The organism is Rhodococcus sp. Leaf225, assembly GCF_001426145.1.
Classification (GTDB): Bacteria; Actinomycetota; Actinomycetes; order Mycobacteriales; family Mycobacteriaceae; genus Rhodococcoides.
Window position 1 is genome coordinate 143,745 of the sequence record NZ_LMRN01000020.1, and the last position, 57,671, is coordinate 201,415.

General features: G+C 69.3%; 53 protein-coding genes (1 of these 53 only partly in view). 36 read left to right on the plus strand and 17 right to left on the minus strand.

What is annotated here, in order from left to right; all coding sequences use genetic code 11:
- Positions 1–184 precede the first annotated feature (184 nt).
- The 10 genes from ASG69_RS14195 to secA all read left to right on the plus strand — a co-directional run bounded on the left by ASG69_RS14195 (position 185) and on the right by secA (position 14,332).
- Complete coding sequence (locus tag ASG69_RS14195; protein ID WP_200933833.1) at positions 185–1,612, plus strand: amino acid permease; 1,428 nt, start codon at positions 185–187, stop codon at positions 1,610–1,612.
- A 155-nt stretch (positions 1,613–1,767) separates the two neighbouring features.
- Positions 1,768–2,928 (plus strand): alkane 1-monooxygenase, encoded by a 1,161-nt coding sequence (locus tag ASG69_RS14200; RefSeq protein WP_056447782.1) that lies wholly within the window; start codon positions 1,768–1,770, stop codon positions 2,926–2,928.
- Between the two features lie 114 nt (positions 2,929–3,042).
- Entirely contained in the window at positions 3,043–4,554 is a 1,512-nt protein-coding gene (gene ahcY / locus ASG69_RS14205; RefSeq protein WP_037186733.1) for an adenosylhomocysteinase, read from the plus strand.
- A gap of 40 nt (positions 4,555–4,594) precedes the next feature.
- Positions 4,595–5,278: a dTMP kinase gene (locus tag ASG69_RS14210; protein ID WP_056448046.1), complete on the plus strand. Its 684-nt coding sequence runs from the start codon at positions 4,595–4,597 to the stop codon at positions 5,276–5,278.
- Between the two features lie 5 nt (positions 5,279–5,283).
- Positions 5,284–5,961, plus strand: a complete 678-nt coding sequence (gene mtrA, locus ASG69_RS14215) for an MtrAB system response regulator MtrA (RefSeq protein WP_027506869.1) — start codon at positions 5,284–5,286, stop codon at positions 5,959–5,961.
- Between the two features lie 28 nt (positions 5,962–5,989).
- A complete protein-coding gene (gene mtrB, locus ASG69_RS14220) occupies positions 5,990–7,675 on the plus strand; it encodes an MtrAB system histidine kinase MtrB (RefSeq protein WP_056447785.1) in 1,686 nt (561 codons plus the stop codon).
- A gap of 11 nt (positions 7,676–7,686) precedes the next feature.
- Positions 7,687–9,456 carry an MtrAB system accessory lipoprotein LpqB gene (gene lpqB, locus ASG69_RS14225; protein WP_056448050.1) on the plus strand — a complete coding sequence of 590 codons (1,770 nt, stop codon included), beginning with the start codon at positions 7,687–7,689 and terminating at the stop codon, positions 9,454–9,456.
- A gap of 42 nt (positions 9,457–9,498) precedes the next feature.
- Complete coding sequence (locus tag ASG69_RS14230; RefSeq protein ID WP_056447788.1) at positions 9,499–10,167, plus strand: ComF family protein; 669 nt, start codon at positions 9,499–9,501, stop codon at positions 10,165–10,167.
- 446 nt (positions 10,168–10,613) lie between these two features.
- A complete protein-coding gene (hpf, locus tag ASG69_RS14235; protein WP_027506865.1) occupies positions 10,614–11,201 on the plus strand; it encodes a ribosome hibernation-promoting factor, HPF/YfiA family in 588 nt (195 codons plus the stop codon).
- Positions 11,202–11,419: 218 nt separating this feature from the next.
- Entirely contained in the window at positions 11,420–14,332 is a 2,913-nt protein-coding gene (gene secA, locus ASG69_RS14240) for a preprotein translocase subunit SecA (RefSeq protein ID WP_056447791.1), read from the plus strand.
- Between the two features lie 30 nt (positions 14,333–14,362).
- Here the strand turns inward: secA and ASG69_RS14245 are convergent, their stop codons facing one another.
- Complete coding sequence (locus ASG69_RS14245; protein WP_051613604.1) at positions 14,363–14,914, minus strand: Rv3235 family protein; 552 nt, start codon at positions 14,912–14,914, stop codon at positions 14,363–14,365.
- 253 nt (positions 14,915–15,167) lie between these two features.
- On the opposite strand from ASG69_RS14245, the gene ASG69_RS14250 reads away from it, so the two are divergent.
- From ASG69_RS14250 to ASG69_RS14270, 5 genes are all read left to right on the plus strand, one after another.
- On the plus strand, positions 15,168–16,592 hold the full coding sequence (locus ASG69_RS14250; RefSeq protein WP_027506863.1) for a WS/DGAT/MGAT family O-acyltransferase: 1,425 nt from the start codon (positions 15,168–15,170) through the stop codon (positions 16,590–16,592).
- 24 nt (positions 16,593–16,616) lie between these two features.
- A complete protein-coding gene (locus ASG69_RS14255) occupies positions 16,617–17,156 on the plus strand; it encodes a DUF6912 family protein (protein ID WP_027506862.1) in 540 nt (179 codons plus the stop codon).
- A gap of 117 nt (positions 17,157–17,273) precedes the next feature.
- Positions 17,274–18,389, plus strand: coding sequence for a ferredoxin reductase (locus ASG69_RS14260; RefSeq protein ID WP_027506861.1), 1,116 nt, complete (start codon positions 17,274–17,276; stop codon positions 18,387–18,389).
- Between the two features lie 143 nt (positions 18,390–18,532).
- On the plus strand, positions 18,533–19,798 hold the full coding sequence (locus ASG69_RS14265; RefSeq protein ID WP_056447798.1) for a fatty acid desaturase family protein: 1,266 nt from the start codon (positions 18,533–18,535) through the stop codon (positions 19,796–19,798).
- Positions 19,799–19,877: 79 nt separating this feature from the next.
- Positions 19,878–21,128, plus strand: a complete 1,251-nt coding sequence (locus ASG69_RS14270; protein WP_056447802.1) for a fatty acid desaturase family protein — start codon at positions 19,878–19,880, stop codon at positions 21,126–21,128.
- A 19-nt stretch (positions 21,129–21,147) separates the two neighbouring features.
- On the opposite strand, the gene rsgA is transcribed toward ASG69_RS14270, so the two are convergent.
- The 4 genes from rsgA to ASG69_RS23265 are packed head-to-tail and all read right to left on the minus strand — an operon-like array spanning position 21,148 to position 24,087.
- Positions 21,148–22,125 carry a ribosome small subunit-dependent GTPase A gene (gene rsgA, locus ASG69_RS14275; RefSeq protein WP_156380532.1) on the minus strand — a complete coding sequence of 326 codons (978 nt, stop codon included), beginning with the start codon at positions 22,123–22,125 and terminating at the stop codon, positions 21,148–21,150.
- 8 nt (positions 22,126–22,133) lie between these two features.
- Complete coding sequence (gene aroA, locus ASG69_RS14280; RefSeq protein WP_056447808.1) at positions 22,134–23,420, minus strand: 3-phosphoshikimate 1-carboxyvinyltransferase; 1,287 nt, start codon at positions 23,418–23,420, stop codon at positions 22,134–22,136.
- A gap of 2 nt (positions 23,421–23,422) precedes the next feature.
- Positions 23,423–23,932 carry an aminoacyl-tRNA deacylase gene (locus ASG69_RS14285; protein ID WP_027506856.1) on the minus strand — a complete coding sequence of 170 codons (510 nt, stop codon included), beginning with the start codon at positions 23,930–23,932 and terminating at the stop codon, positions 23,423–23,425.
- A 26-nt stretch (positions 23,933–23,958) separates the two neighbouring features.
- Positions 23,959–24,087, minus strand: a complete 129-nt coding sequence (locus tag ASG69_RS23265) for a hypothetical protein (RefSeq protein WP_261781656.1) — start codon at positions 24,085–24,087, stop codon at positions 23,959–23,961.
- A 288-nt stretch (positions 24,088–24,375) separates the two neighbouring features.
- Between ASG69_RS23265 and ASG69_RS14290 the strand changes: the two genes are divergently transcribed.
- A complete protein-coding gene (locus ASG69_RS14290) occupies positions 24,376–25,002 on the plus strand; it encodes a sigma-70 family RNA polymerase sigma factor (RefSeq protein WP_037186858.1) in 627 nt (208 codons plus the stop codon).
- A complete protein-coding gene (gene rsrA / locus ASG69_RS14295; RefSeq protein WP_027506855.1) occupies positions 24,999–25,271 on the plus strand; it encodes a mycothiol system anti-sigma-R factor in 273 nt (90 codons plus the stop codon). Before ASG69_RS14290 ends, rsrA begins: the two co-directional genes overlap by 4 nt.
- 64 nt (positions 25,272–25,335) lie before the next feature.
- Here rsrA and ASG69_RS23355 read toward each other — a convergent pair whose 3' ends face one another.
- Positions 25,336–25,410: a 50S ribosomal protein bL37 gene (locus tag ASG69_RS23355; RefSeq protein ID WP_110293457.1), complete on the minus strand. Its 75-nt coding sequence runs from the start codon at positions 25,408–25,410 to the stop codon at positions 25,336–25,338.
- Positions 25,411–25,549: 139 nt separating this feature from the next.
- On the opposite strand from ASG69_RS23355, the gene ASG69_RS14300 reads away from it, so the two are divergent.
- Both ASG69_RS14300 and ASG69_RS14305 read left to right on the plus strand, forming a co-directional pair.
- Positions 25,550–25,765, plus strand: coding sequence for a biotin/lipoyl-binding carrier protein (locus ASG69_RS14300; protein WP_027506854.1), 216 nt, complete (start codon positions 25,550–25,552; stop codon positions 25,763–25,765).
- Between the two features lie 52 nt (positions 25,766–25,817).
- Positions 25,818–27,332: a sensor histidine kinase gene (locus ASG69_RS14305; RefSeq protein WP_056447812.1), complete on the plus strand. Its 1,515-nt coding sequence runs from the start codon at positions 25,818–25,820 to the stop codon at positions 27,330–27,332.
- Between the two features lie 74 nt (positions 27,333–27,406).
- Here ASG69_RS14305 and ASG69_RS14310 read toward each other — a convergent pair whose 3' ends face one another.
- Complete coding sequence (locus ASG69_RS14310) at positions 27,407–27,661, minus strand: WhiB family transcriptional regulator (RefSeq protein WP_027506852.1); 255 nt, start codon at positions 27,659–27,661, stop codon at positions 27,407–27,409.
- A gap of 259 nt (positions 27,662–27,920) precedes the next feature.
- The gene (locus ASG69_RS14315) at positions 27,921–28,886 is read right to left on the minus strand and encodes a diacylglycerol/lipid kinase family protein (protein WP_027506851.1); all 966 of its coding nucleotides are present in this window, start codon (positions 28,884–28,886) and stop codon (positions 27,921–27,923) included.
- An 87-nt stretch (positions 28,887–28,973) separates the two neighbouring features.
- On the opposite strand from ASG69_RS14315, the gene ASG69_RS14320 reads away from it, so the two are divergent.
- Complete coding sequence (locus ASG69_RS14320; RefSeq protein ID WP_027506850.1) at positions 28,974–29,396, plus strand: hypothetical protein; 423 nt, start codon at positions 28,974–28,976, stop codon at positions 29,394–29,396.
- A gap of 27 nt (positions 29,397–29,423) precedes the next feature.
- On the opposite strand, the gene ASG69_RS14325 is transcribed toward ASG69_RS14320, so the two are convergent.
- The gene (locus ASG69_RS14325) at positions 29,424–30,083 is read right to left on the minus strand and encodes an acid phosphatase (RefSeq protein WP_081821426.1); all 660 of its coding nucleotides are present in this window, start codon (positions 30,081–30,083) and stop codon (positions 29,424–29,426) included.
- Positions 30,084–30,256: 173 nt separating this feature from the next.
- Between ASG69_RS14325 and ASG69_RS14330 the strand changes: the two genes are divergently transcribed.
- Together ASG69_RS14330 and ASG69_RS14335 are read left to right on the plus strand one after the other, a co-directional pair.
- Entirely contained in the window at positions 30,257–31,828 is a 1,572-nt protein-coding gene (locus ASG69_RS14330; RefSeq protein WP_082544646.1) for a DHA2 family efflux MFS transporter permease subunit, read from the plus strand.
- Between the two features lie 96 nt (positions 31,829–31,924).
- Entirely contained in the window at positions 31,925–32,719 is a 795-nt protein-coding gene (locus tag ASG69_RS14335) for a ParA family protein (RefSeq protein ID WP_027506847.1), read from the plus strand.
- Positions 32,720–32,722: 3 nt separating this feature from the next.
- Here ASG69_RS14335 and ASG69_RS14340 read toward each other — a convergent pair whose 3' ends face one another.
- Together ASG69_RS14340 and ASG69_RS14345 are read right to left on the minus strand one after the other, a co-directional pair.
- Entirely contained in the window at positions 32,723–33,955 is a 1,233-nt protein-coding gene (locus tag ASG69_RS14340; RefSeq protein ID WP_056447814.1) for an Rv3212 family protein, read from the minus strand.
- A 16-nt stretch (positions 33,956–33,971) separates the two neighbouring features.
- Positions 33,972–35,642: a DEAD/DEAH box helicase gene (locus ASG69_RS14345; RefSeq protein WP_037186721.1), complete on the minus strand. Its 1,671-nt coding sequence runs from the start codon at positions 35,640–35,642 to the stop codon at positions 33,972–33,974.
- 320 nt (positions 35,643–35,962) lie between these two features.
- On the opposite strand from ASG69_RS14345, the gene ASG69_RS14350 reads away from it, so the two are divergent.
- Together ASG69_RS14350 and ASG69_RS14355 are read left to right on the plus strand one after the other, a co-directional pair.
- On the plus strand, positions 35,963–36,694 hold the full coding sequence (locus tag ASG69_RS14350) for a ferritin-like fold-containing protein (protein WP_051613614.1): 732 nt from the start codon (positions 35,963–35,965) through the stop codon (positions 36,692–36,694).
- Between the two features lie 109 nt (positions 36,695–36,803).
- On the plus strand, positions 36,804–37,037 hold the full coding sequence (locus ASG69_RS14355) for a DUF3107 domain-containing protein (protein ID WP_027506844.1): 234 nt from the start codon (positions 36,804–36,806) through the stop codon (positions 37,035–37,037).
- 83 nt (positions 37,038–37,120) lie between these two features.
- Here ASG69_RS14355 and ASG69_RS14360 read toward each other — a convergent pair whose 3' ends face one another.
- On the minus strand, positions 37,121–37,771 hold the full coding sequence (locus ASG69_RS14360) for a TetR/AcrR family transcriptional regulator (RefSeq protein WP_027506843.1): 651 nt from the start codon (positions 37,769–37,771) through the stop codon (positions 37,121–37,123).
- Positions 37,772–37,920: 149 nt separating this feature from the next.
- Between ASG69_RS14360 and ASG69_RS14365 the strand changes: the two genes are divergently transcribed.
- The 3 genes from ASG69_RS14365 to ASG69_RS14375 all read left to right on the plus strand — a co-directional run bounded on the left by ASG69_RS14365 (position 37,921) and on the right by ASG69_RS14375 (position 41,069).
- Positions 37,921–38,934: a DUF3152 domain-containing protein gene (locus ASG69_RS14365; RefSeq protein WP_051613603.1), complete on the plus strand. Its 1,014-nt coding sequence runs from the start codon at positions 37,921–37,923 to the stop codon at positions 38,932–38,934.
- Positions 38,935–38,953: 19 nt separating this feature from the next.
- A complete protein-coding gene (gene moeB / locus ASG69_RS14370; protein WP_056447817.1) occupies positions 38,954–40,132 on the plus strand; it encodes a molybdopterin-synthase adenylyltransferase MoeB in 1,179 nt (392 codons plus the stop codon).
- Positions 40,133–40,214: 82 nt separating this feature from the next.
- Positions 40,215–41,069, plus strand: coding sequence for a TIGR02569 family protein (locus ASG69_RS14375; protein WP_027506841.1), 855 nt, complete (start codon positions 40,215–40,217; stop codon positions 41,067–41,069).
- On the opposite strand, the gene ASG69_RS14380 is transcribed toward ASG69_RS14375, so the two are convergent.
- Positions 41,066–41,761 carry a FadR/GntR family transcriptional regulator gene (locus ASG69_RS14380; protein WP_037186716.1) on the minus strand — a complete coding sequence of 232 codons (696 nt, stop codon included), beginning with the start codon at positions 41,759–41,761 and terminating at the stop codon, positions 41,066–41,068. The two genes, ASG69_RS14375 and ASG69_RS14380, sit on opposite strands and share 4 nt — an antisense overlap.
- 87 nt (positions 41,762–41,848) lie before the next feature.
- Between ASG69_RS14380 and ASG69_RS14385 the strand changes: the two genes are divergently transcribed.
- From ASG69_RS14385 to ASG69_RS14420, 8 genes are all read left to right on the plus strand, one after another.
- The gene (locus ASG69_RS14385; RefSeq protein WP_056447820.1) at positions 41,849–43,165 is read left to right on the plus strand and encodes an MFS transporter; all 1,317 of its coding nucleotides are present in this window, start codon (positions 41,849–41,851) and stop codon (positions 43,163–43,165) included.
- Between the two features lie 143 nt (positions 43,166–43,308).
- The gene (locus ASG69_RS14390) at positions 43,309–44,772 is read left to right on the plus strand and encodes a nitrate/nitrite transporter (protein ID WP_156380540.1); all 1,464 of its coding nucleotides are present in this window, start codon (positions 43,309–43,311) and stop codon (positions 44,770–44,772) included.
- Entirely contained in the window at positions 44,769–46,934 is a 2,166-nt protein-coding gene (locus ASG69_RS14395) for a molybdopterin oxidoreductase family protein (RefSeq protein ID WP_056447826.1), read from the plus strand. The genes ASG69_RS14390 and ASG69_RS14395 overlap by 4 nt, the downstream gene beginning before the upstream one ends.
- Complete coding sequence (locus tag ASG69_RS14400) at positions 46,931–48,463, plus strand: FAD-dependent oxidoreductase (protein WP_082544647.1); 1,533 nt, start codon at positions 46,931–46,933, stop codon at positions 48,461–48,463. Before ASG69_RS14395 ends, ASG69_RS14400 begins: the two co-directional genes overlap by 4 nt.
- A gap of 47 nt (positions 48,464–48,510) precedes the next feature.
- On the plus strand, positions 48,511–51,024 hold the full coding sequence (gene nirB / locus ASG69_RS14405; protein WP_056448055.1) for a nitrite reductase large subunit NirB: 2,514 nt from the start codon (positions 48,511–48,513) through the stop codon (positions 51,022–51,024).
- A gap of 69 nt (positions 51,025–51,093) precedes the next feature.
- Entirely contained in the window at positions 51,094–51,549 is a 456-nt protein-coding gene (gene nirD / locus ASG69_RS14410; RefSeq protein ID WP_051613601.1) for a nitrite reductase small subunit NirD, read from the plus strand.
- Complete coding sequence (locus ASG69_RS14415; RefSeq protein ID WP_156380541.1) at positions 51,549–52,754, plus strand: uroporphyrinogen-III synthase; 1,206 nt, start codon at positions 51,549–51,551, stop codon at positions 52,752–52,754. The genes nirD and ASG69_RS14415 overlap by 1 nt, the downstream gene beginning before the upstream one ends.
- Positions 52,751–53,479 (plus strand): sirohydrochlorin chelatase, encoded by a 729-nt coding sequence (locus ASG69_RS14420; RefSeq protein WP_082544648.1) that lies wholly within the window; start codon positions 52,751–52,753, stop codon positions 53,477–53,479. Before ASG69_RS14415 ends, ASG69_RS14420 begins: the two co-directional genes overlap by 4 nt.
- Here ASG69_RS14420 and ASG69_RS14425 read toward each other — a convergent pair.
- Positions 53,421–55,217, minus strand: coding sequence for an NTP transferase domain-containing protein (locus ASG69_RS14425; protein WP_156380533.1), 1,797 nt, complete (start codon positions 55,215–55,217; stop codon positions 53,421–53,423). The two genes, ASG69_RS14420 and ASG69_RS14425, sit on opposite strands and share 59 nt — an antisense overlap.
- Positions 55,218–55,250: 33 nt before the next feature.
- Positions 55,251–55,385, minus strand: a complete 135-nt coding sequence (locus ASG69_RS23270) for a hypothetical protein (RefSeq protein WP_261769634.1) — start codon at positions 55,383–55,385, stop codon at positions 55,251–55,253.
- 75 nt (positions 55,386–55,460) lie between these two features.
- Between ASG69_RS23270 and yczR the strand changes: the two genes are divergently transcribed.
- Positions 55,461–56,942 (plus strand): aminotransferase-like domain-containing protein, encoded by a 1,482-nt coding sequence (gene yczR / locus ASG69_RS14430; protein WP_056447838.1) that lies wholly within the window; start codon positions 55,461–55,463, stop codon positions 56,940–56,942.
- Between the two features lie 7 nt (positions 56,943–56,949).
- Here the strand turns inward: yczR and ASG69_RS14435 are convergent, their stop codons facing one another.
- Positions 56,950–57,252, minus strand: coding sequence for an MGMT family protein (locus tag ASG69_RS14435; RefSeq protein WP_027506835.1), 303 nt, complete (start codon positions 57,250–57,252; stop codon positions 56,950–56,952).
- Positions 57,249–57,671, minus strand: the 3' portion of a protein-coding gene (locus ASG69_RS14440) for an alpha/beta fold hydrolase (RefSeq protein ID WP_056447840.1). Its footprint extends 399 nt past the window's final position; 423 of the gene's 822 nt are visible here — the last part of the coding sequence; its start codon lies beyond the right edge, outside the window — the gene reads right to left on this strand; the stop codon is at positions 57,249–57,251. Before ASG69_RS14440 ends, ASG69_RS14435 begins: the two co-directional genes overlap by 4 nt.

Below are 57,671 nucleotides of genomic sequence, written 5' to 3' on the forward strand. Positions count from 1 at the left end.
ATCTGACGGCCCCGACACGCTGGCGGATACGTCCCGCCGAGTTCACTGTTCGTGTGACGATGACCTCGGGCGGTCGACTGCCGCCCGGAGGACGTGAGGAGTTTCGACGGTGACCATCGACGGCAAGGACGCACCCGGTTCGCGCAACACCGGTCTGCGCAGAACGAAGTCCATCGAGCAGTCGATGCGCGACACGGACGAGCCGGACACGAAACTTCGCAAGAGCCTGTCATCGTGGGATCTCACCGTCTTCGGTGTCGCGGTCGCCGTGGGTGCGGGCATCTTCACCCTGACGGCGCGCACCGCCGGGAACGTCGCGGGCCCGTCCGTCTCGCTCGCCTTCGTGTTCGCCGCGATCGCGTGCGGACTCGCCGCGCTCTGCTACGCCGAGTTCGCCTCGACGGTGCCGGTCGCGGGCAGCGCGTACACGTTCTCGTACGCCACTTTCGGAGAGTTCGTCGCGTGGATCATCGGCTGGGACCTGATCCTGGAGTTCGCCCTCGCGTCGGCCGTCGTGGCGAAGGGCTGGTCCCTGTACCTCGGTGAGGTGCTCGGGACGTCGTCGCCCGTGGTGTCCATCGGCGGACTCGACGTCGACTGGGGTGCCCTGGTCATCGTCGCGGTGCTCACCGTCCTGCTCGCGACGGGTGTGAAGATCTCCTCGCGCGTCTCCCTCGTCATCACCGCGATCAAGGTGGGCGTCGTGCTGCTCATCGTCGTGGTCGGAGCGTTCTACATCAAGGCGGCGAACTACTCGCCCTACATCCCGCCCGCCGTCCCCGCCGAGAAGGAGTCGGGCCTCACCCAGTCGCTGTTCTCCTTCGTCACCGGCGCCGAGGGCAGCAACTTCGGCTGGTACGGACTCCTGGCCGCCGCGAGTCTCGTGTTCTTCGCGTTCATCGGCTTCGACGTGGTGGCCACCACGGCCGAGGAGGCGTCCGATCCGCAGAAGGCCCTGCCGCGCGGAATCCTGGGATCGCTCCTGATCGTCACGATCCTGTACGTCGCGGTCACCCTGGTGCTGACCGGAATGGTGAAGTACACCGAACTCGGTGGCGAGGGCGCGACCCTGGCCACGGCGTTCGAATTGAACGGCATCACCTGGGCGTCGAAGGTGATCTCCTTCGGTGCGCTGGCCGGACTCACGACCGTGGTCATGGTGCTCATGCTGGGACAGTCGCGCGTGCTCTTCGCGATGTCGCGCGACGGTCTGATGCCGCGTCGTCTCGCGAAGACGGGGAGCCGTGGCACCCCGGTGCGCATCACCGTGCTCGTCGGCATCGTGGTCGGCTTTCTCGCGGCGTTCTTCCCCATCGGGACGCTCGAGGAGATGGTCAACATCGGCACCCTGTTCGCCTTCGTCCTGGTCTCCATCGGTGTCGTCGTCCTGCGTCGAACCCGTCCCGACCTGAAGCGCGGCTTCCGCGTCCCCCTGGTTCCGCTGGTGCCGATCCTCGCCGTGCTGGCCTGCGTGTGGCTGATGCTGAACCTGTCGGTGGAGACGTGGCTGCGGTTCGTCGTCTGGATGGCGCTCGGAGTCGTGGTGTACTTCGGCTACAGCCGCCGCCACTCGGTGCTCGGAGCCCGGCAGCATGCGGACGACACTCACTAGTCACCATATTTCGCACCGATAACGGACCGATCTCACCATTCGGATCGTCGTACCGTCGCGATACTTGCTCTACACTCGAATTCGAGACCGGAAGTTTGTTTCTGGGGTGGACACGAGTCCGCCCCGGAGTCCACTCGATGTCGAGGAGTTGACGTATGGCGCGGCGGTGGCACGACCCGAAGAAGCTGCTCTGGCTACTGGGGATGCTGGCGCCCGCCTCGGCACTGCTGCCGTCCCAACTGGTTCTGCACACGGGGGTGTCGGCCTTCTGGTGGAGCGGCGCGATGCTGTTCTTCCTGGTCATCCCCGTGGTCGACGCGCTGGCGGGGGAGGACGGCAACAATCCGTCCGACGCGCAGGTGCAGGACCTGCAGCACGACCGTTTCTACCGGTGGTGCACGTTCCTGTTCCTTCCGGTGCAGTACGCGGGGCTCGGTGTCGCGTGCTACCTCGTCACCTTCGGCACCCTGTCCGCCGTCGACAAGATCGGGTACGCGGTCAGTGTCGGTCTCGTCGCCGGCATCGGGATCAACGCGGCGCACGAGCTCGGTCATCGGGTGGAGAGCACCGAGCGCTGGCTGGCCAAGATCGCTCTGGCGCAGAGCCTGTACGGCCATTTTCACGTCGAACACAACCGCGGACACCACGCGCGTGTCGCGACGCCCGCCGACCCGGCCAGCGCGCGCATGGGCGAGTCCCTCTACCGGTTCCTGTCCCGCAGTGTCAGCGGCGGCCTCGTGTCCTCCTGGGAGCTGGAGAAGCAGCGTCTCGAGCGCAAGGGCAGCGGCGTGTGGACGATCCGCAACAACGTGCTCAACGCGTGGGCGATGTCCGCTGCACTCTTCGGTGTCCTGGTCGCCGTCTTCGGCGTCGGCATCCTGCCGTTCCTCGTGCTCCAGGCGGTGGTCGGCGTGATGACCCTCGAGTCCGTCAACTACATCGAGCACTACGGGCTGCTCCGGGGACGGACACCCACGGGCCGGTACGAGCGGTGCGCGCCGCGGCACAGCTGGAACAGCGATCGGATAGTCACCAACATCTTCCTGTACCACCTGCAGCGGCACAGCGACCATCATGCGAACCCGGGCCGCCGGTTCCAGACGTTGCGCACCTTCGACGAGGCGCCGCAACTGCCGGCCGGCTACGCGACGATGGTCGTCCTCGCGGCCGTCCCACCCCTGTGGCGTCGCGTGATGGACCCCAGGGTCGTCGCGCACTACGACGGCGACGTCACCCGCGCGAACATGCAGCCGAGCGCCCGCCCTCGACTGGAACGGCGCTGGGCGACCGTTCCCGAACGCGCCGCCGCCGCCTGACCCGTCGGCGCGAGACGACGGAACCGGACACGTCGTGGCCCCGACCCACCCGCGGGCAGCCGTGAGCCGATAGCCTGGAAGCCGATCATCAGCCGACAGGAGTGGCATCACACAATGACGACATCGACATCCCCCGACATTTCGAGCACCGAGGCGCTGCAGGCGGACATCCGCGGTGGCATCGAGTTCAAGGTCGCGGATCTCTCGCTGGCTGAGTACGGCCGCAAGGAGATCGGCCTCGCGGAGCACGAGATGCCCGGCCTCATGTCCCTGCGTCGCGAGTACGCCGACGTGCAGCCGCTGAAGGGTGCACGGATCTCCGGGTCGCTGCACATGACGGTCCAGACCGCCGTCCTGATCGAGACGCTGGTCTCGCTCGGAGCCGAGGTGCGGTGGGCATCGTGCAACATCTTCTCCACCCAGGACCACGCCGCCGCCGCGATCGTCGTCGGACCCCACGGCACGCCCGAGGATCCGCAGGGAATCCCGGTGTTCGCCTGGAAGGGCGAATCGCTGGCCGAGTACTGGTGGGCCGCCGAGAAGATGCTGACCTGGCCGGTCGCCGAGGACGGCACTCCCCGCCACGCCAACATGATCCTCGACGACGGCGGAGACGCCACGATGCTGGTGCTGCGCGGTGCGCAGTTCGAGAAGGCCGGCGTCGTGCCGCCCGTCGACGAGGATCGCGACTCCGACGAGTACAAGGTCTTCCTCGGACTGCTCCGCGAGTCGCTCGCGCAGGACGCCACCAAGTGGACGAGCATCGCCGAGTCGGTCAAGGGTGTCACCGAGGAGACCACCACCGGCGTGCTGCGCCTGTACCAGTTCGCCGCGGCCGGCGAGCTGACCTTCCCGGCGATCAACGTCAACGACTCGGTCACCAAGAGCAAGTTCGACAACACCTACGGCACCCGCCACTCGCTGATCGACGGCATCAACCGCGGCACCGACGTGCTGATCGGTGGCAAGAAGGTCTTGATCTGCGGCTACGGCGACGTGGGTAAGGGCAGTGCCGAGTCGCTGGCCGGCCAGGGCGCGCGCGTCCAGGTCACCGAGGTCGACCCGATCAACGCGCTCCAGGCGCTCATGGACGGGTTCGACGTCGTCACGGTGGACGAGGCGATCGGCAAGGCCGACATCGTCATCACCGCGACGGGCAACAAGGACATCATCACGCTCGACCACATGCGGTCGATGAAGGACAAGGCCATCCTCGGCAACATCGGCCACTTCGACAACGAGATCGACATGGCCGGTCTCGAGCGGTCCGGTTCGACACGCATCAACATCAAGCCGCAGGTCGATCAGTGGATCTTCTCCAGCGGCAAGTCGATCGTCGTCCTCTCGGAGGGTCGTCTGCTGAACCTCGGCAACGCCACCGGTCACCCGTCGTTCGTCATGAGCAACAGCTTCTCCAACCAGGTCATCGCGCAGATCGAGCTGTGGACCAAGCCGGACGAGTACGACAACGAGGTCTACCGCCTGCCGAAGCACCTCGACGAGAAGGTCGCCAAGATCCACGTCGAGGCTCTCGGTGGCACGTTAACCAAGCTCAGCAAGGAGCAGGCCGAGTACATCGGTGTCGACGTCGAGGGCCCGTACAAGCCCGAGCACTACCGGTACTGACACTCGGTCCCGTAGGACTCGACAGGCAGGAGTGGAGTCGATGGGCACTCTCATCGCGATCGAGGGCGTCGACGGAGCAGGCAAGTTCACGCTCTCGTCCCGCCTCGCGCACGCGTGGGAGGCCGCCGGGGTGGACGCCGTCCGCGTCGGTTTCCCCCGCTACGGGGAGTCGATCCACGCCGACCTGGCCGCCGAGGCGCTGGCCGGTGAGCACGGCGATCTCGCCGCCGGGGTGAACTCGATGGCAGTGCTGTTCGCCCTCGATCGTGCCGGTGCGGTGTCCGATCTCCGTCGGATGCTGCACCGGCACGACGTCGTTCTGCTCGATCGCTACGTCGCGTCCAACGCGGCGTACTCCGCCGCGCGGGTCCACCAGGACGCGGACGGTGCGATGGTCGAGTGGGTGCGCGCGCTCGAGTTCGATCGCCTCGTCCTGCCGCGTCCCTCCGCCCAGATCCTCCTCGACGTTCCGGTCGAGGTCGCGGAGCATCGCGCACGTGGTCGGGAGCAGGAGGATCCGTCGCGGGCCCGCGACGCGTACGAGCGCGACGGTGGTCTCCAGGCCCGCACCGCGGCGGTCTACGCGGGACTCGCGGCCTCGTCGTGGATGTCGCCGTGGTTCGTCGTGAACGGCGCGCAGGCGGACGGTGAGCAGGTCGACGTGACGAGACTCGCCGCCGAACTTCTCAATCAGACTGCGGAGTACGACGGGATGACACGATAGTCGTCATGAAGCCACGAATTCTGGTCGTCGACGACGATACGGCTCTTGCCGAGATGCTCACCATCGTGTTGCGCGGTGAGGGATTCGAGCCGTTCGTGGTGGGAGACGGCACCCAGGCGCTGTCCGCCGTCCGGGAGAACCGACCGGATCTGGTGCTGCTCGACCTGATGCTCCCCGGTATGAACGGCATCGACGTCTGCCGCGTGCTGCGGGCGGACTCCGGTGTGCCGATCGTGATGCTCACCGCCAAGACCGACACGGTCGACGTCGTGCTGGGACTCGAGTCCGGCGCCGACGACTACATCATGAAGCCCTTCAAGCCGAAGGAGCTCGTGGCGCGCGTCCGCGCGCGCTTGCGACGCACCGAGGAGGAGCCGGCCGAGCTCCTGTCGATCGGCGACGTCGTCATCGACGTGCCGGCGCACAAGGTCACCCGCGACGGCTCGCTCATCTCGCTGACGCCGCTCGAGTTCGACCTGTTGGTGGCGCTGGCCCGCAAGCCTCGACAGGTCTTCACCCGCGAGGTGCTGCTCGAACAGGTGTGGGGATACCGGCACGCCGCCGACACCCGCCTCGTGAACGTGCACGTCCAGCGACTGCGCGCCAAGGTGGAGACGGATCCGGAGAACCCCGAGGTGGTTCTCACCGTGCGCGGTGTCGGGTACAAGGCCGGCCCGCCGTGATCGGAGCCGATCGACTGCGGGACGGTCGGTGATCTTCACGTCCCGCTCCCGTCGACGCATCAACGGAACCTTCTCGCCTCTGGTGCGATGGTCCCGGTCCATGTGGGCTGCCGCCGGTCACGCGTGGCGTCGGTCGCTGCAGTTGCGCGTCGTCGTGTCCACGCTGACGCTCTCCCTCATCGTGATCACGATCCTCGGCGTCGTGCTCACGAGTCAGATCACGGATCGACTTCTCGACACCAAGATCGACGCCGCCACGAAGGAGCTCGATCGCGCGCGTGCGTCCGTCGAGAGCCAGTTGGCGGGCGACGACTCGACGTCGATCTCGAACCGTCTGGAGCTCGCTCGGTCCGGTCTGACGAGCCGGGACACCGAGAGCGGCGCGGACAGCACGTCCGCCGGCACGTTCGACCCCGTGCTCATCGTCCCCGGCGACGGAGCCCGCGACGAGCTGTTCACCGGTCCCGCCGACCAGATCCCGCAGACGTTGCGCTCGTTCGTCCAGGCCAGCCAGGTGAGCTACCAGTACGCGACCGTGTCGGAACCGGACGGCTACTCGGGTCCGGCCCTCATCGTCGGCAGTCCCACCGCGTCGGACCTCTCCACCCTCGAGCTGTACCTGGTGTTCCCCCTCGCGGGAGAGGACCGCAGCCTCGCCCTCGTCCGCGGAACCCTGCTCATCGGCGGTGCGGTCCTGCTGGTGCTGCTCGCGGCCATCTCGATGCTGGTCGCCCGGCAGGTGGTGGTCCCCATCAGATCGGCGTCGCGCATCGCGGTGCGCTTCGCGGACGGCCGGCTCAAGGAACGGATGCCGGTGCGCGGCGAGGACGACATCGCCCGGCTCGCCATGTCGTTCAACGAGATGGCCGAGAGCCTGTCGAAGCAGATCACCCAGCTCGAGGAGTTCGGAAACCTGCAGCGCCAGTTCACGTCCGACGTCTCGCACGAGCTGCGAACGCCGCTCACCACCGTCCGCATGGCCGCCGAGCTGATCCACGACGCCAGTGAGAGTCTCGATCCGCTGCTCAAGCGCTCGTCCGAGTTGCTGGTCGCCGAGCTGGACCGTTTCGAGACACTGCTCAACGATCTGCTCGAGATCTCCCGCCACGACGCGGGCGTCGCCGAACTGGCGTCCGAGCAACTCGATCTCCGTATGTGCGCCCGCGCCGCGGTGTCCACCGTGCGGCACCTCGCCCGCGAGACGGGCACCGAGCTGATCGTCGACATGCCCGACGAGCCGGTCAACGCCGAGGTGGATCCGCGCCGTGTCGAACGCGTGCTGCGCAACCTGTTGGCTAACGCTCTCGACCACGGGGAGGGCAAGCCCGTCCTGCTGCGCCTGCGCGCGGACGACGACGCCGCCGCCTTCGTCGTGCGGGACCAGGGTGTGGGACTGCGCCCCGGTGAGGAGAAGCTCGTGTTCAACCGCTTCTGGCGGTCGGATCCGTCCCGCGTCCGACGTTCGGGCGGTACGGGCCTGGGGCTCGCCATCAGTCTCGAGGACGCCCGCCTGCACGACGGCAAGCTCGAGGCCTGGGGCGAACCGGGCCAGGGCGCCTGGTTCCGCTTCACGCTGCCGCGCGTGCGTGGTCGCAAGGTCGTGTCCAGCCCCCTGCCGCTGCGACCCGCGGGCCGCAGGTACGCACAGGGACAGCCGCTTCCGGCGGCGCGCCCGACGAGTGTCGGCGCCGCGGCGGGGGAGCAGCGACCGTGAGAGACCGCACCGTGCCGCAGCGACGAGCCGCCCTCGTGGCGTGCGTGGCCGCGCTCGGGCTCGTCGCGTCCGGATGCGCGTCGTTGCCCGCGTCGTCTGCGCCGCAGGCCATCGGCACCGTCGCGCGCGGACCCGTCGAGCAGGAACTACCCGTTCCCGCCGCGGGTCGTGAACCCAATCTTCTCGTCCGCGACTTCGTCAAGGCCAGCACCGATCCGGCGGACGACCACGCGGGTGCACGTCAGTTCCTGACGGCGAACGCCGCCTCGGAGTGGAACGACGGCGCCAGCGCGATCGTCGTGGACAAGGTGGACGTCCTCGAGGACTCCCGGTCGAGTGACGCCGCGCAGTACACGATCCGAGCCAACCGGGTGGGGCAGCTCGATCAGGGTGGGCAGTACCGCGCCGAGCAGGGATCGTTCGAGACCCAGGTGACGCTGGCCCGCGAGGACGGCGAGTGGCGGATCGACGAGCTGCCGTCCGGAGTCGTCATGGACCGCACCCAGTTCCTCACCTCGTACCAGCGCAAGTCGCTGTACTTCGTCGATCCCACCGGCACCGAACTGGTGCCCGATCAGCGTTGGGTGAACACCACGCAGGACCGGATGACAGAGACCCTGACAGCACTGCTGCAGGCGGGTCCGCGACTGTCGCTGGAGCCGGCGGTGCGCAACGTGTTCAACGGTGTCACCACAGCCGGTCCCATCACGAAAGCCGACGGGCGTACCTCGGCCGTCGGCATCGGTCTCGGCGGTGTCCGCATCGACTTCCGAGGTGCCGGTGCGCTGGACCGCGCGACCCGCGAACTACTTGCCGCGCAGATCATCTGGACACTGGCCGAGGCCGAGGTGTCGGGTCCCTACGTCCTGCTCTCGGACGGCGCGCCGTTGGACCCGAACTATCCGGACGGCTGGACCACCGCCGAGGTCGCAGAATTCGATCCGTTGGCGGTGACGGGTGCCGACGTGGGCCTGCACGCACTGCGCAACGGCGGGCTCGTCCGCATCGGAACCGACGGCGTGACACCGGTTCCCGGCTACTTCGGCACCGTCAACAACATGCGGTCCATCTCGTTGTCCAGCGACGGAACGCTCGTGGCGGCCGTGTCGGACACCGGTCGTGCGGCGCCGCAGCCGCCCGACGCGCTGCTCATCGGCTCCTACGGCGGCAACGCCTTCCCGGTCGCGGAGGGTGGCTCGATCACCCGGCCCACCTGGGGTCCCGACCGCGACGCCGTGTGGGCCGTCGTGGACGGCACCGTGGTCAAGCGCGCCGTCCGCGACCCGGCCACCGGACAGGTGTCGGTGGTGGACGTCGATTCCGCCGACATCGCCGAGCTCGGCGGCCAGATCACCGAACTGCGGCTCTCCCGCGACGGGGTGCGAGCGGCTCTCATCGTGGACGGCGCCGTCTACGTGGCGGTGGTGGTGCGGCGCGCCGACGGCACCTACGCACTCCGCGAGCCCGAGGCGGTGGCCAACGGTCTGGCGAGCGCGGCGCTGTCCCTGGACTGGAGCACCGGCGACACGGTGGTCGTGGCCCGAGCGGCGACCGACATCCCGATCGTGCAGGTGGCCGTCGACGGCTCACGTCTCGACGGGCTGCCCAGCCGCAACCTCACCGCTCCCGTCGTGTCCGTCGACGCCTCCGCGTCGAGCACCTACGTGGCCGATTCGCGCGCCGTGTTCCAGATCGACGACAGCGACCCGGCGAGTGACCGCTACTGGCGCGAGGTGCCCGGCCTGACCGGCACGAAGTCCGTGCCCGTCCTGCCGGGCTGACGAGCGGCGAACTCTGTCGGAGCCCCGCGACACAGTGTCCCGGTGCCGACGACCCTGCTGGACCTCATCCTGCCCCGCGAGTGCGGCGGCTGCGCCCGTGTCGACGCCTCGTGGTGCCCCGCCTGCGCCTGCGCGCTCGACGCGGCGCCGGGGTCGGTGCGGCCGCGTGTCGATCCCGGGGTGCCGTGCTGGGCGCTCGGCCCGTACGCCGGCCCGCACCGTGCGTCGATCCTGGCGATGAAGGAACGCGGTCGGCGGGATCTCGCGGCACCGCTCGGGGTCGCCCTCGCCGCCGCCGTGACGCGCCTGCGCGACGCCGGGGAGATCGATCCACCCGAGCTGTCGCCCCTCGTGCTGGTCCCGGCCCCGTCCCGACGCCGCGCGGCACGGGCGCGCGGTGGTGATCCGATCCTGCGTACCTGCCGCCGTGTCGCGCGGGTGCTCGCACCGGAGGACGTGCGCGTCGTGTCGGTGCTGCGGGTGGACGCGCAGGTGCGTGACTCCGTCGGTCTCACCGCCGACGAGCGTGCGGACAACCTGCGGGGGCGGGTCCGTGTCCGGAGCGGGGGCATCGCCGCGATCGGTCGCGGACCGGTGCTGCTCGTCGACGACGTGGTGACCACCGGAACCACCGCCGCGGAGTCGGTGGCGGCACTGCGACGGTCCGGTGTCGGTGTCGACGCGGTGCTCGTTCTCGCCGCCGTGCGCTGACGTCGCAGTGCCTGTCCCGGTGCCGGAAAGGGAGCCTGAAAAGGTCCCGTGAATATCCCGTGAACAGTGGCAGACCACCCGGGGAGCGACTACGGTCAGGGCCACGATCGATCCTCGCTACCGGGTCTGGAGGTGATGCCTCACCACCGAAGGCGCCGGGCGGTCCGCGCTCCGGTGTCACCGTTCTTCCGCTGCGCCAGAAGCGATCTCGGCGCGGCCTCTATCGGGAGGTACGTATGACGACAACGTCACCAGTGACGACTGCACACACGAGCACCCACCGGGTGCACGCGCATCCCCGCGAAGCTCACGCCCATGGTCCGGAGCAGAACGACTCCACCGCCCTCGACTCGACCGACACCACTGCGGATTCCGTCTACTTCGACGATGCACCCAGTGCCGTCCCGGCCGACGACAGCTCGAGCGCCGAACCCGCCGCCGAGGTCGTGGTCAAGGGTCGCAACGTCGAGATACCCGACCACTTCCGCCTGTACGTCTCCGAGAAGCTCGCTCGCCTCGAGCGCTTCGATCCCACCATCCATCTGTTCGACGTCGAGCTGTTCCACGAACGCAACCGTCGTCAGTCCAAGAGTTGCCAGCGAGTCGAGATCACCGTGCGGGGCAAGGGGCCCGTCGCGCGTGCCGAGGCCTGCGCGGACAGTTTCTACGCCGCCCTCGAGTCGGCGACCACCAAGCTCGAGAGCCGACTCCGACGGACGAAGGACCGCCGCAAGGTCCACTACGGGGAGAAGCGGCCCGTGTCGGTGGCCGAGGCGACCGCCGCGCTCGTCGAGGAGGCCGTCACTGCCCCCGTCGAGGAGGCGCCCGCCGTCGACGACCACGCCACCGAGGGCCCGGGCACCGTGGTGCGCGTCAAGGAACACCCGGCCGTGCCGATGACCGTCGACGACGCCCTGTACGAGATGGAGCTCGTGGGCCACGACTTCTTCCTGTTCCACGACAAGGAGTCCGACCGGCCGTCGGTCGTCTATCGCCGCCACGCGTTCGACTACGGACTGCTGCGTCTGTCCTGACGCTCGCACCGCCGCGCCGACCACATCGGGCGTCCGCTCCGGCGGGCGCCCGGTGTCGTGCGCGGAACATCCGGTGTGCCTCACAGCGCGCTGTCAGGCTCGACGCCTACGATGGTTCCGCCGGGAGACCGACGAGGTCTCTTCGCATCGAACTGCGCCCCCCGTGTGGACGGGCTCGGTTCACGCCCCACGTACCCGATATTGAGGACGAATAGCCCGTGCCGACGTTGTCGTTGTCCAAGTTGCTCCGTGTCGGTGAAGGTCGCATGGTCAAGCGGCTGAAGCACATCGCCGACCACGTGTCGTCCCTGTCGCCGGACGTCGAGTCCCTGTCGGACGCCGAACTGCGTGCGAAGACCGACGAGTTCACGAAGCGGCACCAGGACGGCGAGAGCCTCGACGAACTGCTGCCCGAGGCGTTCGCGGTCGCCCGCGAGGCGTCCAAGCGGGTGCTGTCCCAGCGCCACTTCGACGTCCAGGTCATGGGCGGTGCCGCGCTGCACTTCGGCAACGTCGCCGAGATGAAGACCGGTGAGGGCAAGACCCTCACCTGCGTCCTCCCGGCGTACCTGAACGCGCTGTCCGGTGACGGCGTCCACGTCGTCACGGTCAACGACTACCTGGCCAAGCGTGACTCGGAGTGGATGGGCCGCGTTCACCGCTTCCTCGGACTGAGCGTGGACGTGATCCTCTCGGGCATGACGCCCGCCGAGCGGCGTGCCGCCTACGCGGCCGACATCACGTACGGCACCAACAACGAGTTCGGTTTCGACTACCTCCGCGACAACATGACGCACTCGCTGGACGACCTGGTCCAGCGCGGACACAACTTCGCCGTGGTGGACGAGGTGGACTCGATCCTCATCGACGAGGCCCGTACCCCGCTGATCATCTCGGGCCCCGCGGACGCGTCGTCGAAGTGGTACCCCGAGTTCGCCCGCATCGCCCCCATGATGAAGAAGGACGTCCACTACGAGGTGGACATCAAGAAACGCACGGTGGGTGTGCACGAGGCGGGCGTCGAGTTCGTCGAGGACCAGCTGGGCATCGACAACCTGTACGAGGCCGCCAACTCGCCGCTGGTGAGCTACCTGAACAACGCCATCAAGGCGAAGGAGCTCTACCAGCGCGACAAGGACTACATCGTCCGAGACGGCGACGTCATCATCGTCGACGAGTTCACCGGCCGCATCCTGGTGGGGCGCCGTTACAACGAGGGCATGCACCAGGCCATCGAGGCCAAGGAGAAGGTGGAGATCAAGGCCGAGAACCAGACCCTCGCCACGATCACGCTGCAGAACTACTTCCGTCTGTACGACAAGCTCTCCGGCATGACCGGTACCGCCGAGACCGAGGCGGCCGAGCTGCACCAGACGTACTCGCTCGGTGTCATCCCCATTCCCACCAACCGCCCGATGGTGCGTGTGGACAACGGCGACCTCATCTACAAGAGCGAGGAAGCCAAGTTCAGTGCCGTCGTCGACGACGTCGTCGAGCGGCACGAGAAGGGTCAGCCGGTTCTGATCGGTACCACCAGTGTCGAGCGCTCGGAGTACCTGTCCAAGCAGTTCACCAAGCGCGGTGTCGCGCACAACGTGCTCAACGCCAAGTTCCACGAGCAGGAGGCGACCATCATCGCCGAGGCCGGCCGGTCCGGCGCGGTGACGGTGGCCACCAACATGGCGGGTCGAGGAACCGACGTGGTGCTCGGCGGCAACCCGGACATCATCGCGGACCTCGCGCTGCGCGGGCAGGGGCTCGATCCCGTCGAGTCGCCGGAGGAGTACGAGGCGGCGTGGGAGCCCACGCTGGAGAAGGTCAAGGACCAGGTCCGCGAGGACGCGGACAAGGTCCGCGACGCGGGCGGTCTCTACGTCCTCGGTACCGAGCGGCACGACTCGCGCCGTATCGACAACCAGTTGCGAGGACGCTCGGGTCGTCAGGGCGACCCGGGGGAGAGCCGGTTCTACCTGTCGCTCGGCGACGAGCTGATGCGCCGATTCAACGGTGCCGCTCTCGAGTCGATCATGACGCGACTCAACCTCCCGGACGACGTCCCGATCGAGGCCAAGATGGTCTCCAAAGCCATCAAGAGCGCGCAGACGCAGGTCGAGCAGCAGAACTTCGAGATCCGCAAGAACGTCCTCAAGTACGACGAGGTGATGAACCAGCAGCGCACCGTCATCTACGAGGAGCGTCGCCGCATCCTCCGCGGAGAGGACATGGAGGGCCAGGTCGAGCAGATGATCACCGACGTGGTCACCGCGTACGTCGACGGCGCCACCTCGGAGGGCTACGTCGAGGACTGGGACCTCGAACAGCTGTGGACCGCGCTGAAGACGCTCTACCCGGTGGGCGTGCAGCACACCGACCTCGCAGCGGAGAACGAGTTCGGCGAGAAGGGCGACCTGTCGCGGGACGACCTGCGCGAGGCGCTGCTCGAGGACGCCCGCGCGGCCTACGCCACGCGTGAGGCGGAGATCAACGAGATCGCGGGCGAGGGCGGTATGCGCGAGCTCGAACGACGGGTGCTGCTGTCCGTGCTCGACCGCAAGTGGCGTGAGCACCTCTACGAGATGGACTACCTCAAGGAGGGCATCGGTCTGCGCGCGATGGCGCAGCGCGATCCCCTCGTCGAGTACCAGCGCGAGGGCTACGACATGTTCACCGGCATGCTCGACGGGTTGAAGGAGGAGTCCGTCGGGTTCCTCTTCAACCTGCAGGTCGAGGCGGCGGCGCCGAGCCCCGCGGCCTCCGCGGGCCTGCAGGTGGGCGCGGGACTGCAGTCGCCCGTCGCAGCCCGACCGGCGCCGGCAGCGCAGGCCGCCCCCGCAGCGCAGGCCGCCCCCGCGGCGCCGGCGCAGCGTCGACCCGAACCCACGCCGGAATCGGCGCCCGAACCGCGGCCCGCCGCACCTGCCGCGCTGCGCGCCAAGGGGTTGGACGACGAGTCGACCGGTCGCCTGACGTATTCCGGTCCCGACGAGACGGGCGGCACCTCGGTCCGCCGCGCCGGGTCGGGGTCGCCGACGGGCGAGTCGAGCTCCGGCACCCGACGCGAGCGCCGCGAGGCGGCTCGGGCCGGGGTCAAGCCGGTCAAGCGCGCACCGAAGGCCAAGCGGCGCAAGTGATCTGCTCGTCCGGGGGCGGCGACCGCCGCCTCAGGACAGGCGCAGGCTCGTGAGCACCCAGGCCGGACCGGTGGTGTTGCGCCGTGCCGTCAGTCGTGCCGCGACGGCGAACACGCGGTCACCACGCGAGTAGGTGCCGAAGACCTCGACGTCGCCGTGCCCGGCGCCGTCGGGCACCGGACCGGCGGCGCGCACGTGCACGGTCCGGACGACGGCGACACCGAGTGTTCGGCCCGGCACGGCCGCCGTCGACAGGGCTGTCGCCATTCCGACCATGGCCGGTGACAGCACCGCGCGCAGGGACGCCGCGGGTCGGCGGCGGTCCACCACCTCGAGTGTCAGACGCAGGACGCGATCGGCGACGTGCCGCGCCGCGGCGGCGGTGCGCGCGTCGGCCTCCGACGGTCCGACGACGGGCCGGGTCGGTCGCGAGGTCGATCGTCCCGAGTGCGGGCCGGGGCGCGGCGACGAGAGCGCTCGGCCCGCGGACCGGGTCGTCGGGCGTGCACGCGTGGGAGTCGCGCCGACCTCGGGTGGCTCGGATCTCGGCAACCGCGCCACGTGAACGACCTCCGATGTCATGCGTTCTCCTCCATGCTCGTACCTGTGCGGCCACGGCCGGTGTGCGGCGAGTGTCGCACGCACGGACGCGGTTCCGGCCCGTCGAGGCAGACGCGGGGCGTCGTCACACCGCAGCCCGTCAGGGTCGGTGAATTCCGACGAGGACGACGGGGAACCGACACGGCGCGGACCACGAGGACGATCGTGAGCGTGGTCGGTCTCATCTGTCGTGCGAGACTGGGACCCGTCACACTCGACCGAGGGGATTCGCGCGTTGGCCACCAGACTCACCACTCAGGACGCGTCCTTCTACTTCCTGGAGGCCAGTACGACTCCCATGCACGTGGGGTCGCTCGCCATCTTCCGGCTCCCGCGCGGGGGCTTCAGTTACGACGAACTGCTCACCCTCGTCGAGAGCCGGCTCGCTCTCGTTCCGCGCTATCGCCAGAAGGTGCGCGAGGTGGCCTTCGGCCTGGCTCGCCCCGTGTGGGTCGACGACCGCGACTTCGACATCACGTACCACATCCGGCGTTCCGCGCTGCCCAAGCCGGGATCCACCGAACAGCTGCACGACCTGGTCGCGCGACTCACCTCACGCCCTCTCGATCGCACGCGTCCGCTGTGGGAGATGTACCTGGTCGAGGGTCTGGCACGGAACCGGTTCGCGATCTTCACCAAGTCGCACTCGTCGATCGTGGACGGCGACAAGGCGCTCGAGATCAGTCAGGTCATCCTGGACGCCACCAAGGCTCCGACTCCGATGGCCGAGGAGCTGTGGATGCCCGCGCGGGAACCGTCGGAGAAGGCGCTCGTCGCCGGGGCGCTCGCCGAGATGGTGTCGCGGCCGGGGGAGGGCGTGGAGGCGGTGCGCGGAGCCGTCGGTGACGTCACCCGCGCCGCCGGCGAGGCGGTACGCGCCGTGGGCAAGTTCGCGGCGGTGGTCCGCACCGCGGCGCAGACGGCACCAACGAGTCCACTGAACACGACCATCTCCCGCAACCGCCGGTACTCGGTGGCCAAGACCGATCTCGACGACTACCGGATGGTGCGGTCGAAGTTCGGGGGGACGGTGAACGACGTCGTGCTCACGGTCGTGTCCGGTGCTCTGCGGAACTGGTTGCTCTCGCGCGGTGAGCCCATCGGCCCGTACACGACGGTGCGCGCGATGGTGCCCCTGTCGGTGCACGCGGCCGCCACGGGGACGGGCGACGAGGGCGACGTGCCGCCCAACGAGGTCGAGTCCTTCCTCATCGATCTGCCCGTGGGCGAACCGAACGCCGTGGTGCGGTTGTCCCACGTGTCGCACGCGACGGAGGCTCACCTGGGACAGAGTCGCGGTGTGACGGCGTCGACCCTCATCACGCTGTCCGGGTTCGCGCCGGCCACGCTGCACGCGATGGGTGCGCGCGTCGGGTCGAGCCTGTCGCAGCGCATGTTCAACATCATCGTCACCAACGCCCCCGGCCCCCAGTTCCCGCTCTACGCGGGCGGTGCACGCATGCTCGAGATGTATCCGGTGCCGCCGCTCGTGCGCAATCAGGCGCTCAGCATCGGCCTGACGTCGTACGACGGCAACGTCTACTACGGTGTGAACGCGGACCGGGCAGCGATGCCGGACATCGACGTGATCACCACGTTGCTGCACGAGGCACTCGAGGAACTGGTCGACGCGGCGCGCGACGACAAGAACGTCCGCTGACGACGGTGAGGGAATGAGGCGCAGGTGAGGGTGTTCGTTCCGGCGACCATGCGGATGTTGCAGACACTGGTGGACGAGGGTGAGTTCTCGCCGATCAGTCGGACGGCCTTCGCCGTGACGCCGACGTTGCGGGAGGCGTACGTCTCCGGTGACGACGACGAGTTGGCCGACGTCGCGCTGCGGGAGGCCGCGCGGGCGTCGCTGCGCCTGATCGGCGGTGAGCCGGAACTCGACTCAGACGATGACGGGGACGCCGACGAGGTCGCCGACGCCACTCCGAGCTTCCGCCGCGTCGTCATCGCCGCCGACGTCGATCCGGTGACCCTGCGTCCCGATCTCGACGACGCCGTGGTCCGCCTGCCGGCGCCGCTCTCCCTGACGGAGGTGGCGGCGGTCCACGTCGATCTCGCGGCGGCCGAGTCCGCCGTGAGCGCCGCTGTCGCCGCGGTGGACGCGGCCGACCTGGGGGATCCCGACGCCGAGTTCGTGCTGGGCGACGTCGAGGATCATGAACTCGCCTGGTACGCACCGCAGGAGATACCGTTTCTCCTGGAACTGCTCTGACACCGGAACTGCTCTGACACCGGAACTGCTCTGACACCGGAACCGCTCCGACACCGCCCTGTTTCGTCGCAGTCGTCGACTGCGTCCGTGGTGGCCGCTCGACCGAGGAGATGTGACATGGGAATCAAGGACTGGCTCGAAGCCCCGGCCGCGAGTGTGTCGTCCCCGCGGCGGCCGTCGCTGAACGTGGTGCGCGGTGCGTTCGCGCGCATCACCACGCCGTTGATTCCCGACGACTACCTGCACCTGGCCAATCCGCTGTGGTCCGCGCGCGAATTGCGCGGCCGCATCGTGCGGATCGAGAAGGTGACCGGCGACGCCGCGACCATCGTCATCAAGCCCGGATGGGGCTTCGACTTCGACTACCGGCCGGGGCAGTACATCGGCATCGGCCTCCACGTCGACGGTCGGTGGCACTGGCGGTCGTACTCCCTGACGTCGCCGCCCGACTGGAAGGACAAGCAGATCTCCATCGCCGTCAAGGCGATGCCGGAAGGTTTCCTGTCCTCGCATCTCGTCGGCGGTGTGCCGTCGGGCACGATCGTGCGGCTCGCCGCGCCGAAGGGGAACTTCGCCCTCCCGGAGCCGCCACCCGCCAAGATCCTGTTCGTCACGGCCGGCAGCGGCATCACACCGGTGATCGGCATGCTGCGCAGTCTCGACTCGCGCGGCCACATGCCCGACGTGGTGCACGTGCACTCGGCTCCCACGGCGGACGACGTGATGTTCGCCTCGGAGTTGGCGGCGCTCGACGCGAAGTACGACTCGGTCGTGTCCCACGTGCAGCACACCCGCTCGGACGGCAAGTTCGATCTGGGCTCGCTAGACGAGCACTACCCGGACTGGCGCGAGCGTCAGACGTGGGCGTGCGGTCCGGCGGCGATGCTCGACGACATCGAGAGGGTGTGGCGGGAGGCAGGCATCTCGGAGAACCTGCACACCGAGCGTTTCGAGATCGTGCGCACCGGCGCGCCGAGCGACGGCGGCACGGTCACGTTCTCCGTCTCCGACCGCACGGTGGCGGTGGACGGCGCCACCACGTTGTTGGAGGCCGGTGAGAAGGCGGGTGTGCGAATGCCTTTCGGCTGCCGCATGGGTATCTGCCAGACGTGCGTGGTGCCGTTGACCGACGGTCACGTCCGAGATCTGCGCTCGGGCAAGGAGCATGCGCACGGCGAGCGGATCCAGACATGCATCTCCGCGGCTGCCGGGGACTGCACGCTCGAACTCTGACTCCGTCGGCCCCGGGTCGCGCCGCAGGGGTGATCGCACACACACCCTGCGCACAGGCTCGTCCGCTATTCTCGGAAAGGCCTGCCCGCCGATACCGAATCGGTGCGAGGAACGGCATACCGCGATCCGGGGAGTAGACCAGCATGGCCATCACGGACATCTTGGAGTTCGCACATCTGACCGACGAGGACATCGAGTCCCTCGGTCGTGAACTCGATGCCATCCGTCGGGACGTCGAGGACACCCGAGGACGCAAGGACGCGGAGTACATCCGCCGCACCATCGCGCTGCAGCGCGCGCTCGAGGTCGGCGGACGGCTCGCGATCATGGGTTCCCGCTGGCGCTCGGCCGCGCTGGTGGGCGCAGGTCTGCTGGCGGCCAGCAAGATCATCGAGAACATGGAGTTGGGCCACAACGTCTCTCACGGTCAGTGGGACTGGATGAACGATCCGGAGATCCACTCCACCTCGTGGGAGTGGGACCAGACCGGTCCGTCCGCGCACTGGAAGCGTGCGCACAACTACTCGCACCACACGTACACCAACATCGTCGGCATGGACCACGACGTGGGCTTCGGGATCCTCCGGATGACCCGCGACGAGAAGTGGCGGCCTCGCAACCTGGTGCAGCCCCTGGGCAACCTGGTGCTGGCACTGACGTTCGAGTGGGGCATCGCTCTGCACGACCTGGACGCGGCGAAGCTCGAGGCCGGTGTTCCCGCGACGCAGCTGCTCTCGGAGCCGAACAAGGAGTTCGCTCGGAAGGTCGCGTCGCAGGTCGGCAAGGATTTCGTGCTCTTCCCGCTGCTCGCGGGTCCGGCGTGGCGTCGTGCACTCGGGGCGAACCTCACCGCCAACGTGGTGCGGAACCTGTGGGCGTACGCCGTGATCTTCTGCGGTCACTTCCCGGACGGCGCCGAGAAGTTCACGATGGGCCAGTTCGAGACGGAGACCCACGAGGAGTGGTACCTCCGGCAGATGCTCGGCAGCGCCAACTTCACGGCCGGCCCCACGATGGCGTTCATGAGCGGCAACCTCTGCTACCAGATCGAGCATCACCTGTTCCCGGACCTGCCGAGCAACCGGTACGCCGAGGTGGCCGTCCGGGTGCGCGCCCTGTGCGACAAGTACGACCTGCCGTACACCACCGGCAACCTGGCGACCCAGTACTGGAAGGCGCTGCGCACCATCTTCAAACTGTCGCTGCCCGACCAGCTGCTTCGTCGCACGTCGGACGATGCGCCGGAGACCAGTTCGGAGCGCCGTTTCCAGAGCTCCGGCTCCTCCGTCGTGGACCGGGTGCGGTTCGATCCGGTCACCGGTCGCAAGCGCGGACTGCGGTCTGCCCTGCACGAGGCGCGGCTCGAGGCGCGTCAGGCAGTGAAGCGGGTCACAGATACGACGGCGTAACCTACGGGTACGTAACTTCCGGTAGAGTAACCACGGTCAGGCCCACACGGGCATCGACCACCTGCCGAGGAGTGACCACATGGCGATTTCCGACGTCAAGGAATATGCCCACCTCACCGAGGCCGACGTCGAGGCGCTGGGCCATGAACTCGACGCGTTGCGTCGGGAGATCGAGGAGTCGCGCGGCGAGAAGGATGCGCGGTACATCCGCAACACCATCCGTTTTCAGCGCTCCCTCGAGGCCCTCGGCCGCACCACGATGCTCGCCAGCAACCACCGCGCCGCATGGTGGGCCGGTAGCGCGATGCTCGGTGTCTCGAAGATCGTCGAGAACATGGAGCTCGGCCACAACGTCATGCACGGCCAGTGGGACTGGATGAACGACCCGGAGATCCATTCCACCTCGTGGGAATGGGACAACACCGGTCCGTCCGAGCACTGGAAGCAGACCCACAACTACATCCATCACAAGTACACCAACGTGCTGGGCATGGACGACGACGTGGGCTACGGCCTCATCCGCGTCACGCGTGACCGCAAGTGGGTCCCGTTCAACGCCGGCAACCTCGTCTACAACACGCTGCTGATGCTCCTGTTCGAGTACGGCGTGGCGGTACAGCATCTCGAGCTGGGCAAGGCCGTGAAAGGCCGTGTGCCCAAGGAGGAGACGCGACGCAAGCTGAAGGAGGTCGGCGACAAGGTCGGCCGCCAGATGCTGAAGGACTACGCGATCACGCCGGCCATCACGTCGCTGTCGCCCGCCGCGTCCTACCGGAAGACGTTGACCGCCAACATCATGGCGAACGTCATTCGTAACATCTGGACGAACGCCGTCATCTTCTGCGGTCACTTCCCGGACGGTGCGGAGAAGTTCACGCGCCACGACCTCCAGGACGAGACGCAGGGGCAGTGGTACCTCCGACAGATGTTGGGCAGCGCCAACTTCCACGCCGGACCGACCCTCGCCTTCATGTCGGGCAACCTCTGCTACCAGATCGAGCACCACGTGTTCCCCGATCTGCCGAGCAACCGGCTCGCCGCGATCAGTGTGCGGGTCCGCGAACTGTGCGAGAAGTACGACCTGCCGTACACCACAGGGCCTTTCCTCGCCCAGTACGGCAAGTCCTGGCGCACCATCGCGAAGCTGTCGCTCCCCGACAAGTACCTCAAGGCCACGGCGGACGACGCACCGGAGACGGCATCCGAGCGCAAGTTCGGCGGCCAGGTCACGTCCACCGTCGATCCGGTCACCGGTCGCCGTGCCGGTCTGCTGACCGCGATCAAGGAATCCAAGCGCGGCACGGGACTGCGAAAGCTGCTCTCGCGCTGATCGATCGGTCGGAGCTCCGTCAGTAGGAGTCGTTCGACATCACGGCCACCAACAGCAGGCGAACCGCGGCGACGCGGTTCGCCTGCTGTCCTGTCAGGGTGTCCAGAGCGCACTCCGGGTCGGCCGGCGGCCCGAGGTGTGTGCAGCCGCGCGGGCAGTCCTCGATGGTGACGGCGAGGTCCGAGAACGCCGCGACGACATCCTCCGGCGAGATGTGGGCCAGCCCGAAGGACCGGATACCGGGAGTGTCGATGACCCAGCCTCCACCCGGAAGATGCAGCGACACCGACTGAGTCGACGTGTGCCGTCCCTTGCCGACGCCGGAGACGATGCCGACGGCGCGATGTGCCTCCGGCACCAGCCGGTTCACCAAGGTCGACTTGCCCACCCCCGAGTGGCCGATCAGCGCGGACGACTTCCCGGTGATCATCGCCAGGAGCTCGTCCAGCGGACGGTCCCGGCCCACCAGCACCACCGGCACGTCGAGGTCGGCGAAGAAAGCGGCGAACTCGTCGGACGACGCCAAGTCGTCCTTCGTCAGACACAGCACGGGTCGGAGACCACCCACGAACGCTGCCACCATCGCGCGCTCGACGAAGCCCGAGCGGGGTGGCGGGTCGGCCAACGCCACCACGATCAGCAGCTGGTCCGCGTTGGCCACCACGACACGCTCGTACGGATCCGTGTCGTCGGCGGTGCGCCGCAGCACCGTTCGTCGTTCGTCCACGCGGACGATGCGGGCCAGGGCGTCGACGCGTCCCGAGACGTCGCCGACGATGCCCACCGCGTCACCGACGACGATCGGGGTCCGGCCCAGCTCGCGCGCTCGCATGGCGACCACGAGGCGCTCTGGATCATTGTCGATCACGCAGCCCCACCGGCCGCGATCCACCGACACCACCATCGCGTCCGAGGCGTCGGCGTGGGTGGGCCGGGTCTTCGTTCGTGGGCGCGTGCCCTTGCCCGGCCGGACGCGGACGTCCGACTCGTCGTACACCCGCCGGATCAGCGTGCACCACCTCCGGCCAGCATGGCGCTCCAGAGGGTCGCGAACCCCGGCAGCGTCTTGGCGGTGGAGTCGATGTCGTCGACCTCGACGCTCGGGACGACCAGACCGATCACGGCGCCCGCCGTGGCCATGCGATGGTCGGCGTACGCCCGCCAGGGTCCGCCGTGCAGCGGCGCCGGCTCGATGATCAGGCCGTCCTCGGTCTCCTCGACACCGCAGCCGAGAGCACCGAGTTCCGCCGTGAGTGCGGCGAGCCGATCCGTCTCGTGCCCGCGCAGATGGGCGATCCCGCGCAGGCGCGAGGGTGACCCGGCCAGGGCCGCCATCGCCGCGACCGTGGGGGTCAGCTCGCCGATGTCGTGCAGGTCCACGTCGACGCCCTCGAGCTTCTCGGGCCCCCGCGCCGTGAGCGACTCGGCAGTGAGCAGCACCTCGGCCCCCATCGACGTGAGGATGTCGCGGAACGCGTCACCGGGCTGCGTCGTCCGGGCAGGCCACCGGGGCACGGTCACCTCACCGCCCGTGACGGCCGCCGCGGCGAGAAACGGGGTCGCGTTGGACAGGTCCGGTTCCACGACACGGTCGACCGGAGCCACGGCGCCGGGATGCACCCGCCACCGGTTCGGAATGCCGGAGTCCTCGGGAGTCTCCACCTCGATCCCGCTCTCGCGCAGCATCTCCACCGTCATGTCGATGTGAGGCATCGACGGCACCGGGGGACCGACGTGCTCGACGACGAGGCCCTCGTCGAACCGCGCCGCCGAGAGCAGGAGCCCCGACACGAACTGGGACGACCCGGACGCGTCCAGTCGGACCGTGCCCCCGCGGACACGGCCCGTGCCGTCGACGACGAACGGCAACCGGTCCCCGCTCACGGGAACACCCAGGGCGCGGAGCGCGTCGAGAATGGTCTGCTGCGGGCGCGAGCGGGCGTGCTCGTCGCCGTCGAAGCGCGAGCGACCGGTGGCCAGCGCGGCGACGGGGGGAACGAAGCGCATGACGGTGCCCGCCAGCCCGCAGTCCACGTCGCCGCCGCGGCCGGGTCCGGGGGTGACCCGCACCGTCGTCCCGTCGTCGTCGGGGGACTCCACGACGGCACCCAGGGTGCGCAGCGCATCGATCATCAGATCGGTGTCACGGCTGCGCAGAGCGCCGGTCACCGTCGACGGTCCGTCCGCGAGCGCCGCGAGGATCAGGGCGCGATTGGTGATCGACTTCGACCCCGGGAGGTCGACGGTCGCACGGACGGGCTGCGGGGCGAGGGGCGCGATCCAGGACGTCACAGTCACAGTCTCTCACTGGCGCACGCGCGTCGGATGTCCGCGACGGTCGCGGCGGTGGCCCGGACGAGATCCTGTGCGGAGAGTTCGATCTCCAGGCCGCGCCGACCGCCGCTGCAGAAGAGGGTCGAGTGCCCGAGTGCCGACGTGTCGACGACCGTGGGCAGGGGCGTGCGCTGACCGAGCGGGGAGACGCCCCCCAGGACGTATCCCGTCGACCGGCGCACGGCTGCGGGATCGGCCATCGACACCTTGCTCGCCCCGAGGGCGGCGGCGACGGACTTCAGGGCGAGCATGTCCGGCACGGGAAGAACCGCGACCGCCAACGAGGAGCCCGTCGACACGACCAGGGTCTTGAACACCCGATCCGCCGACACACCGAGGCCGGCGGACAGTGCGTCGACCGCCTCGTCGCCGTACTGCTCGGTGCCGCGGTCGTGCTCGTAGGTGTGGACGGTGAATTCGATTCCGAGCCGCGTCAGCATCGTCGTCGCGGGAGTAGCCGATCCGGCCATGGCGTCGTGGTCCCTTCCCACCGTGATCACCCGCCCCGCGAGTACGTCGAGAACGTCGTGATCGGCTGCTGGTACACGACATTCTGGCCGTACTCGCGGAGACGGTCCGGCAGCGGGGGGAACACGACGGCGGCCACGGCTGTTACACGCAGCATCAGGACGGCGCGCACTGTGCGCCGCCGCTCGACGGAGGAGGGCGTGTGAACGTCGTTGCACCGGAGCGCTCCGGAGCCGAGAGGCTCTCGGCGACGCTGACGAATGTGGTGGTGATCCCATCGGTAAAGTGGAGTCCGGACGACCACGGTGAGCTCACCGGTTCCCGGACGTCCGAGGTCGACACCTCGGAGGACGGGGCGGTCGCCGCGGGGCACACGAGAGGGGCCAGCGTGACGGATCAGCCACAGACCGAGACCGGCACCACGACGGGCGCCGTCGATCCTGCGATCCTCGAGACAGAGGACGGCATCCGCTCGCGGGAGAACGCTGCGGATCTGACGGCGCGGTTCGAGCGTGACGCGCTCCCGCTGCTCGACCAGCTGTACGGCGCGGCCCTGCGGATGACGCGGAACCCGTCCGATGCCGAGGACCTGGTCCAGGAGACGTACGTCAAGGCGTACACGGCGTTCAAGAGCTTCCGCGAGGGCACGAACCTCAAGGCGTGGCTCTACCGGATCCTGACCAACACCTACATCAACTCGTACCGGAAGAAGCAGCGTCAGCCGGCGCAGTACCCGACGGACGAGATAACCGACTGGCAGCTCGCGGCCACCGCTGAGCACTCGTCCACCGGTCTACGGTCGGCCGAGGTCGAGGCGCTGGACGCCCTGCCCGACGACGACATCAAGGCGGCGCTGCAGGCGTTGCCCGAGGAGTTCCGCATGGCGGTGTACTACGCCGACGTCGAGGGCTTCCCGTACAAGGAGATCGCCGAGATCATGGGCACGCCCATCGGCACCGTGATGTCGCGGTTGCACCGCGGCCGCAAGCAACTGCGCAACGAACTGGCGGAGGTCGCTCGCGACCGTGGATTCAACCGGTCCGCCGCGGCGACCGAGGAGGTAGCACGATGAGCGGCAACGAGTTCGAGGACCTGGACTGCTCGGCCGTCATCGCCGACGTGTGGACGTTGCTCGACAACGAGTGCGACGAGGCCAGCAGGCAGCGCGTGCAGCGTCACCTCGACAGTTGTGGTTCGTGCCTCGCGCAGTACGGCATCGAGGAGAAGATCAAGTCTCTCGTCGGCCGCAAGTGCGGCGGCGAGCGGGCTCCGGAAGGCCTGCGGGAGCGCCTGACGCTGGAGATCCGGCGGTCGGTGACCATCACCGCCACCGAGGACTGACCGCCTACACGACGAAGGGCCGGGACGCTGTGCGTCCCGGCCCTTCGTCGTGTGGTGCTCGTGATCAGCTGTTGGGGCGCTTGCCGTGGTTGGCTGCATTTCCCTTACGGCTGCGCTTCTTGCGTCCTCGCTTGCCCATGGTGGATCTCCTTCCTGTTCCACCCAGTTTCTCACGTGTGGTTGGCTGTACGACGAGCGGCCGTGCCTCCGGCGTGGTCCGTTCACCGAACGAGTCGACACGCGCGTGCAGACGAGCGGAACGGAACAGGGGGACCGTGATGGCCGAGGACGTCCGAGCCGAGATGGTGTCGACGGTGTTCCAGATCGTCGTCGCCGAGGGTGATCACGTGAACGAGGGCGACGCCGTGGTGGTGCTCGAGTCGATGAAGATGGAGATTCCCGTGCTCGCCGAGTCCGCGGGCACCGTGACGTCCATCGGAGTCGCCGTGGGCGACGTCATCCAGCAGGGCGACCTGATCGCCGTCATCTCCTGATCCGGTCACCACTCTGATCAGCCGACGCCGTACCGGGACAGGGTGATTCGTCGTGTCCACGCTGTCCGGGATGCTCGCCGAGCACACCGACCTGCCGGGTACGGCGGTCGATCATCTGCAACGCGTCGTGGGGGAGTGGCAGATCCTCGCGGACATCTCCTTCGCGGACCTGCTGCTCTGGGTGCCCGTCGACCATCCCGGATCGCGTGCGGTGACGTCGTCGGACACGGCGACGGTGGTGTGCGTCGCGCAGTGTCGTCCGACGACGGCCCCCACGGTGATCCCGTCGGACACGGTCGGTGCGGTGGTCGGGGAGACCGAACATCCCCAGGTCGCGGAGTGCCTGCGCACGGCGTCGATCGTGCGCGGCGGTGGTCGCCTCCCCGACGATCAGGGTCCGCCCCACGACGCCGTTCCCGTGCGCGTCGACGGCCGCGTGGTCGCCGTGCTGACGCGTGACTCCGCGCCGGTCTCCGGCCGACCGCCGAGCTTGCTGGAGGCCGCGTACCGCGACTGCGCCCACCACCTCTCCGACATGATCGCGGAGGGGTCGTTCCCCTCGCCGTCCGAGAAGACGGACGTCAACTCGAGCCCACGCGTCGGCGACGGGTTCATCCGCCTCGACACCGCCGGCATGGTCACCTACGCGAGCCCCAACGCGGTGTCCGCCTACCACCGGATGGGGTTGACGGCAGATCTCCCCGGCCACGACCTCGCTGCGTCGACCCGGTCGCTCGTCACCGATCCCTTCGACGCGGAGGAGATCGCCGCCACCATCGGAGCGGCCGTCACGTCCGCCGGGGGACGACGGATGGAGGTGGACGCTCGCGGTGCCACCGTGCTGCTGCGCACGGTTCCGCTGCGCCCGGCCGGCACGTCCGTGGGCGCTCTGGTACTGGTCCGGGACGTCACCGAGGTGAAGCGTCGCGATCGCGCGCTGCTGAGCAAGGACGCGACCATCCGCGAGATCCATCACCGGGTCAAGAACAACCTGCAGACCGTCGCTGCTCTCCTGCGTCTGCAAGCTCGCCGGACCGACAACGACGAGGCCAAGGTCGCGCTGAGCGAATCGGTCCGCCGGGTCACCTCCATCGCCCTCGTCCACGACGTGCTGTCGACGTCGGTGGACGAGGTCGTCGACCTGGACGAGGTGGTCGACCGCCTGGTCCCCGTCATGGTCGACATCGGCTCGCTGTCCGCGGACGTTGCCGTCGGTCGCGAGGGCAGCCTGGGCGTGTTCCCGGCCGAACGGGCCACTCCGCTGATCATGGTGCTCACCGAGCTGGTCCAAAACTCGCTCGAGCACGGGTTCGATCCGGGTGCGCGAGGCCGTGTGACCATCGAGTCCCGACGGTCCTCCCGCATGCTGGAGGTCACCGTGCGCGACGACGGCCGTGGAGTCTCCGACGACTTCGACGCGTCGGCGTCCGACCGGCTGGGACTGCAGATCGTCTCGACACTCGTCACGGTGGAGTTGGGCGGCACCATCAGCGTCGCGGCCGGGCCGGACGGGGGCACCGCTGCCGAGCTCCGCGTCCCGCTCGGACGCCGAGAACCACGCGGCTGATACGGCTGCCCGTCGGACACACAAAAGGCCCGGCACCATGCGGTGCCGGGCCTGCGTGCGTCTTGCGAGCTGTGTCAGACCGCCGAGCGTGCGCGGGTACGCGCGTTACGACGCTTCAGCGCGCGACGCTCGTCCTCGCTCATGCCGCCCCAGACGCCCGCATCCTGACCGGACTCGAGAGCCCAGGACAGGCAGTCCGCGGTGACGGGGCACCGGTTGCACACGACCTTGGCATCAGCGATCTGTGCGAGTGCCGGGCCGCTGTTTCCCACCGGGAAGAACAGTTCCGGGTCCTCGTCGCGACAGATAGCCTTGTGGCGCCAATCCATCCTCTTACTCCTCACTGAGCGCACGACGGCGCTGTCGAATAACTGATCCTGGACTCACGTCCGGATCGTGGGCTTGTTGTCCTGCAGTTCGCGAGCGCGGCAACCAATGTTTCCGCACTGTTACTTGTGAATGCTTTCACGAACCAAGCAGAAGTCAAGAGATGACGCGGTGCGGGTGGCCAAGCTCACTGGACCCGATTTGGTTTCACACCCGACGTCTGGTACCCGGATCGGGAGATGTGAAACACAGTAGCTTGGCCTACGGGGTATCGCCAGGTAAAGGCGCCACGACGGCGAGGGCGTCCGGTGCGGATGCGAATTCGACCTCGGTGCGTTCTCCCAGGTAGTCGCCGTCGACCTGCAGGCCGGTCGGTTCCACCGAACGCACGCGAATCCATTTCACGTCGTCCTCTCGGAGAAGCGCCCGAGAATGCGGACCGGACGTTCCGGACAGCATTTGCACGACCACTCGCAACGTCGTGAACACCTTCGTGGATCGCATTGCGAATATGCCGAGTCCGCTGTCGAACGAGGTGCCGGGGTTCGTCCGGACCGGGCGTGCGTCGAGGAACGTCCACGGATCGGAGTTGGTCACGAACGCGAAGTGAACGCCCGTCACGGCCTCGCCGGTGTCGGTCTCCACGGTGAGGTGCGGGTCGCGGCGCTTGCGGCGGAAGAACGTGGTGACCGCGGTCCGGACGTAGCGCGAGGGCGTGACCGCCTCGCCGCCCTTGCGGCCTCGATCGATCGCGTCGCACACGTCCGCGTCCCATCCGAGGCCGGCGTTGAACAGGAACCATGTCTTGTCGCAGTGCCCCAGGCCGATGCGCCTGCTCGTTCCCGACTCCAGCAGATCGATGAGCTGGTTGGTGGCCTCGACCGGGTCCCGCGCGATGCCCAGCGAGCGAGCGAACACGTTGGCGGATCCGCCCGGGACGACCGCCAGCAGCGGCACGGGTCCCACGGTGACCGACTGCATGGAGGTCGGGGCAGGAACACCGAGAAGTCCGTTCACCACCTCGTTGACCGTTCCGTCGCCGCCGTGCACGATCACCAGATCGATACCGGCCCGGCGGGCCTCGGTCGCGAGTTCGCTCGCGTGTCCACGGTGCGTGGTGTGGAGCACTCTGAGCGACACCCTGCTCGCGAGCGCATGCGCCACCAGGTCTCGGCCGGCAGCCGTGGTGGACGTGGCGTTCGGGTTGACGATGAGGATGGCTCGCACGATCACTCAGAGTAGACGCGAGCGGCGGCGGCTCACGACCACCGGCGCGTGACCGTCGGCCACCTCGCGCGTGTGCTCTAGGGTGGCCTGGTGCGTCCGAAGCTGCCCGATTCCGGTGTTCCGGCACCGGTGCGCGCCGCGGGCCTGTTGGTGTCCGTGCAGGGCGCCACGGCGGTCGTGGTGGCACTCGTCCTGGTGATCCGCGGCGCCGCCGGCGCCGACGAGAGCGTCATCAACGGTTTCGGCACCGCGATCTGGTTCGCCGCACTCGGGGGCGCCGTGCTCACCGGTGGCATCGCCCTGATCCTCGGGCACCGCTGGGGCCGCGCCATCGCGATCGTCGCGCAGCTGTTGTTGCTCCCGGTGGTCTGGTCGCTCCTCACCGATTCCGGGCGGCCCGTGCTGGGCTCGTTGCTCGGCATCGTCGTCATCGGCGTCCTGGTCTGTCTGTTCAGCGGCCCCGCCACGCGGTGGCTCGCCGACGACTACGTCGAGACCGACGACGCCTGAGCGGCTCTCCGACCGACGCCGGGCAGCTCAGGAACCGAGGCGAGGATCCACGTTGTGGGTGTGGATCTGCCGGTACTCGTGCTCGTACCCCAGCACGGTGAAGCCGGCGGGCGCCAGCGCGAAGCGCTTTCCCTCGGTCACCGGTTGCTCGACCCACCGCGCGATGACCGACCTGGAGAAGTGGCCGTGCCCGACGAGCACGACGTCGCGCTCGGCGAGGGTGGGAACGACGACGGACAGGACGAGATCGGCCCGGGCGGACACGGCGTCGATGGTCTCGCCGGACGGTGACGGATGCGTCCACACGGTCCAGTGCGGCGCGGTCTCCCGGATCTGCGGAGTGGTCAGGCCCTCGTAGTCGCCGTAGTCCCACTCGACCAGCGCGTCCCACACCCGATCGACGGTGAGTCCGGCCAGCTCCGCCGTCCGCAGCGCCCGCGATCGGGGGCTGCTGACCACCAGGGGACGTTCGAGCCCGAGCGCCGCGATGCGGTCCCCGGCGGCGCGGGCCTGGTCCTCCCCGTCGGCGGTGAGAGCGATGTCCGTCCGTCCGGTGTGTCGACCGCTCGCCGCCCACTCCGTCTGACCGTGACGGATCAACACCAGTCTGGCGTCGGAGCGCCGCGGCGACGTCCCGGACCCTCCGGACGATGCGGGTGCCGGGTCACGGGGGTCGGGGTCTGCCATGGCTCGATCATGCTCCCGGGTCGCGCCGCGTCGATGACGGAGGTCGTCCCGGTGACGGAGGTCTCGTGAAAATCCGCTGGTGATCGCCGCCGGTGGGGTGTTTACTTCCTTGGTCCGATCACGCGACACCCGGCCTCGATGCCGGCGGATACAGATCAGCCAGGAGACTCCGCATGACCGATCAGAGCACCGAGAAGGGCGCGCAGGGGTCCCCGAACACCCCCGGGCAGGGTGGTGTCGACACCGGTCAGGGGCTGGACGCGGCCGTCCTCAAGATCGCCGCCGTCATCGTCATCGGCGCCATCATGTCGATCCTCGACGTGACCGTCGTGAGCGTGGCGCTGCCGACCTTCGCCTTCGAGTTCCAGACGTCCTACGCCAACGTCGCCTGGACCATGACCGGCTACACCCTCGCTCTCGCGACCGTCATCCCGCTGACCGGCTGGGCCGCGGACCGGTTCGGTACCAAACGCCTCTACATCCTGGCGCTGATCCTGTTCGTCGCCGGATCCATGCTGTGCAGCGTCGCGTGGGACATCACGTCGCTGATCGTGTTCCGCGTCCTGCAGGGCTTCGGCGGCGGCATGCTCATGCCGCTCGGCATGACGATCCTGACCCGCGCAGCCGGTCCCGAGCGCATCGGTCGTGTCATGGCCGTCCTGGGCGTACCGATGCTGCTCGGTCCGATCGCGGGCCCGATCCTCGGCGGGTGGCTCATCGACGCGGCGAGCTGGCACTGGATCTTCCTGATCAACGTGCCCATCGGCGCCGTGGCGCTGGTGGCCGCGTGGGTCATCCTCCCGAAGGACGCACCCGAGCCCTCGCAGTCCTTCGACTTCGTCGGCATGCTGCTGCTGTCGCCGGGCCTCGCGCTCTTCCTGTTCGGCGTCTCCTCGATCCCCGAGACCGGAACGGTGATGTCGGCTCGCGTACTGGTCTCCGCCGTCGTGGGGCTCGTCCTGGTCGCGGCGTTCGTGCGCCACGCCCTGCGGACCGAGCACCCGCTGATCGACCTGCGGCTGTTCGCCAACCGTCACCTGTCCGTCGCGGTGATCGCGATGAGCCTGTTCGCCATCGCGTTCTTCGGCGCGGGCCTGATCTTCCCGAGCTACTTCCTGCAGGTCCGCGGGGAGACCACGCTCATGGCCGGCCTGCTGCTCGCCCCGCAGGGACTCGGGGCGATGGTGTCGATGCCCATCGCCGGACAGCTCGCCGACAAGATCGGGCCGGGCAAGATCGTGATCACCGGCATGGTGTTCGTGACGCTGGGCATGGCCGTCTTCACGCAGGTGGGATCCTCGACCTCGTACGTCGTCCTGCTCGGCGCCCTGTTCGTCATGGGGTTGGGACTCGGCGCGACGATGATGCCGATCATGACCGCCGCGCTCCAGACGTTGGACGACGCGTCCGTCGCCCGCGGTTCGTCGCTGATGAACATCATCCAGCAGTCGGCCGGGTCGATCGGTACGGCCGTGATCTCGGTGGTGCTCACCAACCAGCTGCTCGACCGGGCGGCTGCGGGACCCGCCATCGCGGCACAGCGTGACCCGGCGATCGCCGAGCAGATCGGGCCGAATGCCGTGCAGGCCGGACTGGCGCAGGCAGCCGACGCGTTCGGCGGCACCTTCCTGGTGGCCACGATCATCGTCGCGTTCACCTTTGTGCCCGCACTCCTGTTGCCGCGCAAGAAGTTCCAGCGTGCAGACCAGGGTTACGCCGTCGCGCGCGGTGCGATGCTGCACTGAGCTCGGCCTCCGTTCCACCCCGTTCGGCCCGGTGCGGCATCACGCCACGCCGGGCCGAACGTCGCTCGACACACCGAGTGATGCCAAGATCGTGCTGTGACGACGATCCTGGCAGTGGCCAACCAGAAGGGTGGCGTCGCCAAGACGACCACCGTGGCATCGCTGGGAGCGGCGCTCGTCGCTCTGGGCCGACGAGTACTCGTGGTGGACCTCGACCCGCAGGGAAGTCTGACCTTCTCGCTGGGGCACAACCCCGACAAGCTGGAGACCTCGATCCACGAGGTCCTCACCGCCGGGGTTCCCGTGGGCGACGCCGTGCTCGGCACGGACGAGGGTGTGGACCTGCTCCCGGCGACCATCGACCTGGCCGGCGCCGAGGCGCTGTTGCTCATGCGTCCGGGCCGCGAGTACACCCTCAAACGCGCCCTCGCGCCCCTCCTCGAGAACTACGACGTCATCGTGCTGGACTGCCCGCCCTCACTGGGCGTGCTCACCCTGAACGGGCTGACGGCCGCGACGAGCGTGCTGATCCCGCTGCAGTGCGAGACGCTCGCTCACCGCGGTGTGGGTCAGCTGCTGCGCACCGTCAGTGAGGTCCAGCAGATCACCAACCCCGATCTGACACTCCTGGGCGCCCTCGCGACCCTGTACGACGCCCGCACCACGCACAGCCGTGACGTCCTCGCGGACGTGTCCGGTCGGTACGACATCCCGGTGCTCGCGCCGCCGATCCCGCGCACCGTGCGGTTCGCGGAAGCGTCGGCGTCCGGCACCTCGGTGATCGCGGGACGTAAGAACAAGGGCGCTCAGGCGTACCGCGACCTTGCCGACAACCTGGCCGCGCATTGGACCGACGGCGCACCCCTGGCCACGTACGACGCCGACGCCTGAGGCTCAGCCCAGGGCGACGGTCTCGGCACCGCGGCGCTCGAACACGCTGGTGCCGAGGACGGACAGGGCGACCGGCCCGGTGTACTCGCCGCGGTCCACCGCGATCGTGCGCGAGGCGACGCCGTTCTCGGGGTCCACCACCGCGATTCCGCCGGGAACCGGGACGAGGAGCTGCCCGGCCATCACGGCGCCCGCGCCGAGGGTTCCGGCAAGAGCCCAGCGCTGGGACAGATCGGACTGCGTGAAGCCGACGGTGTCGGCACCCGTCCACCAGGAGACGACGGAGCCGGTCCTGACGATGTCGGACGCGAGCGTGTCGGCGGACGGTGTGGTGACGTCGGCGGTCACGGCCTGCGCGGAGACGAAGTTGGCGGACCCGTCGAAGAGTGCCACCCGGGCGACCTCGCTCCCGGCCGGGGGGAGGTACACCGCGAGGCGATCCCCGACCACCGCGAGGACGCGTGCTGCCGCTGCGTCCGCGGGGACGTCGGCCAGGATGGTCGAGCCGTACACGTCGGGCACCGTGTTGTCCTTGGGCGCGGGGTTCATCGACGTCAGACGAAGACCCTCCTCGCCGGGACACCGTTCCAGCACAGCGAGGCGGGTGCTCGCGGACGCGCTCGAGACGAGATCACACCCGGTGCGGGGTTGGCTGCGTGGATTGACCGGAGCATCGACCCGTCCGTACTCGAGGGTGCGCACGAGGTCGGATCGCCACAGCTCGAGTCGCGTGGCCCCGAGTTCGGTCACGTACGTGCCGTCGAACGACAACCGGACCGGGTCGTCGGCGTCGTTGGTGCGCTGGTCCTCGCGCGCTCCGGTGGACCCGTCGAGCTCGGTGACCTGGCCGCATCCCCGGCCGTCCCGGAACACCGCCACCGCCGCGTCCCACGCCCCCACGACCGAGCAGAGGGCCCGGTCACGCGTGTAGGACCAGGACGGCGAGCCGGTGGCGGGATCGAGTCCGGTCACCGCGTCGCCGGTGGAGACGACGACGGCTCCGCCGACGGTGGTCGGTGCCCCGGTTCCGGTGTCGTCGGCGCGCCAGATCTCCGAGAACGACTCGGGCACCGACAATGCCGACGCCGGGGCGGTGAGAGGCACGTCGGCGACCACGGACGTGGTGCCGCGAGCGTCGCTGCGGAACCAGATCACCGAGGCGCCCACCAGGACGACCACGACGATCACCACAGCGGCGATCACGTCGACGCGGGTGCGCCGTTCGGGAGCGAGCACGTCAGGTACGTGACGGTCAGTCGGACGTACCGGCGGACGACGAGGCCTCCGCCGACGCGCCGTTCTCACCGGCGTGCGCCGCGGACCCGGCGGACGACCGGCGTCGACGGCGACGACGGGGCTTGTCCGACGTGGATCCGTCACCGGACGCCTCGGCGGGACCTGTCGTGGCCGAACTGTCCGCGGTGGCGGCAGCGTCGGCGTGGCCCCCGCCGCGGGTGCGGCGACGTGACCGGCTCCGGCGCGACGTGGTGGTGGCCTCGCCGTCCGACGCCTGGTCCGAGTTCTCGCTCCGGCTCGAGCGGGTGTCCGTCTTCTCGGCGGCGGGAGTCTCGGCGCGCCGCTTCGCGATGCTGCCCGTGGTGCCGTGCGGGATGTTCAGTTCCGCGTACAGGTGCTCGGAGCTGGAGTACGTCTCCACCGGGTCGGGGATGTCGAGGCCCAGGGCCTTGTCGATCAGCTGCCAGCGGGGGATGTCGTCCCAGTCGACCAGCGTGACGGCGATACCGGTGCGGCCCGCACGACCCGTACGTCCGATGCGGTGGACGTACGTCTTCTCGTCCTCGGGGCACTGGTAGTTGATGACGTGGGTGACGTCGTCGATGTCGATACCGCGCGCCGCGACGTCGGTGGCGACGAGCACGTCGATCTTGCCGGAGCGGAACGCCGCGAGCGACTTCTCGCGGGCGACCTGCCCGAGATCACCGTGGACGGCGCCGACGGAGAATCCGCGCTCGGCCAGATCGTCGGCGACCTTCTGGGCAGTGCGCTTGGTGCGCGTGAAGATCATCGTGGCGCCGCGGCCCTCGGCCTGCAGCACCCGCGCGACCATCTCCGCCTTGTCCAGTGCGTGTGCCCGGTAGACGTGCTGGGCGGTGCGCTCGTGGATCGCGGAGGACTCGGCCTCCTCGGCGCGGATGTGCGTCGGCCGAGTGAGGAACGTGCGGGCGAGCGTGATGATCGGCCCGGGCATGGTCGCCGAGAACAGCATGGTCTGACGCTTCTCCGGCACCATGCTCATGAGGCGCTCGATGTCGGGGAGGAAGCCCAGGTCCAGCATCTCGTCGGCCTCGTCGAGCACCAGGACGCCGACCTTGCCCAGGACGAGGTGGCCCTGCTTGGCCAGGTCGAGAAGTCGTCCGGGGGTGCCGACGACGACGTCGACGCCGGTCCGCAGGGTCTCGATCTGGGCCTCGTAGGGCCGTCCGCCGTAGATCGACATGACCTTCACGCGACCGTTGGCCGAGTGCAGGTGCTTCGACGCGTTCTCCAGGTCGGAGGTGACCTGGACGCACAGCTCGCGCGTGGGAACGATGATCAGCGCACGCGGGGTGCCGTCCAGGACCGTGGTGCCCGAGCCGTCGGCCGGACCGGTGGCGAGACGGTGCAGCAGCGGGACGCCGAAGCCGAACGTCTTGCCCATGCCGGTGCGGGCCTGGCCGATGAGGTCGTCGCCCGCGAGTGCCAGGGGAAGCGTGAGTTCCTGGATCGCGAACGTGCGCTCGATGCCGATGTCGGTCAACCCACGGACGATCTCGGGGTGAACGCCCAGCTCGGCGAAGGTCGGGGGAGTGTGGGTGGTGTCCAGGGTGGCCGAGACGGTGGTCTCCGCCACGTCGTCGGTCTCGTGGTCCACAGTGATCTTGCTCAGTGTTTCGGCCTTTCTCGTCTCTCGCCTCGCACGCACGACGAGGGCCAGGCCGCTCCGCGGCCGGTGTCGAAACCCTCGATTCGTCGACAGGCGCGATCGGGGTCGGCCGCAGATGCGGCGACACGATCGGCGGCAGACACGAATCAGGTGCGCGCACAATGTCGTGAGCACGGCTCCCGGTGCTCGCCGCGATCGCCTCCGACAGAGGTGACCACGGTGCGTCGGGCCGGCGTGCGGACCGTCTCGGTCCCTGCTGCCGGCGCCGGTGGAGCGTGCTCGCGACCTATTCTACCTGGTCGGCACCCGACGCCGCGGTTCCGCTCGCGCGAGCCGTGTCGACGGTAGTCTCGGCAGCCATGCGAACAGATTCGGATCCACAGCACGGCGGGTCCACTCCGAACGTCCCGTCCGGGTCCGACGAGGGCCTTGCGACCGGGGGAACCGTGCCGGGTGATCACCCCGGAATCATCAGTCTCCTGGGCGTTCTCGCGTACGGCGAGATCTCGGCGTTCTACCGGTTGGTCGACGACGCTCGGATGGCCCCGACGCTCGGCGACCGCATCGCCATGGCGAGCATGGCGGCCGCCGAGATGAACCACTTCGAGGTGCTCGAGGCGGCCCTCGCGGAGCGCGGGCGCGACGTCCTGTCGGTCACCGAGCCTTTCGCCGCCGCTCTCGACGCTTACCATGCCTCGACGCTGCCCTCGACGTGGATGGAGGTGCTCGTCAAGACCTACGTCGCCGACGGCCTCGCCGCCGATTTCTACCGCGAGATCGCGCACAGCCTCCCGGACGACATCGCCGCCACCGTGCGCGAGGTGCTCGCCGAGACGGGCCACTCGGAGTTCGTCGTCACCGAGGTGGTGGCGCGTGTCGCGGCGAGTGCCGCGGACAAGGACCGGTTGATGCTCTGGGGACGCCGCCTGCTCGGGGAGGCCATCACCCAGGCGCAGTTCGTCCTGGCGCAGCGCGAGGAGCTGACCGAACTGGTCATGACGGCGTCGGGCGATTTCAACGGCATCGTGGCGCTGTTCGACCGCATGCAGGTCCGGCATTCCGAGCGGATGGCGATTCTCGGCCTCGTCTGACTCGTGTCGGTGTTCGCTGTGGGCGTGTGCGTCACGCACTCACCGGCGGCCGGTGCTGCTCTAACCTGAAGTGGACAGCAGGTTCGCGACAACGTTTCGGAGGTCGGCCGTGGAGGTCAAGATCGGAATTTCGGACAGCCCACGGGAATTGGTCATCAACAGCGCGCAGACGCCCGACGAGGTGGAGACCCTGGTCTCGAAGGCCTTCGGCGGCGAGGGTGTGCTGTCGTTGGTGGACGAGAAGGGCCGCAAGTTCCTGGTGCCCGCGGGCAAGCTCGCGTACGTGGAGATCGGTCCGTCCGACAGTCGTCGGGTCGGTTTCGCGTCGTCCGGCACCGCCTGACCGACGCGCCCACCGCGCACGAGGAACGGCCCCGCACCTGCTGGTGCGGGGCCGTCGTGGTTCGTGGGACCGGGGTGCGTCGCCTACTGGGACTGCAGGGGGACGTGCGAGAGACCACCCCAGGCGAGGGTGACGGTGGTGTCCACCGCTTCCTCCTTGGTGATGGGACGATCCGCCTCGAGCCAGTAGCGGGCGGTGAACTGGCTCGCGCCCACGAGGCCGACGGCGAGGATGCGGGCACGGTGCGGGTCGAGTCCGGAGTCGTGGCTGACGAGGTCGAACACGGCGTCGACGCAGGCCTCGGTGGCCTGATCGACGCGGCTCTGCACCTGAGGATCGCCCATGAGGTCCGACTCGAACACCAGGCGGAATCCCTGGCTGTCGTTGTCGACGAAGTCGTAGAACGCGAGCACGGCGGCCCGGACGCGCTTGTGGTTGTCCGTCGTCGACCGCAGCGCCTGGCGCAGACCCGAGATGAGGCTGTCGACGTAGTTCTGCAGCACCGCGACGTAGAGGTCGAGCTTGCCGGGGAAATGCTGGTACAGAACAGGTTTGCTGACGCCCGCGCATTCCGCGATCTCGTCCATCCCCGCGGCGTGGTACCCGCGGGCGACGAAGATCTCCCCGGCAGCGGCGAGGAGTTGGGCGCGGCGTGCATCACGGGGCAGTCGAGCACTGCGCCGGCCACTCCCGGTCCCGCCCACGGAGGAGCTTCGGTCGGCGACGTCTGTCATGTGTTTCGTGTGTCCCATCCGCCGCGACACCGGTGGACGAGGATCACTCAGACATCGGAACTACGCGGCATGAAAGTTCTTCCGGATCGTGACGACGATACCCCGGCGCGCCGACCGGAGGCCGCAGACGCGTGTGAGAACCTGGATCGGTGAGTGACCGACGGCAACCGCAGAGAGAGCCTGCGACGCGTGACGACCGTGCGCGACGCTCGCATCAGCCTCTGCGCGCCCAGTGGGATCCCACCGCGGTCGATCCCGGACGCACACGCGCCGCACGGCCGGAGCGCAGCGCCCGGAAGCAGAGCCGGCTGGGGCGGTTCACGTCGACCTACGGTTGGCGCGCCTACGCGATCCCGATCCTCGCGGTCGTGACGGTGCTCGTGGTCGTCGACGCGATACGCGATCCCGGAACCGCGTCCACGACGGACTCGGCACCCGGATTCCCCGCGCTGAGCAACACGACCGACGACACCGGCATCATCGGTGTCCCGCCGCAGGCCGACGGGAACTTCGCCGAGACGGTGTCCAGTGGTCAGCTGCCCGACGGCGGTCAGTTCGCGGTGCAGGGCGCAGGCACGTGGCGCGTGGTGCCGGGAGTCACCGACCAGGTGGGCCAGGGCACCGAACGCACGTTCACCTACACCGTCGAGATCGAGGACGGCGTGGACACGACGGGCTTCGGAGGCGACGAGTCGTTCGGTCGCCTCGTCGACCAGACTCTCGCCAATCCCAAGAGCTGGACGAACGATCAGCGTTTCGCGTTCCGCCGCGTCGACACCGGTGATCCGGACTTCCGGGTCTCGCTGACGTCGCAGATGACCATCCGCGACGCGTGTGGGTACGACATCCAGCTCGAGGTGTCCTGCTACAACCCCGGTATCGGCAGGGTGGTGCTCAACGAGCCGCGCTGGGTGCGCGGCGCCGTGGCGTTCCAGGGCGACATCGGGTCGTATCGGCAGTACCAGATCAACCACGAGGTGGGCCACGCGATCGGGTACCAGGCGCACCAGCCCTGCGAGACCGACGGTGGCCTGGCCCCGATCATGATGCAGCAGACCTTCGGCACGGCGAACGACGACATCGCGGTACTCGATCCTGCGGGCGTGGTGCCGATGGACGGCAAGACCTGTCGCTTCAACCCCTGGCCGTACCCCAGGGCCTGACCGGGGAGGTACGAGGAGCATGACGATCGTCGACCCGGTGGTGGAACCGGGCCCGGAGCTGAGCCGCGAGCAGGTCGCTCGGTACAGCAGACACCTGCTGCTACCCGACATCGGAGTGCTGGGCCAGCGGCGTCTGCGCAACGCGAGAATCCTGGTGATCGGTGCCGGCGGCTTGGGTTCGCCCGTGCTGCTGTATCTTGCCTCGGCGGGCGTGGGCACCCTCGGCATCGTCGAGTTCGACGACGTGGACGCCTCCAACCTGCAGCGACAGATCATCCACGGCGAGGCCGACATCGGTCGGCCGAAGTCGGTCAGCGCCCGCGAGTCGATCCGGGCTGTGGACTCCACCATCGAGGTCCGGCTGCACCAGGTCCGGCTCGAGCCCCGCAACGCGGTGAACCTCTTCCGCCAGTACGACCTGGTGGTGGACGGCACCGACAACTTCGCGACGCGGTACCTCGTCAACGACGCGGCCGCCGTCGCCGGCATCCCGTACGTGTGGGGATCCATCTATCGCTTCGACGGGCAGGTGTCCGTGTTCTGGGATAGCGCACCCGGCGGTCTCGGCGTCGACTACCGGGACCTCTACCCGGATCCGCCCGCGCCGGGCACTGTGCCGTCGTGTTCGGAGGCCGGCGTGCTGGGCGTGCTCTGCGGGGTCGTGGGCTCGATCATGGCGACCGAGGCCGTCAAGCTGGTGACGGGCATGGGCGACACGCTGCTCGGGCGTCTGCTGGTCTACGACGCGCGCACCATGACCTTCCGCACGGTCACCCTGCGCCGGGACCCCGGTCGCGTGCGGGTGTCCGAGGTGGAGGAGGACTACGAGGTGTCCTGCGGTGTGGCCTCGCCCCTGCCGTCGGTGGACTCGGTGGACGGCGACCTCGATCCGGCGGCCGTGCGCGCGCTGCTGGACGGCGGTGCCCCGGTGGCACTGATCGACGTGCGGGATCCGGTCGAGTGGGACATCGTGCACCTCGACGGCGCAACGCTGATGCCTCTGCCGACGGTGGTGGCCGGTGACGCGGTCGCGTCGCTGCCGACGGACCGGCCGGTGGTGCTCTACTGCAAGACGGGTGTCCGCTCGGCCGAGGCACTCGCGGTCCTGCGGTCCGCCGGCATGGCCGACGTCCACCACCTGCGCGGCGGACTCGAGGCGTGGGCGCGCGACGTCGACCCCACCGTCCCGACGTACTGACACCGGGTTCGGTCACGCGTGCCGGGACACGCGCTCACCGGGGTCTGCGGACTCGCACCGCGGCGGCGGTACGGTGGCCGTCATGACATCGGCGGAACCTCCCCAGCACGTCATCGGCACGTTCGGGCTCCGAGACGTCGCGCCGGTGGCTCTGGGAGCGGACTGGGACGGCGGTTGGCGTCTCGGTGACGTCGTCCTGTCCCCGGTGGCCGATCACGCCCGCGGTGCCTGGTCGGCGAAGGTGCGCGAAACCCTTGCGGTGGAGGGGGTTCGGCTCGCACGGCCGGTGCGGTCGACCGACGGCCGCTACGTCGTGTCCGGATGGCGCGCGGACACGTACATCGAGGGGGTTCCCGAACCCCGCCACGACGAGGTCGTCTCGCTGGCGACCCGGCTGCACGTCGCGACGTCGCAGCTCGAGAAGCCGCGGTTCCTGACCCAGACGCCGGTCGCGCCGTGGAGTGACGTGGACGTGTTCGTCGCCGCTGATCGTGCTGCGTGGGAACAGGTTCCGTTCCGCTCCGCCCGTGCCGGGGGAGCGGTGGAGCCGACGTCGCCGGACGGTGTTCGCAGTGTCGAGGTGATCGGTCAGCTGGCCACCCTACGTCGGCCGGTGCGCGAGCCCGACCAGTTGGTGCACGGAGATCTGTTCGGCACGGTGCTGTTCGACGGAGTGCAGGCTCCCGGTATCACCGACATCACCCCGTACTGGCGCCCCGCGTCGTGGGCCGCGGCCGTGGTGGTCGTCGACGCGCTCTCCTGGGGCGGCGCGGACGACGGGCTCATCGGCCGCTGGGAGGATCTCCCCGAGTGGCCGCAGATGTTGTTGCGGGCGGTGATGTTCCGCCTCGCGGTGCACGCTCTCCATCCGCGCTCGACCGCCGAGGCGTTTCCCGGTCTGGCCCGTACCGCCGATCTGGTGCGCCTGATCCTCTAGTCGGTCGGCAGTGCGCCGGTGTCCCGATCGTCGGCACCGTCCGCGGCGAGCTCGGTGAAGAAGCAGCGTGCGGCGGTGGCCGCCGCGTCGGCGTCCCCGGACACGACCGCTCGGACCAGGGCCGCGTGCTCCTCGTGGAACGCACGGTCGGAATCGGCGTCGTGGTCGAGGATGGTCTCCTCGATACTGGGGAGCAGGAAGTCGTAGACCTCCAGGTAGATGCTGTTGTGGCTGGCCGCGACGATGGCACGGTGCAGGGACACGTCGAGATGCAGGGCCCGGGTGCGGTCGACGTCCCACAGTGCGGTCCGATGCGCCAGGGTGTCCTCGAGCATCCGGACGTCCTCGTCGGTCCGCCGCTCGGCGGCCAGTGTGGCCGCGGTGATGTCTAGCGCCCGCCGCAGCTCCAGGACGTCGCGTCGCCGCGCGGACGAGAAGTACTTGCCGAGGGCCGACGGCATCTCCGACGACGCGAGCACGTAGGTGCCCGATCCCTGGCGCCGCTCGAGCATGCCCGCGTGCACCAGCGCCTGGACGGCCTCGCGAACGGTGTTGCGTCCCGTGCCGGTCAGCTCGGTCAACTCCGGTTCTGTGGGTATCCGCGTACCGACGGCCCACGTCCCGGACTCGATCTCGCCTCGTAACTGGTCGGTGACCTGCCCGATGAGGCTCTGTCGGCGTACGGGTTGCACGTCAGTGTCTTTCTCTCGTGTGGTGTCGGTCTCGGCCAGTCTAGTAGTCCTTTGCCAGACAGGTCGGATCATCCTATGATTCGTCCCATGACTGCGACCGCCACCACTGCCGAGCCCGGGTCACGCTCGACACTGCAGGGCCGGCTGTTGGTGTTCGCGGCACTGATCCTGTCCGCGTTCACACTTCGGGCAGCGGTCACCTCGGTGTCGCCGCTGTTCCCCCGGATCGGCGACGACCTCGGGTTCGGCGCCGGCGCCATCGGGCTCCTCGGGATGCTCCCGACCGCGATGTTCGCGCTGTTCGGCGTGCTCACCCCGGTCATCGCGACTCGTCTCGGACTCGAGCGGACGGCACTCGCCGCGGCGGCTCTGACCGGTGTCGGCATCTTCGCGCGGGCGTTCGCCCCCGGGCTCGGGTCGCTGGCGCTGCTCTCGGCGGTCGCCCTGGCCGGTATGGGCATCGGCAACGTGGTCATCCCGCCGCTGGTCAAGCGCTACTTCTCCGACCGGCTCGCCATGATGAGCACCGTCTACATCTGCCTCCTGCAGCTGGGCACGATCGTCCCGTCGCTCACGGCGGTCCCCGTCGCCGACGCGGTCGGGTGGCGCTGGTCGCTCGCGATGTGGGGTGTGGCCGCCGTCGCCGCCGTGGTGCCGTGGACCGCCATCGTGCTGACGCGACGCACTCGCCCCGCCGCCCCCGCGGTGCGCGGTGCGGAGGCTCCGGCGCAGGACGCCGCCGTGGAGGCCGAGCTCGACGGGCCGCTCACCGAGCCGTCGGCCCAGCCGGTGGCGCCGCCCGTCCCGGTCTGGCGCACCTCGCTCGGCTGGGGGATGGCCGGCATGTTCGCGATGACGTCCATGGTCACGTACTCGATGCTGACGTGGCTGCCCTCCCTCCTGGTCGAGGCCGGCATCAGCGAGGGTGCCGCCGGTGCCTCGCTCGGGGTGTTCGCCGCGGTCGGTCTCGCAGGTTCCCTGCTCGCGCCGTCCTTCACCAGTCGGATGGTCGACCCCTATCCCATCGTCATCGGCTGCGCGGTCTGCTATCTCGCAGGCTTCGCGGGCCTGCTGTGGGCGCCCGCGACGGGCACGGTGCTGTGGCTGATCCTGGTCGGTGCAGGTCCGACGACGTTCCCGATGTCGCTCACGCTCATCAATCTGCGCACGCGCACGGCCGTCGGCTCGGCATCCCTGTCCGGCTTCACGCAGGGAGTCGGGTACACCATCGCCTGCGCCGGCCCCATTCTCTTCGGTGTGCTGCACGAGAACACTGGGGGCTGGGAGTGGTCGTTCGCGTTCCTCACGTGCGGCATCGCCGTGCTGCTGGTCGCCGCCAAGGCCGCCTGCCGTCCGCGCGTCCTCGAGGACGGGCCCGTCCGCCAGGCTCAGTCGCGACCCTGACCCTCACGAAGCAGACCCTCACCAACCCGGAAACACGGACGTGAGGTCAAGTTCACGCACGGGTCACAGCGTGCAGCGCCCCCGCAACATGGTTTTCCTATCTTTGGGCTTCCCCAGAGATCAGGAGGCCACTCGTGACCAGCTTGTCGGATACCGGCGCTGCCACGGCGCCCACCGGTGCCCCCGGTGCAGTCGCTCGTAAGCACCACATCACGAACTGGGACGCGGAGGACGTCGAGGCCTGGGAGGCCGGCGGCAAGCACATCGCCCGCCGCAACCTGATCTGGTCCGTCGTCGCGGAGCACGTCGGCTTCTCCATCTGGTCCATCTGGTCCGTGATGGTGCTCTTCATGCCGATGGCGCAGTACGGCATCGACCCGGCCGGGAAGTTCTTCCTGGTGGCCGTGCCGACATTGGTCGGCGCCATCCTGCGGATCCCGTACACGTTCGCCACCGCGAAGTTCGGCGGCCGTAACTGGACGATCTTCAGCGCCCTCGTGCTGCTGATCCCGACCGTTCTGACGCTGTACTTCATGATGAATCCCGCCTCGTACACGACGTATCTCGTCGTGGCCGCGTTCGCGGGACTGGGCGGCGGCAACTTCGCCTCCTCGATGACCAACATCAACGCCTTCTATCCCCAGCGTGAGAAGGGGTGGGCTCTCGGACTGAATGCAGGCGGCGGCAACATCGGTGTCCCCGTCATCCAACTCATCGGGCTCCTCGTCATCGCGACGGTGGGCAACACCGCACCCGAGATCGTGTGCGCCGTCTACCTCGTCCTGATCGCGGTCGCCGCCGTGGGCGCGGCCCTGTACATGGACAACCTGGACAACCTGGAGACCAACGGCCGCTCCATGATCGACGTGCTGCGTTTCTCCGACTCGTGGTGGATCGCGTTCCTCTACATCGGTACGTTCGGGTCGTTCATCGGTTACAGCTTCGCGTTCGGGCAGATCTTGCAGATCAACTTCCTCGCCGGTCTGGCCGACGGGGGTGCTGTCACCCCGGCCATGCAGGCACAGGCCTCCCTGCACGCCGCTCAGATCGCGTTCATCGGCCCGCTCCTCGGTTCCCTGTCCCGACCGATCGGCGGCAAGTTCGCCGACCGCGTCGGCGGCGGCCGCATCACGATGTACACCTTCGTCGCGATGATCTTCTCCGCCGGCATCCTCGTCGCGACGTCGATGACGGACGACGCCACGGCGGGAGCGGCGACCGGATCGATGATGGTGTTCTACGTCGTCGGCTTCATCCTGCTGTTCGTGCTCTCGGGGCTCGGTAACGGCTCCGTCTACAAGATGATTCCGGCGATCTTCGCGTCGAAGTCGACGTTGCTGGTGGGGATGTCGGCCACCGAGCAGGCCGCGTGGTCCCGCCGGATGTCCGGTGCGCTCATCGGTATTGCCGGTGCGATCGGCGCGCTCGGTGGAGTGGGCATCAACCTGGTCCTGCGCGCGTCGTACTCGGGCGCGGAGAAGTCGGCGACGTCCGCCTTCTGGGTCTTCCTCGTCTTCTACGTCCTCTGCGCCGCGGCCACGTGGGCCGTGTACCTCCGCCGATCCGGCGCGCGTACCGCGAACGAGCAGGACGTGGTCACCGTATGACCGTCGCTGCATCCGTGCCGGAGACCCTTCGGCCACCGGCCACCCGAGCAGGAACGGCGACGCACTGCCCGTACTGCGGGCTGCAGTGCGCGATGACCGTCACCGGCACGGATGCAGCGAGCGCCGGGATCGAGGCCCGCCAGTTCCCGACCAACAAGGGTGGTCTCTGCCAGAAGGGGTGGACCGCCGCCGAGGTGCTGCGAGTGCCCGGCAGGCTCACCACACCACTGGTGCGTGTCGCCGGGGAACTCGTCCCGACGACCTGGGATGCCGCACTCGACGCGGTGGCCACGACGCTTCGACGCGTCCGGGCCGAGCACGGCGCCGACGCGGTCGGGATCTTCGGGGCGGGCGGGCTGACCAACGAGAAGTCCTACATGCTCGGCAAGTTCGCCCGTGTCGCGCTGGGCACGTCGAACATCGACTACAACGGGCGGTTCTGCATGTCGTCGGCCGCGGCCGCCGGCAACAAGTCGTTCGGAATCGACCGAGGACTGCCGTTCCCGTTGGCGGACATCGGTTCCGCGCGGGCCGTGCTGGTGCTGGGCGGCAACGTCGCGGAGACGATGCCCCCCTTCGTGCAGCATCTCCGGACCGCCGCCGACGCGGGCGGGCTCATCGTCGCCGACCCACGGCGCACCGCGACGGTGGACCGGGCGCTGTCCGCCGGCGGAGTGCACCTGCAACTGTCGCCGGGCACCGACCTGGCACTCGCGCTGGGCCTGGTGCATCTGGCGGTGGTCGAGGGGTACGCCGATCGCGACTACATCGACTCACGCACCGAGGGTTTCGACGAGTTCTGGACGGCGGCGGCGCAGTGGTGGCCGGAGCGGACCGAGCGCGTCACCGGCGTTCCCGTCGCTCGCCTGCGGGAGACGGTGCGGTTGCTGGCGCAGTCACGGGACGCGGGCACGGGCGCCTACGTGCTCACCGCCCGTGGCGCCGAACAGCACGCGTCCGGAACCGACACGGTCTCGGCCGTCATCGGACTCTCTCTCGTGCTGGGACTGTGCGGACGACACGGAACCGGATACGGCTGCATCACCGGCCAGGGCAACGGACAGGGCGGACGCGAGCACGGGCAGAAGGCGGACCAGCTTCCCGGATACCGCAAGATCACCGATCCCGCAGCGCGTGAACACATCTCCGCCCTCTGGGGTATCGAGGAGTCCGCACTCCCGGGTGCGGGACTGAGCGCCTACGAACTGCTCGACGCCCTCGGCACCCCCGGTGGTCCCCGCGCGCTCATGGTGCACGGCTCGAACATCGCCGTCTCGGCCCCGCGGGCCGGTCACGTCGTCGACCGGCTCGCCTCACTCGAGATGCTCGTCGTCACCGATTTCGTGCTCTCCGAGACTGCCGCGATGGCCGACGTGGTGCTGCCGACTCTGCAGTGGGCCGAGGAGGAGGGCACCATGACCTCCCTCGAGGGCCGCATCCTGCGCCGGCGCAGGGCCGTGGACGCTCCCGAGGGCGCGCGCGGGGAGCTCGACATCCTCGCCGATCTCGCCGTTCGCCTGGGCCAGCCCGCCGACCGCTTCCCCCGCGACGCACGGACGGTGTTCGAGGAGTTGCGCCGAGCGTCCCGCGGTGGCATCGCCGACTACTCGGGCGTGACCTACGAGCGTCTCGACGCCGGGGAGGCGCTGCACTGGCCGGTACCGTCGGAGACGCACGGCGGCACACCGAGACTGTTCCTGGATCGTTTCGAGACACCCACCGGGCGAGCGCGTTTCGTCACGGTCGACCAGGTCGGGCCCGCAGAACCCACCGACGCCGACTTTCCTCTCCTCGCGACGACGGGGCGGGTGCTCACGCACTACCAGTCCGGTGCGCAGACCCGGCGCGTGCCGTCCCTGTCGGAGGCGGCAGGCCCGATGTTCGTCCAGGTCCACCCGGACACCGCCGGTCGCGCGGGGCTCGAGGACGGCGACGACGCGGACGTCGTCTCGCGCCGCGGAACGGTCGTCGCCCGCGTGCGGTGCGACGCGTCGATGCGGCTCGACACGGTGTTCCTGCCGTTCCACTTCGCCGATGCGGCGCGCGCCAACCTCGTGACCAACCCGGCACTCGATCCCACCAGCCGGATGCCCGAGTTCAAGGTCTGCGCGGTGCGCATCGCCGCGCACCTGGTCGGCGCGACGGACGGGGAGACGGCATGAGTGCACCTCATCGCGTCGTCGTGGTCGGGAACGGCCTCGCCGGTGCCCGGTTGCAGGAGGAGATCCACCGACGCGACTCGGATGCGGCCCGCGTCCAGGTGGTCGTCTACGGCGACGAGAATCACGCCGCGTACAACCGCATCCTGCTCTCCAACGTGGTCGCCGGGCACCTGACCCCGAGGGACACTCGAATCAAGCCCGAGAACTGGTGCGAGCGCAACGGTCTGGAGACGCACATCGGGGTCGCGGTCACGTCGATCGATCGCGAGCGCCGCACGATCACGCGCTCGGACGGGTCCACGGACACCTACGACACGCTCGTCCTCGCCACCGGCTCGCGGTCCTTCCTGCCGCCCGCGCCCGGCATGACCGACGCGGACGGTCACCCCGCGGACGGTGTGGTGGCGTTCCGCACTCTCGCCGACTGCGACGCCATCACCGCAGCAACGGGACCCGGTTCCCGCGTCGTCGTGATCGGCGCCGGGCTTCTCGGCATCGAAGCCGCACGCGGCGCCCTCATGCGCGGATCGGACGTCACCATCGTCCACCCCCGCGCGTATCCGATGGAGAAGCAGATGGACGCCGGTGGTGGCGCCGTGCTGACCCGAGTGTTGCGAGAGCTGGGGATGGACGTGGCGCTGGGCGCTCGGGCCGAGGCTCTGCGTACCTCGCCCGACGGCACGCGCGAACTCGTGTTGTCCGACGGCAGCGCGTTGCCCGCCGACCTGGTCGTCGTCGCGGCCGGGATCCGTCCGAACATCGACCTCGCCGTCGCGGCCGGGCTCGACGTCGACCGCGCTGTCGTCGTCGACGACGACCTGCGCACCTCCGACCCGCACATCCGCGCGATCGGCGAGTGCGCCCAGCACCGCGGTGAGGTCTACGGCCTGGTCCAGCCCGCCTGGGAAATGGCCGGGGTGGTCGCGGACCAGCTGTGCGGCAGCGCGTCCCGCGCCGAGTACCACGGCACCGCGCAGATCACCCGCCTCAAGGCGCACGACGTCGACCTCGCCTCGATGGGCGAGATCGACGTCGACCCGAACGACACCGAGTCCGAGGTCCTGGTCATGAGCGACCCCACCCGCGGCCGGTACGCGAAGGTCGTCGTCCGCAAGGACCGCCTGGTCGGCGCGGTGATGCTCGGCAACCCGGAAGTCGTCGGAACGCTCAGCCAGTACTTCGACGGCGGATCGCTCGTCCCCGTCGACCGTATGACCCTGCTGCTCGGGCACCTCGTCGGTGGACCCACCGAGAGCGCCAACCCGTCGACCATGCCCGACGCAGCCGTGATCTGCCGCTGTAACACCGTCACCAAGAAGCACTTGGTCAGCGCGTGGCGCGGCGGTGCCCACACCCCCGAGGCCATGGCCGAGAAGACCCGCGCCACCACCGGTTGCGGTAGCTGCGTGGGCGTCGTCGACGGCCTCTGCGACTGGCTGCACCGAGCGGATCCCGTCCCCGACAACGGCCGGCCTCCGGCCTTCCCGGTCACAGACGGCCGGCCTCCGGCCTTCCCGGTCACCGCATGACCGACCCGAGTCACACCACCCGTTCACCGTTTCCCGAGGAGATTGTCATGACCGACCAGACCGCTCACCGCACAGCCGTGGTGGTGGGACACGGAATGGTGGGCCACCGGTTCGTCGAGGCGCTGCGCGCACGCGACACGGCCGGCGAGTGGTCCGTCACCGTCCTGTGCGAGGAGGCCCTCCCCGCCTACGACCGCGTCGGGCTCTCGTCCTACGTCGGCGCCTGGGACCACAAGGAACTCGCGTTGGCGGGCAACGACTATGTCGGGGACACCGCGGTGACCCTCCGTACCGGCGTGCGGGCCGAGTCGATCGACCGCGACGCTCGGGTGGTCACCACCTCGGACGGTGCGGCGGTGCCGTACGACGCTCTGGTCATGGCCACGGGGTCCTACCCGTTCGTCCCGCCCATCGCGGGGCACGAACTCGATCGTTGCTTCGTCTATCGCACGATCGACGACCTGGATCGCATCCGCACCTGCGCCGACGCGGCCGGCCCCGGCGCGGTGGGAGTGGTCGTCGGCGGCGGCCTGCTCGGTCTCGAGGCCGCGAACGCCCTGAAGCAGATGGGCATGACGCCGCACGTGGTGGAATTCGCGCCGCGACTGATGCCGCTGCAGGTCGACGAGGGCGGCGGTGCGGTCCTGGCGAAGCTCGTCACCGAGCTCGGTGTCACCGTCCACGCCGGTGTCGGCACCTCGGCCATCGCCGAGAACGATCACGGCATCGACGTCACTCTGGCGGACGGCAGCGTCATCGATGCCGCCCTGCTGGTGTTCTCGGCGGGTGTCCGCCCGCAGGACGCTCTCGCCCGTACCAGCGGCCTCCCGGTCGGCGAGCGTGGTGGCATCCTCACCGACATCGGTTGCCGTACCGAGGATCCCGCGATCTACGCCATCGGCGAGTGTGCGGCCATCGAGGGCCGGTGCTACGGCCTCGTCGCTCCGGGGTACTCCAGCGCGGAGGTCGTCGCCGATCGGCTCGTCGGCGGTACCGCCGAGTTCCCGGGCGCGGACCTCTCGACCAAGCTCAAACTGCTCGGTGTCGACGTCGCCAGTTTCGGGGACGCGATGGGCGCCACCGAGGGCGCACTCGAGGTGGTGCTCAACGATGCCGCGAAGGGCACCTACGCCAAGCTCGTGCTGTCGGACGACGCGAGGACTCTGCTCGGCGGCATCCTCGTGGGGGACGCGTCGGCGTACGCGACGCTGCGCCCGCTCGTCGGCCGCGAACTCCCGGGCGATCCGGCTGCACTGATCTCGCCGAGCGGCGAGAAGCTCGGCGCCGGAGCGCTTCCCGACGATACCGAGGTGTGCTCGTGCAACGGTGTGGACAAGGGGACCATCTGCTCGGCCATCGCTGCGGGCGCCTGCGACATCGCCTCGGTCAAGTCCTGCACCGACGCCGGCACCACGTGCGGTGGCTGTCTCCCCACGATCAAGCAGTTGCTCGCCGCGTCGGGCGTGGTCATGTCGAAGGCCCTGTGCGAGCACTTCTCCCAGTCGAGGCGCGAGTTGTTCGAGATCGTCGCCGGCGCGGGCATCCGCACGTTCTCCGGTCTCGTCGCCGCTCACGGCCGCGGCGCCGGTTGCGACATCTGCAAGCCGGTCGTGGCCTCGATCCTGGCGTCCACGTCCTCGGAACACATCCTCGACGGTGAGCAGGCTGCCCTGCAGGACACCAACGATCACTTCCTCGCCAACATCCAGAAGAACGGCACCTACTCCGTCGTGCCGCGGATGCCGGGTGGAGAGTGCACTCCCGAACAATTGATCGTCATCGGTGAGGTGGCACGCGACTTCGGTCTGTACACCAAGGTGACGGGTGGTCAGCGCATCGACATGTTCGGCGCGCGCGTGGAGCAGCTCCCCGCCATCTGGAAGCGACTGGTCGACGCCGGCATGGAGTCGGGTCAGGCCTACGGGAAGTCGTTGCGCACCGTGAAGAGTTGCGTCGGGTCCACGTGGTGCCGCTACGGCGTGCAGGACTCCGTGGGCATGGCCGTCGACCTCGAGAAGCGCTACCGGGGTCTGCGGTCCCCGCACAAGATCAAGTTCGGTGTGTCCGGCTGCGCCCGCGAATGCGCCGAGGCGCGCGGCAAGGACGTCGGCATCATCGCGACCGAGAGTGGGTGGAACCTGTACGTCGGCGGCAACGGTGGGCAGTCGCCCAAGCACGCGCAACTCCTCGCGTCGGGGCTGGACGACACCACCCTCGTCCGGTACGTCGACCGGTACCTCATGTTCTACGTGCGCACGGCGGACCGCCTGCAGCGCACGGCGCCGTGGGTCGAGAGTCTCGAGGGCGGACTCGACCACCTGCGCGCCGTCGTGTGCGAGGACAGCCTGGGTATCGCCGCGGACCTCGAGGCCGCGATGGCGTCGCACGTCGAGGGCTACAGGGACGAGTGGCGGGGTGTGTTGGAGGACGAGACCAAGCTCGCGCGCTTCGTCTCGTTCGTCAACGCCCCGGAGGAGTCCGACCCCACCGTCTCGTTCGACGAGTCCGGTGCCCGCAAGGTTCCGGTCCTGATGGGGATGCCGTCCGTTCCGGTCGGGTGAGTGGCGGTCATGTCGCCGTAACGGCCGAGTAACACCAGCCCCGTAGAACTGTCCCCAGGGAGGACCACCATGACTGTCATCGACTCAGCACCTCGCCATTCCACGACCGTGACCAGCGGCGACACCGACGAGTGGATCACCGCGCTCGCACTCTCGGAACTCACTCCGGGTCGGGGAGTCGCCGTGTTGCTGCCCTCCGGGGCGCAGGTGGCGTTGTTCCGCACCGGCGACGAGGAGCTGTTCGCCGTGAGCAACATCGACCCCTTCGGACGGGCCGCCGTGATGTCGCGCGGACTGGTCGGGGACCGCGGCGGCGAGCCGACCGTCGCGTCGCCGTTGCTCAAGCAGGTATTCTCGCTGGTGGACGGCCGTTGCCTCGACGACCCGGACACGACCTTGGCGGTACACGAGGTCACCGTGATCGACGGCGTCGTCGCAGTGTCCGCCCAGCCCTCGGGCGCATCGACCCAGACCTCGGGCACATCCGTCCGGCCGAGAAGTGGAACGGAGACGACATCCCCGTGATCGATCAGCCGACCTCGTCCGACGCTCCCCTCGCGGGGTTCACCGTGGGCGTCACCGCGGCTCGACGCGCCGACGAACTGGCCTCGCTGCTGGTGCGGCGCGGAGCGAACGTGGTGCACGCCCCGGCGATCAGGATCATTCCGCTGTCGGACGATGCGGAGCTCGGTCGTCGTACCCACGAGATCATCGAGTTTCCGCCGGCTGTCACCGTGGCCACCACGGGCATCGGTTTCCGTGGCTGGATGGAGGCCGCCGACGGGTGGGGCGACGCCGAGGAGCTCACTCGGGCCCTCGAAGGCACCCGCATCCTCGCCCGTGGGCCGAAGGCCAAGGGAGCCATCCGTGCAGCAGGTCTGCGCGAGGAGTGGTCACCGGAGTCCGAGTCGTCCGCGGAGGTGCTGGAACATCTGTTGGCGGAGGGCGTGGACGGCGTCCGCGTCGCGGTGCAACTGCACGGCGCCACCACCGAGTGGGAGCCGGTTCCGGACTTCTGCGAGGTGCTGCGGCAGGCCGGCGCGACGGTCATCCCGGTTCCGGTCTACCGCTGGGTGCAACCCGACGACTCGGCACCGATGGACCGCATGATCGAGGCCGTACTGTGTGGTGACCTCGATGCGGTGACCTTCACCAGTGCCCCCGCCGTGGCCTCGATGTTGATGCGCGCCAAGGAGAACGGTGTGCTGGAACCGATGCTGCAGTCGTTCCGCGATCGGGTGCTCGCCGTGTGCGTCGGGCCCGTGACCTCCGCTCCGCTCGACGTACTGGGTGTTCCCACGACGGCGCCCGCGCGGGCGCGTGTCGGATCTCTCGTGCGCCACGTCGCCGACGAACTTCCGCGTCGAGCGGGCATCGTCCGGGCCGGCGGTCACGAGTTGCGCGTTCTCGGCGCGTGCGTCGTCGTCGACGGCACACCCAAGGCTCTGTCACCCGCGGGCATGGCCGTGCTGAAGACTCTCGCTCGCCGTCCCGGACAGGTGGTCTCCCGCGAGGACCTGCTCGCCGCTCTGCCGGGCGGGGGCGGCGACACCCATGCCGTCGAGACGGCCATGGCGCGAGTGCGGTCCGCCCTCGGCGCACCCAGAGCGATCCAGACCGTTGTCAAGCGGGGATACCGCCTCGCCGTCGACGACAGCGCGGACGACCTGATCGACGCCGTGTCGAGTGTTCCGGGCGGCGGCCTCGGCCGGACGGGCGAGGCGTCGTGAGCGATCCTCGACTGGTCCTCGTCGCGCACGGCACGCGCAACCCCGCCGGCGTCGAGGTGATCGCCGCGCTGGCCGACGCCGTGGCTCCGCACGTGGGCCCGGTGCGGGTCGCCTTCGTCGACGTGCTGGGACCCACTCCGTCGGAGGTTCTGCGCGATGTCGACGGCCCCGTTGTGGTCGTGCCCGCCTTCCTGGCCTCGGGTTATCACGTGCACGCGGACGTGCCCCGCGAGATCGCCGAGAGCGGTCACGACGACGTCCACGTCACCCGCGCACTGGGCCCGGATCTCGACCTCGCGCGGGTACTGCGTGACAGGCTCGAGCAGATCGGATGGACGACCGGCGATCGCATCGTCCTCGCCGCGGCGGGCTCCTCCGACGTGCGGGCCCTCGACGACGTGCACACCGCGGCGGATCAGCTCGCCGCCGTCACCGGATCGGCGGTCACCGTCGCCTACGTCGCCACGGGCGAGCCGCGCGCGGCGGACCTGGTCCCCACTCTGAAGGCCACCGGGGAGAAGGTCTTCGTCGCCTCGTACCTGTTGGCGCCCGGTCTCTTTCACACGAGGTTGCGGTCCGCTGGAGCGGACGGTGTCACCGAACCGCTGGGGCTGCACGGGGGAGTGGTGCAGCTGCTCGTCGATCGCTACCGCGAGGGTGCCGACGTCATCTCTGCGGCAGCGGCACGATCTCGACGGGAGCGCCCGGACTCCGGCCTGCAGTGACGACGGCGATGCCGTCACGGCCCACCAGCGCGGCGAGATGTGCTGTACGCACAGAGCTCTCGCACCGCCAGGTACCCGCACCGAGGTAGGACGCGGGCAGGGCTCGAGTGACGTCACCGGCATCGACCTCGGTGGCCAGTGTTCCGGTCAGCGGTATCGGGACGGACCGTCCGGTCAAGGCCGCGGCGATGGCGGGCCCGAGCAGCATCACCGTGGTGACGGCGGCATACGGATTGCCGGGAACACCCAGGACCACGCGATGATCGGGCAGCTCCGAGACGGAGGCGGAACCGCCGGGGCGACAGGCGAGTCCGTCGACGACACGGTGTGCTCCGGCACGTCGAAGTGCGTCGTCCAGTCGATCCGCGGCGCCGCCGCCGGTCGCGCCGATGATGACGACGACGTCCGGCGGTGCGGAGTCCGCACCGCCGTGGATCGCCGCGTCGAAGGCATCGTCGGTGTCGGCGCAGTGCGCGACGTCGGCGAGTGCGAACCCGCACGACCGTAGGTACGTCGGCATGACCGGCCCGATGGTGTCGCGGATGCGCCCGGCCACCGGCGCGGTGTCGTCGCCGATCTCGTCGCCCGTGAGAACGAGTCGGACGGTCGGGGCGGGGCGCGTCGACGCCCGGATCACGCCGGCAGAGAGCGCGGCCGACACGACGGCGGGGGAGATGACGGTGCCCGCCGGCGCGAGTTCGCTTCCGCCGTCCCAGTCCTCGGCGACACTGCGGGCGTCGTCGCGCACGGGTGCGCCGTCCGACCGGTGGAGCAGACCGTCGTCGTCGAGAACGACGAACTCGTCGCGTACCACGCCCGCCTCCGCCGGAACCGCTGCGCCGGTGGCGATGCGCACCGCGTGGCCGGTGTCGAGGACGACGTCGTCGGTGGCGCCGGCGACCACCACGGCGTCGTCGACGTGCCAGGGTCCGTCGCCGCGCACGGCGTAGCCGTCCATCGCGGACGTGACGAAGCTCGGAAACGGGCGTGCGGCGATCAGCGGCTCCGCGAGCGTGCCGCCGAGGCTGTCGGCCAGGGACGCGGTACGAGGTGTGATCGCGGTGAGTCTGCTCCCCACGAGGACGCGCGCCACCTCGACGGAGGGGCGTCTCGACGCGGTGCGGACGGCCGCGAGTTCGGTGGGCGTGTCCACGTCGTCGATGCCGGTGAGCGCCACGGTGCCCACGACGTCCGGCAGGGCGTCGCGGATGGACGGGCCGCGCTCGGCGTCCGCCGGACAGCGTGCGAGCGCGGCGGTGACGCCTCGAACGAGGGCGTCGCGACGCCAGGCGCCCACGAGGTACTGGGTGCGACCGGTCGAGTCGGTTCCGAACACTGCTTCGACTGTCGTGTCTCGCAGCAGTTCTCGCACGAGCAGTCGGAGTGCAGGCTCGGTGATGTACGGCAGGTCGGCGGACAGGGTCAACACGACGTCGTTCTCCCGCGGACCGTCACCGTCGTCGACGGTGACGGCCAGCCCGGCCGCCAACGCACGTACCGGGCCTCCGAACGGCGGGTCCTCGCGGGTGCGGCGGACACGCCTCGGTCCCGGCGGGTCGGCAGTCACGTCGTCCGGTCCGACGAGGACGGTGACGGTGCAGAACGACGTCGCTCCCAGCACCCGATCGACGAGGGTGACTCCGTCCACGAGCGCGGCAGGCTTGGTGGTTCCCTGCATCCGTGAGCTGCGTCCGCCGGCGAGTATCAGCGCGTCCGTGCGCGCTGTGCGTCCCGACATGTGATCCACAGTAGTGGAGGCGACGCGGCAGCCTCATCGACCGGTGGTGGACACGGGCCGACTGCGCGGTGGGCCCTCGAGAGAGTGGCGACCGCCGCCCGCGACGGCGACGGCGCCGAACCCGATGCTGAGAGTGGACAGGGCCAGAAGTGTTCCGATGACGATCATGGACAGAGTCTCGACCGGCGAGAGGCCTGATGGAGCAGTCCACTGGACTTGAGTGGACTGTGGCATAGTGGCGGCATGGCATCCACTCCCGCACGGCTGCGCGACGGGTTGTCGGCGCGCGCACTCGCCGCCGCGATCGACATGACCGCCGTCGCGCGGGACAGTCGGTCCCTGTACCTCGGACTCGCGCAGGAACTGCACCGTCTCGTCGAGGAAGGCGCGGTGGCCGCCGATGCCCGCCTGCCCGCGGAGCGCGTCCTCGCGTCGGTGCTGGGGGTCAGCCGTGTGACGGTCGCGTCGGCCTATCGCGAACTCCGTGAGCACGGCATCGCGGTGTCGGTGCACGGGGCGGGCACCTTCGTCGTTCCGCGCGGGGACAGTCAGCCGTGGGGCGGCATCCTGCGCGGCACCCAACCGGGCGTGCTCGAATTCGTCAACGCCGCGCCGCCGGCCTCGGCCCTGCTGGGACCCGCTTACGACGCTGCTGCCCGCGCGCTGAGCACGACGGGCCTGCACGTCGGCTACGTGCCCACCGGTGTGGGCCGACTGCGCGAGGCGATCGCCCGGTACTACTCCGCTCGCGGGCTCCCCACCAGCGCCGACCAGATTCTCGTGACCGCGGGCGCCAGCGATGCGTTGCACGCCGTGATCGACACCTTCGTCGAACAGGGCAATCGTGTGCTGACCGAACACCCGACCTACCCGGGCGCCATCGACATGGTGCGAGCCGTGGGTGGCAAGTGCGTTCCGGTGGCCATCGATCCGGATGATCCTGACACGTTCGTGGAGAACATGGACAGGGCTGCGCGGCAACATGATCCGGTACTGGCCTACCTGATGCCCGACCACTCCAACCCGTCCGGAGCGGTGTTGCCCGAGACGTCCCGGCGTCGGCTCGCGGCCACGCTGCATCGGCACGCCGTGGTGACCGTGGTGGACGAGGCGTCGGCCGACCTCCGTCTCGACGGCGACGCCGACGTCGAGCCGTTCGGCGCACCGGTCCCGGACCGCGCCTGCATCACGGTCGGATCGTTGAGCAAGACCGTCTGGGGCGGGCTGCGGGTGGGGTGGGTGCGCGCGGACCCGGTGCACCTGGCGCGCGTGGCCACGACCTACGCGAGGCGGCAGCTCTCGGTGTCGATGATGGATCAGTACACGGCCGTGGAACTGTTCGGCGAGTACGACGCGGTGGTGACGCACCGCGCCGATCAGCTGCGGGCGGGTCGCGACGCGGCGATGGCGGCCGTGACGCGGTCGCTGCCGGGCTGGACCTTCCACCGGCCGCGCGGCGGACTGTCGCTGTGGTGCACATTGCCACCGGGTGTCCGGTCGACGGACCTGGTGGAATCGGCCCGCGGGCGCGGACTGCTGCTCGCCCCCGGGTCACGCTTCGGGACGGGATACGCCTTCGACGAGTGCCAACGCATCCCGTTCTCCCGCAGCCCCGAGGAGATCGAGGACGCGGTCGCCGTCCTGGCGGAACTGGTGGGAGCGGGAGTCGATGCCGGGCCCCGCGAAAGCGTTCCGTCGCACGCCGTCCCCGAAGCGATGGTCTGACACTCGATCAGGGCTCGTGGCGGTACCGGACCGAGGCCAGAGCGATGCGGCCGTCGACGGACGACACCCCCTCCTCGGCCAGCGCCGCGAGCTGACGTGTCACGAGGTGGGGAGCCGGGCGGCCGTCGGCACGGATGACCCGGTGCCACGGCAGATCGGAGGAGTCCGTCCGCATGATCCACGCGACGATGCGTGGGCTGGGCAGTCCGACGACCCGGGCGATGTCGCCGTACGTGGTGACACTGCCCGGGGGGACTGCGGCCACGACGGCGCGCACGGCCTCGACCTGTTCGTCGGTGATGCGGCTCACGACGTCGTCACGCGTCGGATCATCTCGTCGACCAGAGCGGCCGATTCGGGACCCTTCGCCTGCGGCACCATGTGGTCGCAGTCCAGGTCGACGATCCGCACGTCCGGCGACGAGCGGACGAGTGCGTCCCGGAACTCCGGTGTGAGGTACGGCGGGTCCACCCGCGCGGCGCGCACGACGGTGACCGGAATGTCACTGGGCGGCAGCACGAACGGGCGCGCGAGCTCGCCCCACGACGCGACGACGGCGGCCGTCGACGTCCGCCATCGCACTCGCCCGTCGTCGGTGTCCACCAGGTGTTCGGCGATCTCCTCGTCGACGAGAGCCGGGTGGACGTCGGACCACGCGCCGTGGAGCTTCTCCGAGCGTGCCTCCGCGGCATCGGTGTAGTCGTCGTACAGCACCGTCGACTGCGCCGT

Excerpts from the sequence above, each read along its gene's own strand:
- moeB (WP_056447817.1), top strand. The coding sequence starts at position 38,954 with ATGACGATCGTCGACCCGGTGGTGGAACCGGGCCCGGAGCTGAGCCGC.
- ASG69_RS14210 (WP_056448046.1), top strand. The coding sequence starts at position 4,595 with ATGGGCACTCTCATCGCGATCGAGGGCGTCGACGGAGCAGGCAAGTTC.
- nirD (WP_051613601.1), top strand. The coding sequence starts at position 51,094 with ATGACTGTCATCGACTCAGCACCTCGCCATTCCACGACCGTGACCAGC.
- ASG69_RS14400 (WP_082544647.1), top strand. The coding sequence starts at position 46,931 with ATGAGTGCACCTCATCGCGTCGTCGTGGTCGGGAACGGCCTCGCCGGT.
- ASG69_RS14195 (WP_200933833.1), top strand. The coding sequence starts at position 185 with ATGCGCGACACGGACGAGCCGGACACGAAACTTCGCAAGAGCCTGTCA.
- ASG69_RS14330 (WP_082544646.1), top strand. The coding sequence starts at position 30,257 with ATGACCGATCAGAGCACCGAGAAGGGCGCGCAGGGGTCCCCGAACACC.
- ASG69_RS14325 (WP_081821426.1), bottom strand. The coding sequence starts at position 30,083 with ATGGCAGACCCCGACCCCCGTGACCCGGCACCCGCATCGTCCGGAGGG.
- ASG69_RS14350 (WP_051613614.1), top strand. The coding sequence starts at position 35,963 with ATGCGAACAGATTCGGATCCACAGCACGGCGGGTCCACTCCGAACGTC.
- ASG69_RS23265 (WP_261781656.1), bottom strand. The coding sequence starts at position 24,087 with ATGCTGCGTGTAACAGCCGTGGCCGCCGTCGTGTTCCCCCCGCTGCCG.
- mtrA (WP_027506869.1), top strand. The coding sequence starts at position 5,284 with ATGAAGCCACGAATTCTGGTCGTCGACGACGATACGGCTCTTGCCGAG.
- ASG69_RS14360 (WP_027506843.1), bottom strand. The coding sequence starts at position 37,771 with ATGACAGACGTCGCCGACCGAAGCTCCTCCGTGGGCGGGACCGGGAGT.
- yczR (WP_056447838.1), top strand. The coding sequence starts at position 55,461 with ATGGCATCCACTCCCGCACGGCTGCGCGACGGGTTGTCGGCGCGCGCA.
- ASG69_RS14270 (WP_056447802.1), top strand. The coding sequence starts at position 19,878 with ATGGCGATTTCCGACGTCAAGGAATATGCCCACCTCACCGAGGCCGAC.
- ASG69_RS14385 (WP_056447820.1), top strand. The coding sequence starts at position 41,849 with ATGACTGCGACCGCCACCACTGCCGAGCCCGGGTCACGCTCGACACTG.
- ASG69_RS14425 (WP_156380533.1), bottom strand. The coding sequence starts at position 55,217 with ATGTCGGGACGCACAGCGCGCACGGACGCGCTGATACTCGCCGGCGGA.
- ASG69_RS14300 (WP_027506854.1), top strand. The coding sequence starts at position 25,550 with ATGGCCGAGGACGTCCGAGCCGAGATGGTGTCGACGGTGTTCCAGATC.
- ASG69_RS14310 (WP_027506852.1), bottom strand. The coding sequence starts at position 27,661 with ATGGATTGGCGCCACAAGGCTATCTGTCGCGACGAGGACCCGGAACTG.
- ASG69_RS14375 (WP_027506841.1), top strand. The coding sequence starts at position 40,215 with ATGACATCGGCGGAACCTCCCCAGCACGTCATCGGCACGTTCGGGCTC.
- ASG69_RS14265 (WP_056447798.1), top strand. The coding sequence starts at position 18,533 with ATGGCCATCACGGACATCTTGGAGTTCGCACATCTGACCGACGAGGAC.
- ASG69_RS14245 (WP_051613604.1), bottom strand. The coding sequence starts at position 14,914 with ATGACATCGGAGGTCGTTCACGTGGCGCGGTTGCCGAGATCCGAGCCA.
- ASG69_RS14285 (WP_027506856.1), bottom strand. The coding sequence starts at position 23,932 with ATGGCCGGATCGGCTACTCCCGCGACGACGATGCTGACGCGGCTCGGA.
- nirB (WP_056448055.1), top strand. The coding sequence starts at position 48,511 with ATGACCGACCAGACCGCTCACCGCACAGCCGTGGTGGTGGGACACGGA.
- ASG69_RS14200 (WP_056447782.1), top strand. The coding sequence starts at position 1,768 with ATGGCGCGGCGGTGGCACGACCCGAAGAAGCTGCTCTGGCTACTGGGG.
- ASG69_RS14260 (WP_027506861.1), top strand. The coding sequence starts at position 17,274 with ATGGGAATCAAGGACTGGCTCGAAGCCCCGGCCGCGAGTGTGTCGTCC.
- ASG69_RS23270 (WP_261769634.1), bottom strand. The coding sequence starts at position 55,385 with ATGATCGTCATCGGAACACTTCTGGCCCTGTCCACTCTCAGCATCGGG.
- rsrA (WP_027506855.1), top strand. The coding sequence starts at position 24,999 with ATGAGCGGCAACGAGTTCGAGGACCTGGACTGCTCGGCCGTCATCGCC.
- ASG69_RS14395 (WP_056447826.1), top strand. The coding sequence starts at position 44,769 with ATGACCGTCGCTGCATCCGTGCCGGAGACCCTTCGGCCACCGGCCACC.
- ahcY (WP_037186733.1), top strand. The coding sequence starts at position 3,043 with ATGACGACATCGACATCCCCCGACATTTCGAGCACCGAGGCGCTGCAG.